Annotated in this window: 44 protein-coding genes (1 of these 44 running past the window's edge); 20 read left to right on the top strand and 24 right to left on the bottom strand. The window is 71.7% G+C overall.

Annotated features, from left to right (window positions below):
• Positions 1 to 98: 98 nt before the first annotated feature.
• The 5 genes from AB0M83_RS32400 to AB0M83_RS32420 are packed head-to-tail and all read right to left on the bottom strand — an operon-like array spanning position 99 to position 3985.
• Positions 99 to 377, bottom strand: a complete 279-nt coding sequence (locus AB0M83_RS32400; RefSeq protein WP_364522726.1) for an HPr family phosphocarrier protein — start codon at positions 375 to 377, stop codon at positions 99 to 101.
• A gap of 11 nt (positions 378 to 388) precedes the next feature.
• Entirely contained in the window at positions 389 to 1831 is a 1443-nt protein-coding gene (locus tag AB0M83_RS32405; RefSeq protein WP_364522728.1) for a fructose-specific PTS transporter subunit EIIC, read from the bottom strand.
• Between the two features lie 2 nt (positions 1832 to 1833).
• Positions 1834 to 2286 carry a fructose PTS transporter subunit IIA gene (locus AB0M83_RS32410; RefSeq protein ID WP_364522730.1) on the bottom strand — a complete coding sequence of 151 codons (453 nt, stop codon included), beginning with the start codon at positions 2284 to 2286 and terminating at the stop codon, positions 1834 to 1836.
• Positions 2283 to 3227: a 1-phosphofructokinase gene (gene pfkB, locus AB0M83_RS32415; protein ID WP_364522731.1), complete on the bottom strand. Its 945-nt coding sequence runs from the start codon at positions 3225 to 3227 to the stop codon at positions 2283 to 2285. The genes AB0M83_RS32410 and pfkB overlap by 4 nt, the downstream gene beginning before the upstream one ends.
• Positions 3224 to 3985: a DeoR/GlpR family DNA-binding transcription regulator gene (locus AB0M83_RS32420; RefSeq protein ID WP_364522733.1), complete on the bottom strand. Its 762-nt coding sequence runs from the start codon at positions 3983 to 3985 to the stop codon at positions 3224 to 3226. The genes pfkB and AB0M83_RS32420 overlap by 4 nt, the downstream gene beginning before the upstream one ends.
• 103 nt (positions 3986 to 4088) lie before the next feature.
• Between AB0M83_RS32420 and ptsP the strand changes: the two genes are divergently transcribed.
• From ptsP to AB0M83_RS32435, 3 genes are all read left to right on the top strand, one after another.
• Positions 4089 to 5651, top strand: a complete 1563-nt coding sequence (ptsP, locus tag AB0M83_RS32425; RefSeq protein ID WP_364522735.1) for a phosphoenolpyruvate--protein phosphotransferase — start codon at positions 4089 to 4091, stop codon at positions 5649 to 5651.
• Positions 5652 to 5656: 5 nt separating this feature from the next.
• Positions 5657 to 6067 (top strand): cupin domain-containing protein, encoded by a 411-nt coding sequence (locus AB0M83_RS32430; RefSeq protein ID WP_364522737.1) that lies wholly within the window; start codon positions 5657 to 5659, stop codon positions 6065 to 6067.
• Between the two features lie 94 nt (positions 6068 to 6161).
• Positions 6162 to 7205, top strand: a complete 1044-nt coding sequence (locus tag AB0M83_RS32435) for an alcohol dehydrogenase catalytic domain-containing protein (RefSeq protein WP_364522739.1) — start codon at positions 6162 to 6164, stop codon at positions 7203 to 7205.
• On the opposite strand, the gene AB0M83_RS32440 is transcribed toward AB0M83_RS32435, so the two are convergent.
• The gene (locus tag AB0M83_RS32440) at positions 7202 to 8164 is read right to left on the bottom strand and encodes an SEFIR domain-containing protein (RefSeq protein ID WP_364522741.1); all 963 of its coding nucleotides are present in this window, start codon (positions 8162 to 8164) and stop codon (positions 7202 to 7204) included. The two genes, AB0M83_RS32435 and AB0M83_RS32440, sit on opposite strands and share 4 nt — an antisense overlap.
• A 258-nt stretch (positions 8165 to 8422) precedes the next feature.
• Between AB0M83_RS32440 and AB0M83_RS32445 the strand changes: the two genes are divergently transcribed.
• The 5 genes from AB0M83_RS32445 (at position 8423) to AB0M83_RS32465 (ending at position 15058) form a co-directional block, all read left to right on the top strand.
• On the top strand, positions 8423 to 9007 hold the full coding sequence (locus AB0M83_RS32445; RefSeq protein WP_364522743.1) for a toll/interleukin-1 receptor domain-containing protein: 585 nt from the start codon (positions 8423 to 8425) through the stop codon (positions 9005 to 9007).
• Positions 9008 to 9010: 3 nt separating this feature from the next.
• A complete protein-coding gene (locus tag AB0M83_RS32450; RefSeq protein ID WP_364522745.1) occupies positions 9011 to 10648 on the top strand; it encodes a CATRA system-associated protein in 1638 nt (545 codons plus the stop codon).
• Positions 10645 to 11310 (top strand): hypothetical protein, encoded by a 666-nt coding sequence (locus AB0M83_RS32455; RefSeq protein WP_364522747.1) that lies wholly within the window; start codon positions 10645 to 10647, stop codon positions 11308 to 11310. The genes AB0M83_RS32450 and AB0M83_RS32455 overlap by 4 nt, the downstream gene beginning before the upstream one ends.
• Entirely contained in the window at positions 11310 to 14408 is a 3099-nt protein-coding gene (locus AB0M83_RS32460; RefSeq protein ID WP_364522749.1) for a DUF87 domain-containing protein, read from the top strand. Before AB0M83_RS32455 ends, AB0M83_RS32460 begins: the two co-directional genes overlap by 1 nt.
• 86 nt (positions 14409 to 14494) lie before the next feature.
• Entirely contained in the window at positions 14495 to 15058 is a 564-nt protein-coding gene (locus AB0M83_RS32465; protein WP_364522751.1) for a dihydrofolate reductase family protein, read from the top strand.
• 45 nt (positions 15059 to 15103) lie between these two features.
• Here the strand turns inward: AB0M83_RS32465 and AB0M83_RS32470 are convergent, their stop codons facing one another.
• From AB0M83_RS32470 to AB0M83_RS32485, 4 genes are all read right to left on the bottom strand, one after another.
• A complete protein-coding gene (locus AB0M83_RS32470; protein WP_364522753.1) occupies positions 15104 to 15820 on the bottom strand; it encodes an Asp23/Gls24 family envelope stress response protein in 717 nt (238 codons plus the stop codon).
• Positions 15821 to 16080: 260 nt separating this feature from the next.
• On the bottom strand, positions 16081 to 17298 hold the full coding sequence (locus AB0M83_RS32475) for an SGNH/GDSL hydrolase family protein (RefSeq protein WP_364522755.1): 1218 nt from the start codon (positions 17296 to 17298) through the stop codon (positions 16081 to 16083).
• Complete coding sequence (locus tag AB0M83_RS32480) at positions 17295 to 19592, bottom strand: glycoside hydrolase family 3 N-terminal domain-containing protein (protein ID WP_364522757.1); 2298 nt, start codon at positions 19590 to 19592, stop codon at positions 17295 to 17297. The genes AB0M83_RS32475 and AB0M83_RS32480 overlap by 4 nt, the downstream gene beginning before the upstream one ends.
• 70 nt (positions 19593 to 19662) lie before the next feature.
• A complete protein-coding gene (locus AB0M83_RS32485; RefSeq protein WP_364522759.1) occupies positions 19663 to 20676 on the bottom strand; it encodes a LacI family DNA-binding transcriptional regulator in 1014 nt (337 codons plus the stop codon).
• Positions 20677 to 20808: 132 nt separating this feature from the next.
• Here AB0M83_RS32485 and AB0M83_RS32490 point away from each other — a divergent pair, with 132 nt between their 5' ends.
• From AB0M83_RS32490 to AB0M83_RS32505, 4 genes are read left to right on the top strand one after another with little or no spacing between them, the layout of a single operon-like run.
• Positions 20809 to 22104, top strand: coding sequence for an extracellular solute-binding protein (locus tag AB0M83_RS32490; protein WP_364522761.1), 1296 nt, complete (start codon positions 20809 to 20811; stop codon positions 22102 to 22104).
• Positions 22101 to 23072 (top strand): sugar ABC transporter permease, encoded by a 972-nt coding sequence (locus tag AB0M83_RS32495; protein WP_364522763.1) that lies wholly within the window; start codon positions 22101 to 22103, stop codon positions 23070 to 23072. The genes AB0M83_RS32490 and AB0M83_RS32495 overlap by 4 nt, the downstream gene beginning before the upstream one ends.
• Entirely contained in the window at positions 23072 to 23896 is an 825-nt protein-coding gene (locus AB0M83_RS32500) for a carbohydrate ABC transporter permease (protein WP_364522765.1), read from the top strand. Before AB0M83_RS32495 ends, AB0M83_RS32500 begins: the two co-directional genes overlap by 1 nt.
• 15 nt (positions 23897 to 23911) lie before the next feature.
• Complete coding sequence (locus AB0M83_RS32505; RefSeq protein WP_364522767.1) at positions 23912 to 26941, top strand: glycosyl hydrolase 115 family protein; 3030 nt, start codon at positions 23912 to 23914, stop codon at positions 26939 to 26941.
• Between the two features lie 134 nt (positions 26942 to 27075).
• Here the strand turns inward: AB0M83_RS32505 and AB0M83_RS32510 are convergent, their stop codons facing one another.
• Positions 27076 to 28146 (bottom strand): LacI family DNA-binding transcriptional regulator, encoded by a 1071-nt coding sequence (locus AB0M83_RS32510; protein WP_364522769.1) that lies wholly within the window; start codon positions 28144 to 28146, stop codon positions 27076 to 27078.
• A 69-nt stretch (positions 28147 to 28215) separates the two neighbouring features.
• Here AB0M83_RS32510 and AB0M83_RS32515 point away from each other — a divergent pair, with 69 nt between their 5' ends.
• A complete protein-coding gene (locus AB0M83_RS32515) occupies positions 28216 to 29232 on the top strand; it encodes an endo-1,4-beta-xylanase (RefSeq protein WP_364522771.1) in 1017 nt (338 codons plus the stop codon).
• A gap of 53 nt (positions 29233 to 29285) precedes the next feature.
• Here the strand turns inward: AB0M83_RS32515 and AB0M83_RS32520 are convergent, their stop codons facing one another.
• The 5 genes from AB0M83_RS32520 to AB0M83_RS32540 form a co-directional block, all read right to left on the bottom strand.
• Entirely contained in the window at positions 29286 to 29843 is a 558-nt protein-coding gene (locus AB0M83_RS32520; protein WP_364522773.1) for a polysaccharide deacetylase family protein, read from the bottom strand.
• A 55-nt stretch (positions 29844 to 29898) separates the two neighbouring features.
• On the bottom strand, positions 29899 to 30831 hold the full coding sequence (locus tag AB0M83_RS32525) for an acyl-CoA desaturase (protein ID WP_364522774.1): 933 nt from the start codon (positions 30829 to 30831) through the stop codon (positions 29899 to 29901).
• Between the two features lie 313 nt (positions 30832 to 31144).
• Complete coding sequence (locus AB0M83_RS32530) at positions 31145 to 31348, bottom strand: cold-shock protein (protein WP_004558414.1); 204 nt, start codon at positions 31346 to 31348, stop codon at positions 31145 to 31147.
• 102 nt (positions 31349 to 31450) lie between these two features.
• Positions 31451 to 32746 (bottom strand): cyclopropane-fatty-acyl-phospholipid synthase family protein, encoded by a 1296-nt coding sequence (locus tag AB0M83_RS32535; protein WP_364522776.1) that lies wholly within the window; start codon positions 32744 to 32746, stop codon positions 31451 to 31453.
• Complete coding sequence (locus AB0M83_RS32540) at positions 32728 to 34119, bottom strand: FAD-binding oxidoreductase (RefSeq protein WP_364522779.1); 1392 nt, start codon at positions 34117 to 34119, stop codon at positions 32728 to 32730. Before AB0M83_RS32540 ends, AB0M83_RS32535 begins: the two co-directional genes overlap by 19 nt.
• Before the next feature lie 145 nt (positions 34120 to 34264).
• On the opposite strand from AB0M83_RS32540, the gene AB0M83_RS32545 reads away from it, so the two are divergent.
• Together AB0M83_RS32545 and AB0M83_RS32550 are read left to right on the top strand one after the other, a co-directional pair.
• Entirely contained in the window at positions 34265 to 34687 is a 423-nt protein-coding gene (locus AB0M83_RS32545; protein WP_364522781.1) for a DUF6292 family protein, read from the top strand.
• Between the two features lie 50 nt (positions 34688 to 34737).
• Positions 34738 to 36720, top strand: coding sequence for a prolyl oligopeptidase family serine peptidase (locus AB0M83_RS32550; protein ID WP_364522783.1), 1983 nt, complete (start codon positions 34738 to 34740; stop codon positions 36718 to 36720).
• On the opposite strand, the gene hpaD is transcribed toward AB0M83_RS32550, so the two are convergent.
• The 4 genes from hpaD to AB0M83_RS32570 are packed head-to-tail and all read right to left on the bottom strand — an operon-like array spanning position 36703 to position 41631.
• Positions 36703 to 37746, bottom strand: a complete 1044-nt coding sequence (gene hpaD / locus AB0M83_RS32555) for a 3,4-dihydroxyphenylacetate 2,3-dioxygenase (RefSeq protein ID WP_364522785.1) — start codon at positions 37744 to 37746, stop codon at positions 36703 to 36705. The genes AB0M83_RS32550 and hpaD overlap by 18 nt on opposite strands.
• A complete protein-coding gene (hpaE, locus tag AB0M83_RS32560) occupies positions 37743 to 39251 on the bottom strand; it encodes a 5-carboxymethyl-2-hydroxymuconate semialdehyde dehydrogenase (protein ID WP_364522787.1) in 1509 nt (502 codons plus the stop codon). Before hpaE ends, hpaD begins: the two co-directional genes overlap by 4 nt.
• On the bottom strand, positions 39248 to 40195 hold the full coding sequence (gene dapA, locus AB0M83_RS32565) for a 4-hydroxy-tetrahydrodipicolinate synthase (RefSeq protein WP_364522789.1): 948 nt from the start codon (positions 40193 to 40195) through the stop codon (positions 39248 to 39250). Before dapA ends, hpaE begins: the two co-directional genes overlap by 4 nt.
• 14 nt (positions 40196 to 40209) lie before the next feature.
• Positions 40210 to 41631, bottom strand: a complete 1422-nt coding sequence (locus tag AB0M83_RS32570) for a fumarylacetoacetate hydrolase family protein (RefSeq protein WP_364522791.1) — start codon at positions 41629 to 41631, stop codon at positions 40210 to 40212.
• Positions 41632 to 41748: 117 nt separating this feature from the next.
• Between AB0M83_RS32570 and AB0M83_RS32575 the strand changes: the two genes are divergently transcribed.
• Positions 41749 to 43953: a helix-turn-helix domain-containing protein gene (locus AB0M83_RS32575; protein WP_364522793.1), complete on the top strand. Its 2205-nt coding sequence runs from the start codon at positions 41749 to 41751 to the stop codon at positions 43951 to 43953.
• 416 nt (positions 43954 to 44369) lie between these two features.
• Positions 44370 to 45341 carry a magnesium transporter CorA family protein gene (locus tag AB0M83_RS32580; protein ID WP_364522795.1) on the top strand — a complete coding sequence of 324 codons (972 nt, stop codon included), beginning with the start codon at positions 44370 to 44372 and terminating at the stop codon, positions 45339 to 45341.
• On the opposite strand, the gene AB0M83_RS32585 is transcribed toward AB0M83_RS32580, so the two are convergent.
• On the bottom strand, positions 45336 to 46490 hold the full coding sequence (locus tag AB0M83_RS32585) for an FAD-dependent oxidoreductase (RefSeq protein WP_364522797.1): 1155 nt from the start codon (positions 46488 to 46490) through the stop codon (positions 45336 to 45338). The two genes, AB0M83_RS32580 and AB0M83_RS32585, sit on opposite strands and share 6 nt — an antisense overlap.
• Positions 46491 to 46820: 330 nt before the next feature.
• Between AB0M83_RS32585 and AB0M83_RS32590 the strand changes: the two genes are divergently transcribed.
• Together AB0M83_RS32590 and AB0M83_RS32595 are read left to right on the top strand one after the other, a co-directional pair.
• Complete coding sequence (locus tag AB0M83_RS32590; protein ID WP_364522799.1) at positions 46821 to 51368, top strand: HAMP domain-containing protein; 4548 nt, start codon at positions 46821 to 46823, stop codon at positions 51366 to 51368.
• Positions 51365 to 53749 (top strand): SpoIIE family protein phosphatase, encoded by a 2385-nt coding sequence (locus AB0M83_RS32595; protein WP_364522801.1) that lies wholly within the window; start codon positions 51365 to 51367, stop codon positions 53747 to 53749. The genes AB0M83_RS32590 and AB0M83_RS32595 overlap by 4 nt, the downstream gene beginning before the upstream one ends.
• A 24-nt stretch (positions 53750 to 53773) precedes the next feature.
• On the opposite strand, the gene AB0M83_RS32600 is transcribed toward AB0M83_RS32595, so the two are convergent.
• Entirely contained in the window at positions 53774 to 54871 is a 1098-nt protein-coding gene (locus AB0M83_RS32600; RefSeq protein ID WP_364522803.1) for an ionic transporter y4hA, read from the bottom strand.
• Between the two features lie 51 nt (positions 54872 to 54922).
• The gene (locus tag AB0M83_RS32605; protein ID WP_364522805.1) at positions 54923 to 55816 is read right to left on the bottom strand and encodes a LysR family transcriptional regulator; all 894 of its coding nucleotides are present in this window, start codon (positions 55814 to 55816) and stop codon (positions 54923 to 54925) included.
• Positions 55817 to 55886: 70 nt separating this feature from the next.
• On the opposite strand from AB0M83_RS32605, the gene AB0M83_RS32610 reads away from it, so the two are divergent.
• The gene (locus AB0M83_RS32610; RefSeq protein ID WP_364522807.1) at positions 55887 to 57620 is read left to right on the top strand and encodes a pyruvate dehydrogenase; all 1734 of its coding nucleotides are present in this window, start codon (positions 55887 to 55889) and stop codon (positions 57618 to 57620) included.
• Positions 57621 to 57629: 9 nt separating this feature from the next.
• On the opposite strand, the gene mftB is transcribed toward AB0M83_RS32610, so the two are convergent.
• Positions 57630 to 57671, bottom strand: partial view of a mycofactocin biosynthesis chaperone MftB gene (gene mftB, locus AB0M83_RS32615; protein WP_364522809.1) — the final stretch only. 237 nt of this gene lie beyond the right edge of the window; 42 of the gene's 279 nt are visible here — the last part of the coding sequence; its start codon lies beyond the right edge, outside the window — the gene reads right to left on this strand; the stop codon is at positions 57630 to 57632.

The following is a 57671-nucleotide window of genomic DNA, read 5'->3' on the forward strand; positions in this document are numbered from 1 at the left end:
GACCCCCGCGCCCCACGGTGGCTTTGGTTGCGTCTGACGCACCAATGGTGGCCTTCGGTGCGTCAGACGCACCGAAGGCCACCTTGGGTCGCTGGGTGTTATGCGTCGAGGTCCTGGGCGATCAGCTCGGCCAGGGCGTCGACGGACTCCTGGGCCGCGTCACCGTCGGCGGTCAACTCGACTTCGTCGCCGAAAGCCGCGCCCAGGGTCATCAACCCGAGGACGCTCGCGGCGTCGACCGGGTCGCCGGCCACCCCGCCGGTGATCTTGGCGATCTTCACCTTGGCCGGCTGACCGGCGGCCGTTTTCGCGACCAGACCCGCGGGCCGGGCGTGGAGCCCGACACTGCTGGCGACGAGCGTGCGGCGTTGGTACACAGTGGACTCCTTCAGGCGCTGACGGGCTGGCCGGAAACGGCGGCGGAACGTTCGGAAGCGCGGAAGCGCACCTGCTTCAGCAGGATCACCGCACCGGCGGCGACCGCGGTGCCGGCGACCAGCGCCACCAGGAACAGCAGCGGGTTGCCGATCAGCGGGAGCACGAAGATCCCGCCGTGCGGGGCGCGCAGGGTCGCGCCGAACGCCATCGACAGCGACCCCGTCACGGCCGAGCCGAGCATGATCGACGGGATCACGCGGAACGGATCCGCCGCGGCGAACGGGATCGCGCCCTCGGTGATGAACGAGGCGCCGAGCAGCCAGGCAGCGCGGCCGTTCTCGCGCTCGGCTTCGGTGAACAGCTTCTTCCGCACCGTCGACGCGAGCGCCAGCGCCAGCGGCGGCACCATGCCCGCCGCCATCACCGCGGCCATGATCTGCAGCGACGCCGTCGCGCCGGTGGTCAGCCCGCCGACCGCGAACGCGTACGCCGCCTTGTTGACCGGTCCGCCCATGTCGAACGCCATCATCAGGCCGAGCAGCGCGCCCAGCAGCAGCGCGCTGACGCCGCTGAGGCTGTTGAGCCAGTTCGTCAGTCCCGTCGTCGCCGCCGCGATGGGCTTGCCCACCAGGACGTACATCAGGACACCGACCACAATGGACCCGAGCAGCGGGTACACCACCACCGGCATGATGCCGCGCATCGCCTTCGGCACCTGGATCCGCTTCAGCGCGAGCACGACGCCACCGGCCAGCAGGCCCGCGACGAGGCCGCCGAGGAACCCGGCGCCGACGGTGACGGCGATCGCGCCGCCCACGAAGCCGGGGGCGATCGCCGGGCGGTCGGCCATCGCGAAGGCGATGAACCCGGCCAGCACCGGCACCAGGAAGTCGAACGCGGCGCTGCCGATCTGGAACATCAGCGCCGCCCAGCCGGCGACCGACCCCGGGTCGAACTGCTCGGTGACCTTCGGCGCGTCGACGATCTTGTAGCCCCCCAAGGCGAAACTGAGCGCGATGAGCAGCCCGCCCGCGGCGACGAACGGGATGAGGTAGCTGACGCCGGTCATCAGCCACTGGCGGACCTTGGTGCCGGCCTTGTCGTTCGTGCCGACCTTGGAAGTGAGCGCCGGTGCGGCGGGGGCGGGCTCCCGGGCCGCGGCCTTCGCGCGTTCGAACAGCCCCGCGGCGTCGTTGATCGCGGCCTTGACCGGTGCTTCGACGATCGGCTTGCCGGCGAAGCGTTCCCGGCCCTGGACCGCGAGGTCCGCGGCGAAGATGACGGCGTCCGCGCTCGCGATGTCCTCGGCGGACAGGGGTTCGGACCCGGCCGAGCCCTGGGTCTCGACGACGATCGTGTCGCCGTTGGCCTTCGCGGTCTGCTCCAGCGACTCGGCGGCCATGTAGGTGTGCGCGATCCCGGTGGGACAGGCGGTGATGGCGACGAACTTCATGGTCAGGACACCTCCTGGCGGATGTACTCGGCGACGGCCGCCGCGTCGGTGGCTGCCAGGAGGTTCTGCTTGAACTCGGCCCGGACGAGCCGGCGGGCGAGGGCGGCCAGCACCTTGAGGTGGTCGCTGCCGCCGCCTTCCGGTGCGGCGATGAGGAAGATCAGCGTGGCGGGGCCGTCCGGGGCGCCGAAGTCGACGCCCGCGGCGCTGCGCCCGAACGCCAGCGTCGGCGCGGTCACCGCGGCCGAGCGGCAGTGCGGGATGCCGATGCCGCCCTCGAGCCCGGTGGCCATCTGCTCCTCGCGGGCGGCGACGTCCTTGAGGAAGAGGCCGAGGTCGGTCACCCGCCCGGCATCGACGAGCCGCTGCGCGAGCCCGCGCGTGGCGGAGTGCTTGTCGGCGGCGTCGAGGCCGAGGTCGACCAGGTCGGCGGTGATCAGGTCTGGGGTGGTCATGCGGCGGCTCCGCTGAGGGTGAGGGTGGGGTCGGCGTCGAGCACGCGCACCTGCTCGGGGTGCACGTCGTGCGGGGTGGGCATGCGGCTGCCCTCCTGCGTGACCGCGGCGGTGCCGTAGGCGACCGCGGTCCGCAGGGCTCCGGGGCCGGTCCCTCCCGCGTGGAGGAACCCGGCGAGTGCGGCGTCTCCGGCGCCGACGGTGCTGCGCACGGCGACCAGCGGGCCGAGCGCGTGACAGGTGGCGGTCTCCTCGACGAGCACGGCGCCGCGCGCGCCGAGGCTGACCAGCACGCGGCCGACACCGCCGGAGATCAGCTCGCGGCAGAACGCGACGACGTCGCCGAGCAGCGGCAGCGGGTGCCCGGCGAGCTCGGTCAGCTCGTCGAGGTTCGGCTTGAGCAGGTCCGGACCGCCCGCGCAGGCGGCGGCGAGCGGCGCGCCGGAGGAGTCGACGGCAACCTTCGCCCCGGCGTCGTGGGCGAGTTTCGTGAGCCGCGCGTAGAAGTCGTCGGGCACGCCGGAGGGGAGACTTCCGCAGCACACCAGCCAGTCCGCCCGCGCGGCCAGCTCGACGGCACGGCGTTCGAGGGTGGCCAGCTCGGCGGGGGAGATCTCCGGGCCCGGCTCGTTGATCTTCGTGGTGGTGCCGTCGGCTTCGACGAGCGTGATGTTGCTGCGGGTCGTCCCGGCGATCGGCACGGCGACGACGGGGACGCCTTCGGGAGCGAGCAGGTCGGCCAGCCGCTCGCCGACGAGGCCGCCGGCGGGCAGGAGCGCGACGGTCGGGGTGCCGGCGGCGGCCAGCGCGCGGGCGACGTTGACGCCCTTGCCGCCGGGGTCGAGCCGCACGGCCTCCGCGCGGATGACCTCGCCGCGCCGCAGCTCGGCCAGCCGGGCGGTCCGGTCGAGGCTCGGGTTCGGGGTCACGGTGACGATCACGCCAGCACCACCTCCGGGCCCGCCTCTTCGAGCTCGGCCACGGCGCCCGCGTCGAGGCCGCTGTCGGTGACCAGGACGTCGATTTCGGCCAGCCGCGCGAACCGGCTGAGCTGGTCGGTGCCGTACTTGCTGTGGTCGGCCAGCAGCACCCGCTTGCGGGCGGCGGCGACCACCGCGGCCTTCACCGCGGACTCGGCCATGTCCGGCGTCGTGCAGCCGTGCTCGGCGGAAAAGCCGTTGGCACCGAGGAAGGCGACGTCCACCAGCAGGCCGTCGAGCGCGCGCAGCGTCCACGCTTCGACGGCGGCGAGCGTCGTCCCGCGGACGCGGCCGCCGAGGATGTGCAGCGTGATCCCCGGGCGGGTGGCCAGGATCGACGCGACCGGGATCGAGTTGGTGATCACCGTCAGCTCGCGCTCGGCGGGCAGCAGCGTCGCGAGCCTGCTGGTGGTCGTGCCCGCGTCGAGCAGGATCGAGCCGCGCTCGGGCACCAGGTCGAGGGCGGCCCGGGCGATCGCGTCCTTCTCGGCGGCGTTGGTCTGGTCCCTCAGGGCGACCTCGGGTTCGAAGTCGAGCCGCTCGACCGCGACCGCGCCGCCGTAGACGCGGCGGACGACGCCCTGGCGTTCGAGGACGCCGAGGTCGCGGCGGATGGTCTCGGGGGCGACACCGAGTTCGGTGGCGACGTCGTTGACGTCGACCCGGCCGTCGCGCCGTGCGCGTTGTGCCAGGAGCTGATGCCGTTCAGCGGCGTACATGCCCGTTCCTCTCCGATGTTTGCCCGTTGCCGTTTGATTGTGCCCGTTGTTACCGTACTGTCAATCCCCAGTTACGAGATCCTTTGCGCTCGGAGGTCCCGCCATGCAGTTGTCCGGAGTCGGAGTCAGCCCCGGCCGGGTCGCCGGTCCGCGCGTCGTCGTGGTCGCTGACCTGCGCGAACCCGACGCTTCGGCGCTCTCGGGTGATCTCGCGGCGGAAGCGGGCAAGATCGGGCCGGCCGCGGCGTCGGTCGCCGCGACGCTGTCCGATCGTGCCCGTTCCGTGTCCGGCGATGCCCGGTCGGTGCTGGAGACGACCGCGGCGATGGCGTCCGATCCGGCGTTGATCGCCTCCGCGGAACGCCTGGTTTCGGAGCGCTCGCTGCCCGCGCCGCGCGCGGTGTGGGAGGCGGCGGGGGAGTTCATGACGGCGTTGCGGGCCGCCGGTGGGTATATGGCCGAACGCGCCGCGGACGTCGCCGATGTCCGCGACCGGGTCGTCGCTTCCCTGTCGGGGCTGACTCCGCCCGGCGTCCCGGAGCTGACGTCGCCGAGCGTCCTGGTGGCGCGCGACCTCGCGCCGGCCGACACCGCCGGGCTCGACCCGGACCTCGTGCTCGCGCTGGTGACGGAAGAGGGCGGACCGACGAGCCACACCGCGATCCTGGCCCGGGCGCTGGGCATTCCCGCCGTCGTCGCGTGCGCCGGTGCTCTGGAGCTTTCCGGCCCGGGGCTCGTGGTCGACGGTTCCGCGGGCACGGTTTCGCCGTCCGACGGCCGGGTGGTGGCGCCGGCGCGGACGTCCCGCCCGGTGTGGGACGGCGTGGGCCGGCTCGCCGACGGCCACCGCGTGAAGCTGCTCGCCAACGTCGGCTCGGCTTCGGACGCCCGCGCCGCCGCCGCGGCCGGCGCCGAAGGCATCGGGCTGTTCCGCACGGAGTTCTGCTACCTGTCGGCGACTTCGGAACCGACGGAGTCTTCGCAGCGCGCGGCCTACGCGGCGGTGCTGGAGCCGTTCGGCGGGAAACCGGTCGTCGTCCGGACCCTGGACGCCGGTTCGGACAAGCCGCTCGCGTTCCTGCCGATGGGGGCGGAGCCGAACCCCGCGCTCGGCGTCCGCGGGCTGCGGGTCGCGTTCGAGCGGCCGGACCTCCTCGACCGTCAATTGGCCGCGATCGCCGCGGCGGCGGCCGACACGGAGGTCGAGCTGTCCGTGATGGCCCCGATGGTCGCGACGGCGGCGGAGGCGGCTTGGTTCGCGTCGCGGGCGCGCGCCGCGGGAATCGCCCGGGTGGGCGTGATGATCGAGATCCCGGCGGCGGCGTTGTGCGCGGCGGAAATCCTCACCGAGGTCGATTTCGTCTCCCTGGGCACGAACGACCTGGCGCAGTACGTCTTCGCCGCGGACCGCCAGCTGGGCGCCGTGGCCGCGTTGAACGACCCGCACCAGCCGGCGTTGCTGCGGCTCGCCGGCCTGGTCGCGCAAGCCGGCGCGGCGGCGGGGAAACCGGTGGGGGTGTGCGGCGAGGCGGCGGCGGATCCGGCGCTGGCGCCGGTGCTGGTGGGACTGGGAATCACGTCGTTGTCGATGAACGCGGCGGCGCTGGCGGGCGTCGGAGCGGCGTTGCGCGCCGTCGACCTTGCGGCGTGCCGGGCGTTAGCTTGACAGTCATGGAGAGCGACAACAGCCAGAGCGTCTTCGACGTCCACGCGGAGGCCGCGGCGCTGCCGGAATCCGCGGAAACCATGCTGGTGGACAAGTACTTCGTCGACAAGCCGTCGGCCAGCGCCCGGATCTTCCGCATCTACCGCGAGGTTCCGCTGCACTACCACGAGGAGTGCGACGAGCACCTGTACCTCCTCAGCGGCGGTGGCACGTTCCACCTCGACGGCGAGGAGTTCGAGGCGCGGCCGGGGATGTTCCTCTGCTTCGAGCGGCGGAAGGTCCACGGCTTCCCGCGGATCACCGCCGAACCCCTCGTGGTGCTGGCGATCGACGTACCGCGGCGGCGGCCGGACGACATCGTCTTCGTCGACCCTGCCGCGGGTGACGCCCGGACGTTCATGGCCCGCAACGCCTGAGTCTCAAATTGCGACAGCCGTGGGGCCGCCGCGGTCCTAGCGTCGAGGACGGCCGGGCCCGGCCGCGAGAGCCGGGCGGCCGACGGAGGCGACGATGAAGGCGCTGGTCTACCACGGTCCGGGTGCGAAGGCTTGGGAAGACGTCCCGGACGCCGTCGTCCAGGAACCGACCGACGTGGTCGTGCGCGTCGACACGACCACGATCTGCGGCACCGACCTGCACATCCTGCAGGGCGACGTCGCCGCGGTCACCGACGGGCGCATTCTCGGCCACGAAGCGGTCGGCACGGTGACCGCCGTCGGCGACGCGGTCCGGGCGTTCGCGGTCGGCGATCGCGTGCTCGTCCCGGCCATCACCCAGTGCGGGCGCTGCGAATACTGCGGCCGGGGGATGCCGTCGCATTGCCAGACGGTCGGGGGGATCGGCTGGATCTTCGGGCACCTCATCGACGGGACGCAGGCCGAGCTGGTGCGCGTGCCCTTCGCGGACACGTCGCTGTACGCGGTTCCCGACGGCGTCACGAACGACCAGGCGATCTTCCTGGCCGACTCGCTGCCCACGGGCTACGAGGTGGGCGTCCTGGCCGGTCGCGTCCGCCCGGGCGACACGGTGGCGGTGGTCGGCGCCGGTGCGGTCGGCCTGGCGGCGATCCTCACCACGGGCCTGTGGGGCGCGTCCCGGGTGATCGCGGTGGACTCCAACAAGTTCCGCCTGGAGAAGGCCCTGGAGTTCGGCGCGACGGACGCGTTCGAAGCGGGCCCTGATACCCGCTCGGACGTCCTGGGTCTGACCGACGGCCTCGGCGTGGACGTGGCGATCGAGGCGGTCGGCTACCCGGAGACGCTGCTGACGGCGGCGTCGCTGGTCCGCCCGGGCGGCCGCATCGCGAACGTCGGCGTGCACGGCGTCCCGGTCGAGCTGCCGATGCAGGAGATGTGGATCCAGAACCTGACGCTGACGATGGGCCTGGTGGACACGGTGTCGATCCCGACGCTGCTGAAGATGGTGGCGTCCGGCCGCATCCCGGCCGAGCGGATGGGGACCCACCGGTTCACGTTCGCGCAGATGGAGGAGACGTACGAAGTGTTCGCCAACGCGGCCGCGAACTCGGCGCTGAAGGTGGTCATCACGCCTTAGGTCACGGTCGGGTCCCCGAGGGCGAGCTCGGGCGGCCGTCCTTGCCGCCGTGTGATGACGACGGCCGCGGACCCGAACGGAGACGCCGCGACCCCCGGGCGCGACATCTCGAGCCGCAGCTTCAGCGCACCGGTGACGTCGAGGTCGATCGCGGCCGGCTTCCCGATGGTCACTTCGTGCTCGGACCGGGGATCGCCGTCCACGAGCACGCGGAACCGGCCGACCTGGAAGCGGTCGGCCGCGTCGTCGAGCACCCCGGCGACGGTCGAAAACCGCTGGTAGTGGCCGCCGAGATCGACCTCGACGTACCCGGGCGCGGCGTCCGAACGCAGCACGATGCTGTCCTCGTACCGCCGGCCGTCGATCGAGGCCGCCGCCCGGCGCACCCCGGCGCTGGTGCCGGTCCACCGCAGATCGCTCGCGAGGATCGGCTGCGGCTCGGAGGATCCCCCGAGCCACCGGCCGCGCGGCGGCATGGGGTGCTTCCCGCGCCCGGTGATCGCGGCGAGCAGGTCCGCGACGCCTTCGTCGGTGAACTCCCCGATCTCGTACCGCGTCATCGAGTACGGGTTGAGGAACTCGGGGATGTCGTCGATCGAGCCGCCGGGCAGGACGACGGGCAGCACCCGCCGGGTGCCGTCCTCGAGGTCCTTGGTCAGCTTGTTCCGGATCATGGCGGTCTCGTACTGGGCGCCGCGTCCCTCGTGCGGCGGTGCGTCGCCGTCGGCTCGCTCCCGGTACAGCGGAGACGCCACCACGATGATGAAGTCGGCCGCCTTGATGTTCCGGGTCGCCCACAGCGACCAGTCGATGCGGATGTTGTCGTGCCACTGGTCGAGCACGACCTCGAGGCCGATCCGGCTGTGCAGGAAGGTCGCGAACCGCCGGACCTGGTCCTTGTGGTCCTGGGTGTCGTGCGAATAACTGAAGAACACCCTGGGTACTTCGCGGTCGGTCATCGGGTTCCCCTCGAGATCGGTCGGTGATTCACCGATCCGGGAGATCGGTATTCCGGAAAGGCTTCGCGGCGGCTCCCGCCATGTACGCCTGTCATGTATAGGTGCCCGGAAGATTTGTCAAGATGCGTTTTCCGGCACTGCATCGAGGGTGGCCAGTTATTGTCCTGGATCTGTCAGGTTTCCCGCCTTCTTCGCCGGTGCCAAGCGGATCTAGGATGACAGCTGCCTGGTGGGGAGCGGTGAGGAGCGTCGGCACGCGTGTACGAGTACGACGTGTTCATCAGCTATCGGCGCACCGCGAGCGACATATCGGCGTGGATTCGCCACCATTTTCACCCGCGTCTCCTGGAAGTGCTCGACAACAATCGGTACGAAGACGTCAAAATCTTCTTCGACGACCAGGTGCGCGTCGGAGCCGACTGGCCGGCCGAACTGAGTTCGGCGTTGCAGCGCTCCCGGGTGCTGCTCCCGGTCTGCTCGCCGAAGTACTTCCGGGACGAATGGTGCCTGGCCGAGTGGGCGTCGATGGAGGAACGGGAGGCGCTGACCGCCGGCCCGCGGCGGGAACACGGGCGGCCCCTGATCTACCCGGTGATCTTCTGCGACTCCCGGAACTTCCCCGACTGGGCCCACGCGCGGCGCCCGCGTGACCTGCAGCAGTGGAACCACCCCTTCGAGCACTTCCAGACCGCGCCGGCCTACCTCGACTTCAACCAGCAGATCAAGCAGATCGCCGCGGAGCTCGAGGAATTGATCGAACGAGCGCCGGAGTGGCGGGACGACTGGCCGGTGCGCACCCCGGCCCCGGAGCCGCCGAAGCGGGCGCGGATGCCGAGGTTCTGACGGATGCCGGGATCGGTCTTCACCTTCTACTCCTACAAGGGCGGGGTCGGCCGGAGCTTCACGCTGGCCAACATCGCCGTGCTGCTCGCCCGGTGGGGCCACCGCGTGCTCTGCCTGGACTGGGACCTCGAAGCCCCCGGCCTCGGCGACTACTTCCGGCCGCGGCTGCCCGCGCGCCCGAGCGGCGGGGTCGTCGACCTCGTCGACGACTTCCGGCACGGCCGCTTCCAGCCGGAGACGCACGTCCAGCGGCTGGCGGACGTCGGCGTGCTCGACTTCATCGCGGCCGGCCGGGAAGACGCGGGCTACATCGGGCAGGTGCAGGAGATCGACTGGGACGGCCTGTACGAAGCCGGGTTCGGCGAATACCTCGAGAAGTGCCGCGAGCAGTGGGTCGAGCGCTACGACTTCGTCCTCATCGACAGCCGGACCGGGATCTCGGACATCGGCGGGATCTGCACGGCGCACCTGCCCGACCACCTCGTGCTGCTGTTCACGGCGAACCGGCAGAGCATCGTCGGCGCGATGGAGGCGGCCCGGCGCGCCGACGCGGCGCGCAACCTCCTGCCGTTCGACCGCTCGCGGCTGACCGTCCTGCCGGTGCTGTCGCGGTTCGACAACCGGGAGGAGTACGACCGGTCGGAGACCTGGCGCGGCATCGTCGTCGACGAGACGGCCGAGCTGTACCGGCCCTGGCTCGACCAGGCGGTCGAGCCGGAGACGATGGCCCGGCACCTCACCCTGCCGTACGTGTCCTACTGGAGTTTCGGCGAGCAGCTGCCGGTGCTGTCGGAACAGACGCCGAGCGCCGACCAGATCGGGTTCGCGCTCGAGACGGTCGCGGCGGTGATCGCGTGCCGGCTCGACCGCACCGACCTGCTGGCCGAGAACCGCGACGCGTACGTCGCTTCCGTGCGCACGAGCCGGCGGGAGTTCAAGCACGAGCTGCGGATCAGTACCCCGCGCTCGGCCGTCGGCACGACGGACAAGCTGATCGCCGAGCTGAAGAAGCGCGACGTCCGCGCGGTGAAGTCGCTCTCGGGCGACCGTTCGCTGCTCGCGCGCGCCGAGGACGACGCCCGGCACCTCTGCCTGGTCGTCGACGGCAAGGTGAGCCGCTGGCAGTCCGCCGAAGTGGAGCTGTTCCTGCACCGCACGCTCGGGCAGGACCGCCGCGTGATCCCGGTGCTCACCGCGGGCACCGACGCGGCCGGGCTGCCGGGCTACGTCGGTAACCTGCGTTACTTGCGGCTCAGCGGCTCGCGTGGCCCGGCCGAGGTGGCCCGCGAACTCGTCGGCCAGCTGAAGGGCTTCACGTCCCTGGTCGACGCGGCCGACGACGACCTCGACCTCGCGGCGGTGCTCGGCCAGGCCCGCGGATCGCGGCTGCGCCCGTCCCGCTGGGACCTCGTCGACGAGCTGGTCCTCGCGTTGCAGTCGGCCGTCGGCGCGGGCGACGGCGGCCGGACCCGTGACCTCGCGACGGACCTGGCGGTGGCGGTGAAAACCCGCCCCGCCCACGGCGACGACCACCACGCGGCACCGCCGAGGGTCCGCCGATCGATCGACTGGCTCCTGCGCACCCTCGACGCCCGCGCCCAGACCACGACGAAGCCGAACCACCGGAGGAATCTCGGATGACCGATCGCCTGAACCACAAGCAGACAGCGGCGATGTTCACGCTGATGGTGCTGGGACGAGAAGTGCCCAACCAGGAACTGCAGGAAGTCGTGGGGTTCACGCTCACCGGCAAGGACCGCACGAACCTGAACAAGCTGGGGTATGTCGAGAGCGAGCCGTCCGGGCCGAGGAAGAGCTTCGTGCACCTGCTGAGCGACAGCGGCTGGGCCTGGTGCGAAGAAGAGATCGCGGCGGACGGGCCGCCTCCGCCGCGAGGGCAGAGCACGCTCGCTTCCGCCCTTTACGTGCTGCTCGGCGGTTTGAACGGGTACCTCGAGCGTGAGAACAAGCGGCTGTTCCACGTCTTCGGGCCCGCCGTGGAAGCGCCCGCCGCCGAACCGGCCGGCGAAGTGATCTCGGACGCTCCCCTCGAGGAACGCATTCGCGTCGCCTACCGCGAGCTGGTGCGGGAACCCCGTGGCTGGGTCGGGCTGGTGGACCTGCGCCCGAAGCTCGGCGCGCCCGCGGCGGAGGTCGATGCCGTGCTGAAGAAGCTGAGCAGCGCGGGCAAGGTGCACCTCGTCCCGGAGGACAACCGCAAGGCACTCACCGCGGCCGACCACGAGGCGGCGATCCGCATCGGCGGTGAGGACAACCACCTGCTCTCCATCGAGGCCCTGTGATGGACGAACTCAAGGCACTCGCGACGCTGAGCTTCGACTGGGCGGACACTCCCGACCACGTGTGGCGGGACTCGCCCTACCACGTCGACGGCCTGCACGCCGACGCCCTCGCCGCGATCGACACGGGCATCCGCGACGCCACGACCAGCGACGGACCGAGCCCGATCGGGCTCGTCCTGCGCGGGCTCAAGGGGGTGGGCAAGACCCATCTGCTGGGTCTCGTCCGGCGTCAGGTGCATCGCGCGCGGGGGTACTTCTTCCTCGACGACGTCACCGCGGCCGAAGCGTTCTGGGAGAACACGGCCGAGGCACTGCGCCGGGGACTGGCCCGGCCGGACGACTCGGGCGAGTCGCAGCTGAAGAGCTTCCTGCTGCGCGTGTGCCTGCGCACTCACGTCAACGCCGAGGTCACGGCGACGATCCGGCGCGGACGCGGATTGACCGCGGAGCACGTCGAGGCGTTCGTAGACGGTTTGGCGTCCCTCGACGAGATGGTCGCCGACGAATGCGGGGACACCGCGCGGGCTCTCGTTCTCATCGCCAGCCGGGACCGCGGTGCCAAGTACATCGGCGAAGACTTCCTGGACGGGGACGAGCAGCTCACGCCGGAAGCCCGCGAGTGGAACATCTACTCCCGGCCGAAACCCGCGCGCGTCCTCGTGCAGGAGATCACCCGGCTGCTCGCCCTGACCGGGCCGGTCGTGATCGCCGTCGACCAGCTCGACACCCTCGTCGCGCGGTCCGCCCAGCGCACCCAGGAAATCGGGAACAGCACCGAGGAAAACCAGCTCGTGGCGCAGATCGCCGACGGGCTCATGGGGCTTCGGGAAGTCACCCACAAGACTCTCACCGTGCTGGCTTGCCTGCCCAGCACCTGGGACCAGATCAAGAGCAAGTCGGCGGGCACCGTGCCCGATCGCTTCCGCGAGTCGGTGACTCTCGGGCGGATCCTCGACCCCGAAGTCGGGCGGGCGCTGGTGGCGAAGCGGCTCGGAGTGGCTTACCAGGCCATGGAATTCACTCCGCCGCACCCGACCTGGCCCGTCGCGCCCGTGGCGTTCGCGGAACCCTGGGAACAGTGGACTCCGCGGCAGCTGCTGAAGCGCATCGGCGCGCACATCGAACTCTGCCTGCGCGCCGGGCAGGTCCAGGAGCTCACCTCCTTCGACGAAAAGGTCACTGTGCCACCCCCACCGGTGCGCACCGTGGTCGAGACCGATCGGTTCGCCGACCTCGACACGGAGTTCGAGAAGCTGCAGGCGGAAGCGGAACCCGAGAAGCTGCTCGCCGAGAAGACCGTGGACACGGTGATGCCCGGCCTTCTCTCCGCGGCCCTGCGTTGCTGGGTCACGGAAGTCGGCGACGACGACCTCGAATGGTCGTGTGAGCGCCAGAACGGGCGCAGCGAGGTGCACGCCTGGCTCTCCCGGACCCTCGACGAGGCCGCGGACCTGCAGGAGCACTGGGCGTTCCGGGCGATCGCCGCACGGGACCCCCGGGCCGCGTTGAGCCGGTTCCGCAAGGCCCGGTCCGCCGCGGGACAGTTGCAGGGCGCGGACAACCGCCACCTCATCATCCTGCGCGAGGCCTGGGGACGTGGGGCCAAGACGAAATTGGAAGTCGAGAAGTTCACGGCTGCGGGCGGGAAGACGCTCCGGCTCAGCGAGCCCGATGTCCGGACCTTCTCCGCGTTGCAGAAGATGCTCGGCACCGGCGGCCGTGAGCTGCACGAGTGGCTGATCGACCGGCGGCCCGCGAGCCGGTCGGATCTGTTGTCGACGGTTCTGCCGGAGAAACCATCGGAGAATGCGTCGGAGAAGCCGCCGGGGCGGCCCGCCGAAGGGACGCACCCGCCGCCCGCTGATGGCGAGATCACGCTCGGGACCGTCGTCGGCTCTGGGGAGCCCGTGCGGGTCGGGCTTTCCGCGCTGCGCAAGCACGCCGCCGTCTTCGCCGGATCCGGTTCCGGGAAGACCGTGCTGCTCCGGCGGATCATCGAGGAATGCGCGCTGCTGGGCGTCTCCGCGATCGTCCTGGACCCGAACAACGACCTCGCCCGGCTCGGCGACGCCTGGCCCACGCCGCCCGACGGCTGGGGGCCCGACGATGCCCAGCTCGCGAAGCGGTACCTCGCCGAAACCGACGTCGTCGTCTGGACGCCGGGGCGGGCCACCGGGCGGCCGCTCGCGTTCCAGCCGCTGCCGGACTTCGGCGGTGTCCTCGACGACTCCGACGAGTTCGCCGCCGCCGTCGAGGTGGCCGTCGCGACGCTCGCGCCACAAGCGAGGCTCACCGGGAGCACCGCGAAGACGAACATCGGGCTCGCGGTGCTGCGCCAGGCGGTCGTCCGGCACGCGCGGACCGGGTCGCGCAGCCTGCCCGAGCTCATCGAGCTGCTGACCGACCTGCCCGAGGACGTCAGCAACCTCAACGACGCCCCGCGCATCGCGGCCGGCCTGGCCGAGGTGCTGAAGGCGGCGATGGTCAACGACCCGCTGTTCGCCGGCGGCGGCGAACCGGTCGACCCGGGCGTGCTGCTGACCCCGGCGGCCGGCAAGCGGGCCCGGGTGTCGGTGATCAGCTTCGTCGGCCTGCAGGCCGACGAGCAGCGGCAGAACTTCGTCAACCAGCTGCAGATGGAGCTGTTCGCGTGGATCAAGCGCAACCCGGCGGGCGACCGGCCGCTGGGCGCGCTGTTCGTGATGGACGAAGCCCAGACGATGGCGGCGTCGGGCACGCTGACGGCGAGCACGCGCAGCACGATCGTCCTCGCGTCGCAGGCCCGCAAGTACGGCTTGGGCCTGCTGTTCGCCACCCAGGCGCCCAAGGGCCTGCACAACCAGGTGGTCGGCAACGCGATGACGCAGTTCTTCGGCCGCCTCAACAGCCCCGCTCAGATCGCGGCGGCCAACGAGCTGGCCCGGGCGAAGGGAAGCCCGGTCGCGGACATCTCCCGGCTGGAACGGGCGCAGTTCTACGTGGCGGGCGAGGCGTTCGGGTTCCGCCAGGTGGCGACGCCGCTGTGCCTGTCCCACCACCCGGCGAGCCCCTTGCGCCTGGAGGAGGTGATCACCCGGGCGCGCGGCGAGGGGGAGTAGGCGACGCCCGCTCACTCGCCGCTGTCGATCCGGGCGTCTCCTGTTCGACGCACTGGTGACCACGACGCAGAGGAGGCGGGGCGGCGATGACCGGACCGATCAGGGTGTACATGACGACGTCGCTCGACGGCTTCGTGGCGGGGCCGGACGATCGCCCCGGGCAGGAAATGGGGCGCGGCGGTTTCCGCTTGTTCGACTGGCTGGACGACCGTCACGGCGACGGGCCGAGCGGGCAGGTGTTCGCCGAGGCGATGGCGACGGGCGCGCTGATCTCCGGCCGGCGCACGTTCGAGCTGGCCGGCCGCTGGGGCGGTGACCACCACGACGGCGTTCCGATCCACGTGCTGACCCACCACGTCGACCCGTCCGACACCCCGCCCGGGAGCGCGCGGTTCTTCACGGATGTGGTGGCGTGCGCGGAAGATGCACGCGCCGCGGCGGGCGACCGCGCGGTGATGGTCCACGGCGCCGGTGCCACGCAGGCGTTGCTGAAAGCCGGTTTGGTCGACGAGCTGGAACTGCACGTCGTGCCCGTACTGCTCGGCGCCGGCCGCCGGTTGTTCGGGGAAGGGACACCCGTCGAGCTGGAACTCGTGCGGCAGCTGGCGGATCGCGACGTACTCCACTTGCGGTACGCCGTGCGCCGGTGAAGGACGCCCGGTCCCGGGCGCGACACCCGGGACCGAGCGAGGAGATCAGTCGGCGTCCGGGAAATGGATGTCGGCGACGTGGACGTCCACCGAGGCGACCTCGAGGCCCAGGTACTGTTCCACCGCTTCGACGACCTGGATGCGGATCTGCTCGGCCAGCGTCTTCACCGCGCGCCCGAACTCGACGACCAGCGTGACGGCGATCGTGGCGACCTCGCCCTCGACCTCGACCGAGGTGCCCGCCTCGTCGAGCTCGTAGACGCCTTCGGCCTTGCGGGCGACCCGGATGACGATCTTCGAGACGACGCCGTCGGCCACCGTGGTGCTGCCGCGAGCGCCGGCGGCGGCACGGGATCCGGCTTCTTCGGCGGCATCGGTTTCCGTGGCGACGACCACCGGAACCTCTTCGGCGGCTTCGGTCTCGTCCGCGACCGCTTCGTCGGCGGTGCCGGTGTCCTCGCCGGACTCTTCGGACTCGTCGGATTCGATGGCCTCGTCGGCTTCGATCGTCGAGTCCGCGACCGCTTCACCGGACGCGTCGTCGGTGGTGTCCACTTCGGCTTCGCCGGTGGCGCCGGCTTCGTCCACGCCGGCGGTTTCGTCGACAGCGTCCTCGGTCCCGGTCGTGTCCTCAACGGGCTCGACCGTCGCGGTCTCGGCGGCGTCGACGGTCGCGGGGGCCGCGTCGCCGTAGCCGTAACCTTCTGAACTGGGAGTTTCGTTCTGAGCGCGACCGAAGATGCTGTTGATGACGTCGGACATGTTTCCCCTTTTCGGGAGCGACGAACACGGATGGGGACGAGCGGAGACGGCGACACTATAGGGGCATCGACCATGATCCCCGTCACAGACCCCCGGGTTCGAGACTCGCTTGTGTCCCAACAGATATCCGGCGCGAGACAACGCTCTCCCGGTTGACCGGACCAGTGATCACGGTCCGTCAGACGGGGGTGAGCGATCAGTGATGCCGACGCGGAAATGACGTCCAGGAATTGTCCACTTTCCGTCCGGCGGATATTCCGTCAGCCATTCCGGAACAGGCTCGCGGGAACGCTCGTCCCCAATGCGCGGTACCCGGCGGGGTTGAGGTGCAGGTGGTCACCGACGTCGTAGGCGGGCAGCAGCCGGGTCGGTGCCGCCGGGTCGCGGACCACGCGGTCGAAGTCCAGGACCGCGTCGAAATGACCGCGGATCCACGCGTTCACCGCGGTCCGGGCCGCCTCGCGCAGCGGGTCGTCGTACGCCTCGTTGCCGCCGAACGGGGTCAACGTCGCTCCGTACACCCGGATGTCCGCCGCGTGGGCGCGGGTCAGGATCTGGTCGTACGCGTCGATCAGGTCCGCCGCCGTGGACGCGGCGGAAGCGGGAGCCGCCGTGCCGATGTCGTTCACGCCCTCGAACACGATCGCCCACGAAACCCCGCTCTGGGCCAGCAGGTCGCGGTCCAAACGCGCCAGGACGTTGGGCCCGAGTCCGTCCTGCAGCACCCGGTTGCCGCCCGCGGCCTCGTTGACCACCGCCGACGACAGCCGGGACGCCAGCACGTCCGGCCAGCGGTCGTTGCCGTTGGTAGTCGAACCCCGGCCGTCGGACAGGGAATCGCCGATCACCGCCACCGCCGACGCGGGGGAGAGAACCTCGATGCCGCTGAGGAAGTACCAGTGGTCCACCGGTGTCGCGCCGGCCAGGTCGGCGGCGGTCACCTGGTTGCCCGGCACCAGGTAGGACGTCGTGCGCGAACCCGGGTGGGACGTGATCGACAGCGATCCCTGGCCGTGCGCCAGGTACGTCGTCACCGTGAGGTTCTCGAAGGGACGCACCGGGAACGGCAGCGGGTCCGACACCACCTGCGCGCCCGCCGGGATCGTCGTCGACGGCTTGCCGTGGAACGTCACCGGCAGCACACTGCCGGGGACCACCGACGAAACCCCCGCGCGTCCGTCGAGAGGCCGGCCCACCGAGACGGCCGAAAGCGGCAGCGGCGCCCCGCCGAAGGCGTTCGAGAACCGCAGGCGGATCCGGGGCCCGCCGGCGGACACGTGCGCGGTCTGGCGCAGGGAAGCGTTGTCCAGCACCCGGTCGGTACCCGTGTACGGCGCCGGCGGCAGGTTGGCGGGCTCGGTCAGCTGCGGCATCGACGTCCAGGTCGCCACCCAGTGCGACGCGGGTGGGTGCCCGGAGGCACCCACCACCAGCGCGGTCAAGACGGCCAGGACGGCGACCACCGCGGTCCGTTTCACCGCCCGAACTCCGGCGCCAACACGCGGTCGAAGCCGACTTCACGGCGAGGCCCGCTCAGAGTGCAGTGCAGGGTCGCCTCGAACCGCTCGCTCGACGTCCCCACGCGCAGTTCGACGTCGCCGGGCTCGACCAGGCGCCGGCCCGACCGGCCCGTGTACGACGTGAGGTCCGCGTGCAGGCCGATGTCCACGACGACCGTCTCGCCCGGCTCCAGCGCAACCCGGCGGGCCGCGATCAGCTGCCGCTCGGGGCGCACGACCTCCGCCACCGGGTCGTGCAGGTACACCTGGACCACTTCCGACGCGGGCCGGGAGTGGTCGTTCCGCAGCGTCACCCGGACCCGGCACACGCCGTCGGTCGGCCACAGCGAACCGGTCGCGCTCACGTCGACCCAGGTCGCGGGCGCGTAGGACAGGCCGTGCCCGAACGGGAACAGCGCCGTCGGGTCGACCGTGCTCACCTCGCTGCGGCGGCCGAGCGGCGCCGCGAGGTACGTCGAGGGCTGGCTCGCGCCGGCCGCCGGGAAGCTGACCGGCAGGCGGCCGGACGGGTTGATCCGTCCACTGAGGACACCTTCGAGCGCGGGCCCGCCTTCTTCGCCGGGGTAGAAACCGGAGACCACCGCCGCGAGCCGGTCGATCTGCCGGGAAAGCTCGTACGGACGGCCGGAGAGCAGCACCAGCACGACCGGCTTGCCCGTGGCCAGCAAGGCCTCCAGCAGTTCCTCCTGGCGGCCCGGCAGCCGCAGGTCCGGCGCGTCACAGCCTTCGCCGGACGTCCCGCCGCCGAACAACCCGGCCTGGTCGCCCAGCACGGCCACGCAGACGGACGCGGAAGCGCACGCCGCGACCGCTTCCGCGATCCCGTCGTCGTCGCCACCGGTGACCGGGCAGCCCAGTGCGTAGGTGACGTCGAACGACGACCGCAGCGCCTCCACCAGCGTCGGCACCGAGACACCGAACGGGACGTCGGGGTGGTGGACGCCGACGTGCAGCGGGAACGAGTAGCAGCCGAGCATCGCGCCGGCGGCGTCCGCGCGCGGCCCGACGACGGCGATCGAGGCGCCGGGGGACAGCGGCAGCGTCCCGTCGTTGTGCAGCAGCACGATCGACTTCTCCGCCACCTCGCGCGCCAGCGCCCGGGAAGCGGCGTCGTCGAGGTCGACCTCTTCGGGGACTTCCGGCGCCCAGTCCGCGTCGAGCAGCCCCAGCTCGCACTTCTGCCGCAGCACCCGTTCGAGGGCGCGGTCGACGGCGGCGGCGTCGACCGCGCCCCCTTCCACCGCGGCGAGCAGCGGCTCGCCGTAGCAGTCCATGGTGGGCAGTTCCACGTCGATGCCCGCGGTCAGCGCCTGCGCGGCCGCGTCGCCGCGGTCGGCCGCGACACCGTGCAAGCGGTGCAGGAAGGCGACGGCGAAGTAGTCGGCGACGACCGTTCCGGTGAACCCGTAGGTGTCGCGCAGCAGGGCGGTCAGCAGCGCCGGGTCGGCGGCGGACGGGACGCCGTCGGTGTCGGTGTAGGCGTTCATCACCGACCGCGCGCCCGCGTGCAGCGCCAGCTCGAACGGCGGGAGCAGGACGTCCGCGATCTCGCGCGGCCCGGCCGAAACCGGCGCCAGGTTGCGTCCGGCGCGCGAAGCGGAGTACCCGACGAAGTGCTTCAGCGTCGCGACCACGCCGGCCGACTCGAGCCCGGCGACGTACGCCGACCCGATCGTCCCGACCAGGTACGGGTCCTCGCCGATCGTCTCCTCGACGCGGCCCCAGCGCAGGTCCCGCGCCACGTCCAGGACCGGCGCGAGCCCCTGGTGCACGCCCAGTCCCCGCATCGTCTGCCCGATCCGCGTAGCCATCCGGCGCACCAGGTCCGGGTCGAACGTCGCGCCCCAGGACAGCGGGGCCGGGTAGATCGTCGCCTGCCACGCGGCCAGCCCGGTCAGGCATTCCTCGTGGACGACGGCGGGAATGCCGAACCGGCTGCTCGAGACGATCTGGCGTTGCGTGCGGGCGAGGCTGTGCGCCCCGATCAGCGGATCGACCGGCCGGGTGCCGAAGGCGCGGGTCAGCTGCCCGATGCCGTGGCGGACCAGGTCGTCGAGGTCGACGGCGGCGTCGACGAAGTCGTGCTGGTGCGGCGCCATCTCCCCGCCGGCGTCGATGCCGACCCAGACGCCGTAGAGCTGGGCGAGTTTTTCGCGCAGCGTCATGCGCGCCATCAGGGCGCGGACGCGTTCGCCCGGGTCGGCCGCGGGGTCGCGCCACGGCTCGGTGGCCGCGGCAGGCTGCGTGGTCAAGGCTTTCCGCCCTTCGTCAGGAGGGAGCTTTCGGGGTTCCGGGTGGCGAAGCCCCGGATGGCACAGGAGTTCAGGAGGAGAGGGCCCGGGTCGAGCTCCGCACCACCAGGCCGGTGTCGAGGGTGACGTGGGTGCGCCCGACCTCGTCGCCGTTGATCAGCGCGATGAGCATGCTGATCGCCCGGTGGCCCATCTCGCGGATCGGCTGGTCCACTGTGGTCAGTGGCGGGCTGCAGAGCGCGGATTCCGGCACGTTGTCGAAGCCGACCACCGAAAGGTCGTCCGGCACCGAAAGCCCCAGCTCGCGGGCCGCGCCGACGGTCGCGATGGCCGAGATGTCGTTCGCGGCGAACACCGCGGTCGGCCGGTCCGGGCCGGTCAGCAGGTCGTGCGCCGAGGCCGCGGAAACCTCCGGGTCGTAGGCGCCGACCCGGATCAGGCTCTCGTCGGCGGATACGCCCGCCGCTTCGAGAGCTCGCAGGTACCCGGCCTTGCGCAGCGACGCCGATTCGAGGTCGGGCCGGCCGGCGAGGAACGCGATCCGCCGGTGGCCCAGGTCGAGCAGGTGCTCGGTCGCCAGCTGCGCGCCGCGCAGGTTGTCCGAGTCGATGGTGGGCAGGTGCGACGGCCCGGTGTGCGGGTCGACCGCGACGACCGGCGTGCCGGGGACGGCTTCGAGCGAGACGGCCGGCGTGACGAGCACGGCGCCGTCGACGAGCGTGCCCGAAAGTCTGGAGAGGTACCGCTTTTCCCAGCCCACGGGGTCGCCCGTGCGCCCGCCCGCGGAGTAGACGACGAGCTCGAACCCGCTGCCGCGGATGGCGTCCGCGGCCCCCTTGAGCAGCTCGGTCGAGAACGGTTCGAGGTCGGCGACCAGAATCCCGATCACATTGGTCCGGTGGTTGCGCAGGCTCTGCGCCACGAGACTGGCTTCGTAGCCGAGCTCTTCGATCACCGCGCGGACCTTCGCGAGCGTCGCGGCGGAGACGCCGTAGCGATCGTTGATCACTTTGGAAACCGTGGCCACCGAGACGCCGGCGTGGGCCGCGACGTCACGGATGGTCACCCTGGAACTGGGCTGCATCGGCTCAGACTAGCCATGTAAAACGTTATCGACAACGATTGACATCCGATTTGCCCGGGAGCAGACTCTTCGCCACCCGGGCGCTGTCACGCCCCGTCCAACTCGGCCGAAGTCGTCAGGAGTGGACCCACGATGTCTCTGAAACGCCGGATCCCCGTACTCGCCGCCCTCGTGGCTGTCATGCCACTTGCGCTTTCGGCGTGCAGCGGGGGGACCGACACGCCCGCACAGCCGAGCGGCCCGGTCACCCTCACCTGGTGGCACAACGGCACCACCGACCCGATCAAGTCGATCTGGGAGAAGGTCGTCACCGACTACCACCAAGCGCACCCCGACGTCACGATCAAGGCCCAGCCGCTGCAGAACGAGGACTTCCCCACCAAGGTCCCGCTCGCCCTGCAGGGGGCGGAGCCGCCGGACGTCTACCAGTCCTGGGGCGCCGGAGACCTGGCCTCGCAGATCACGTCGGGCAAGGTCGCCGACATCACCGACGCCACGAAGCCGTGGATCAGCCAGACCACCGGGAAGTTCGGGGAGAACTGGCAGGTCGACGGCAAGCAGTACGGGGTGCCGTTCGAGCAGCACTTCGTCGGCTTCTGGTACCGCAAGGACCTCTTCCAGCAGGCGGGGATCACCACCCCGCCGAAGACGATGGACGAGCTGAACGCCGCCGTCACGCAGCTGAAGGCCAAGAACATCGCGCCGATCTCGGTCGGCGGCAAGGACCGCTGGCCCGACGCCTTCTACTTCAACTACTTCGCCATCCGCGAATGCTCGGTCGACGTGCTCAAGCAGTCGGTGAAGGCGGTCAAGCTCGACGACCCGTGCTGGACGAAGGCCGGCCAGGACCTGAAGAGCTTCCTGGCCACGCAGCCGTTCCAGACCGGGTTCGCCGGCACGCCGGCCCAGCAGGGTGCGGGCAGCTCCGCCGGTCTCGTCGCCAACGGCAAGGCGGCGATGGAACTGCAGGGCGACTGGGAACCCGGCACGATGTCGGCGCTGACCGACGACAAGCAGCTGGATTCGAAGGTCGGCTGGTTCCCGTTCCCGTCCGTGGCGGGTGGCCAGGGTGACCCGAACGCGGTGCTCGGCGGCGGCGACGGCTTCGCCTGCACGACCCGCGCGTCGAAGGCGTGTGCGGACTTCCTGCAGTACCTGGGCAGTGAGCCGGTGCAGACGCAGCTCGCCGCCCAGGGGGCCGGCCTGCCCGTCAACACCGTCGCCGCCAAGTCGCTGAAGACCGACACGCTGCGGGCCGTCTACGACTACGGCACGAAGGCGCCCTACCTGCAGATGTACTTCGACCGGGCGTTCCCGACCGCGGTCGGCGCGGCGCTGAACGACGCGGTGAGCAACATGTTCGCCGGTCAGGGCACCCCCGAAGGCATCGTGGCCGCCGTCAACCAGGCCGCGGCGGGCAACAAGTGACCACGGCGACGACCCCGGTGCGGACGGCGGAACGGCCGTCCGCACCGGCGGTCCGAGCCCGGGCGCACCGTCCGAGCCTGCGGAAACGGCTCGAGCTGGCGCTCCTGCTCGGGCCGGCCCTGCTGCTGTTCGCCGGGTTCGTCCTGGTGCCGATCGGGATCGCCGCCTTCTACAGCCTGTTCAAGTGGAACGGCTTCGGCCCGCTCGACGACTTCATCGGCTTCGACAACTACGTCGACGCGTTCTCCGGCGACGTGTTCCAGGGCGCCATCGGGCACAACCTGATCATCGCAGGACTGTCGATCGTGGTGCAGCTGCCGCTGTCGATCGGGTTGGCGATGCTGCTCAACCGCAAGCTGCGGGGCCGCGCGGTGCTGCGCGCGCTGGTGTTCGCGCCGTACGTGCTTTCCGAGGCGATCACCGCGGTGATCTGGGCGCTCATGTTGCAGCCGAACGGGTTCGCCGACCAGGTGCTCAAGGGCGCCGGGCTCGGCGGCCTGATCCACAACTGGCTGGCCGACCCGGGCATCGTGCTCTACACGCTGTTCGCGGTGATCACCTGGAAGTACATCGGCTTCGGCATCATCCTGCTGCTGGCCGGCCTGCAGGGCGTGCCCGCCGAGCTGCGCGAAGCCGCGGCGCTCGACGGCGCGTCGGCCTGGCAGACCACCCGCCACGTCGTGCTGCCGCTGCTCGGGCCGACCATCCGGATCTGGATCTTCCTGTCGGTCATCGGCTCGCTGCAGCTGTTCGACGTCGTCTGGATCATGACGCTCGGCGGCCCGGCGAACGCGTCGACGACGATGGCGACCTACCTGGTCGACCACGGCTTCAAGCGTTACGAATTCGGGTTCGGCTCCGCCGTCGCGGTGATCCTGTTCGTCATCTGCTTCGTGTTCGCCCTGCTGTACCAGCGGTTCGCGCTCCGCCGCGACACCCAGGGCGCCCTGACGAGGATGGTGCACTGATGCGTTCACGCCGGTTCGGCCTGTCGGTGGGCTACCTCGCGGCGATCGTCGTGCTCGGGGTGACCGTCGTGCCGCTGCTGTTCGTCGTGCTCGGCGGGTTCCGCACCAACGCCCAGATCAACAACGACCCGGCCGGGCTGCCCGGCCCGTGGATCCCGGACAACTACGCCTCGATCCTCGGCTCGAGCGCGTTCTGGACCTTCCTCGGCAACAGCGCGCTGATCGCCGTGATCGCGACCGCGGTCGCGGTCGGCCTGGGCTCGATGGCCGGGTACGCGCTGTCGCGGTACCAGTTCAAGGGCCGGGAGAGCCTGTACACCCTGTTCACGCTCGGCCTGCTGTTCCCGCTGACCGTGGCGACGCTGCCGCTGTACCTGTGGCTGCGCCAGCTGGGCATGCTCGAAAGCTTCTGGGGCGTGGCGATCCCGGAGGCGGCGTTTTCGCTGCCGGTGACGATCGTGATCCTGCGGCCGTTCATGCACGCCATCCCGGGTGAGATCGAGGACGCGGCCGTGCTCGACGGCGCGAGCCGGCTCGGGTTCTTCTGGCGCATCCTGCTGCCGCTGTCGACCCCGGCCCTCACCACGGTCGCCGTCCTCGCCTTCGTCACGAGCTGGAACGCCTACCTGCTGCCGCTGCTGGTGTTCAACGACTCCGGGCACTTCACGCTGCCGCTCGGCGTCGCCACGTTCCGGACCCAGTACTCCCAGGACACCGCCCGCGTGCTCGCGTTCACCGCGCTGTCGATGATCCCGGCGCTCGCGTTCTTCGTGCTCGCCGAACGGCGCATCGTCGGCGGGCTGACCGGATCCGTTAAGGGCTGACTCAGGAGGTCTCCCGTGCCGTCCGAGGTCCACCGCCGTACCTTCTTGCAGTTGCTGGCCCTGGCCGGGGCGGGATCCGCCGCCCTGCCGGGGCTGGCCGAAGCCGGGACCGGGTTCCCGCTGGCGTCGCGGGGAAAGGTCGCGACGATCGTGGTGGATCCCGGGGACCTGCCCGGGGTCCGGCGGGTCGCCGGCGACCTGGCCGCCGACGTCGAGCGCGTCACGGGCGTCCGGCCGGTCGTGACCGGCGTGGTCCCCGCCCACGGGCCGGTGGTGCTGGTCGGCACGCTCGGCCACAGCCCGGCGGTCGACTCGCTCGTCGCGGCCGGTCGCCTGGACGTGCGGGGGATCGCCGGGAAGTGGGAGACGTCGCTGAGCCAGGTGGTCGACGGACGCCTGGTCCTCACCGGGAGCGACCAGCGGGGCGTGATCTACGGCGTCTACGAGGTCTCGCGGCGCATCGGCGTGTCCCCGTGGTACTGGTGGGCCGACGTCCCGCCGGCCCGGCGCGCGGAGCTGCACATCCCGGGGGAGCGGTTCAGCCTCGGGACGCCGCACGTGAAGTACCGCGGGTTCTTCATCAACGACGAGAACCCCGCGCTCGGCACCTGGGCCCCGGCGTACTTCGGTCCCGGGAAGGCACCGGGCTACCCGGGCGGCTTCAACCACCTCTTCTTCGCCAAGGTCTTCGAGACGATGCTGCGGCTGCGGGCCAACTACCTGTGGCCGGCGGTGTGGGGCCGCGCGTTCGCCGAGGACGACCCGCTCAACCACGCCACCGCCAAGGAGTACGGCGTCGTGATGGGCACCTCGCACGAGGCGCCGATGATGCGCGGGATCGAGGAGTGGAACCGGCACGCGGTGCCGGCGGTCCGCGACGCCGCCGGGAACATCACGACGCCGGGGCACGACCCGTACGGCGGCACGGGGGAGTGGAGCTTCCGGCGCAACGGCGAGGCGATCAAGGCCTACTGGACCGACGGGATCCGCCGGATGGCCCGCGAGGACTTCGAAGGCGTCGTCACGCTCGGCATGCGCGGCAACGGCGACGTCAGCCTGCCGGACGGCGACGGCATCGAGCTGATGCGGGAAATCCTCGCCACCGAAAGGGAAATCCTCGCGCGCGAGCTGAGCACGGACGTGCCGCAGGTGTGGACGCTGTACAAGGAGGTGCAGCGCTACTGGGCGCAGGGCCTGCGCCCGCCCGACGACGTCATCGTGGTCTTCACCGACGACAACTGGGGCAACATCCGCAAGCACCCCGACCTCGCGCTGCCCCGGCATCCGGGTGGGTACGGGCTGTACTACCACTTCGACTACGTCGGCGGCGGCCGCAACTACAAGTGGGTCGACACGACGCTGATCGCGAACACGTGGGAGCAGCTGCACCAGGCCGCTTCCTACGGGAACGACCGGCTGTGGGTGGCCAACGTCGGCGACATGAAGGGCAACGAGCTGCCGCTGCAGTTCTTCCTCGACTACGCGTGGGACCCGTCGGCGCTCCCGGCCGAGCGATTGTCCACTTGGGAGCGTGAGTTCGCCTCGGCGAACTTCGGGTCCGCACTGGCTTCCGACATCGCGTCGGTCCTGCACGACTACGGCCGGCTGCAGTCGCGCCGGAAGCCGGAGCTGCTGAACCGGCTGATCACGCTCCAGCCGGACGGCACGATCGTGTACGACGACCAGGCGACGCCGTTCAGCCTGGTGAACTACCGCGAGCTGGACCGGGTCACCGACGAGTGGCAGGACCTCGCGGCGCGCACGTCCCGGATCGCGGCGCGGGCGCCCTCGGCGTACCGGGACGCCTTCTACGAACTGGTTTCCTACGCGGTCACGGCGTCGGCGAACCTCTACGCGCTGCGGCGCGCCGAGTTCACGAACCTGTTGTACGCGGCCCAGGGCCGGGCTTCGGCGAACGGGCTCGCCGCCGTCACCGAAGCCCGCTTCGCCGACGACCTCGCGCTGGCGGAGAAGTACAACACCGGCATCGCGGGCGGCAAGTGGCAGGGCTTCCAGACCCAGCCGCACATCGACTACGGCGACGTCGCCCGCTACGGCCCGAACGCGCCCTGGCAGCAGCCGGAGCTGAACAACGTCGCGATACCGGACGTCATCTTCCCCGCGGTGCGGCGGCTCGACCTGCCCGCCGCCGCGACGCTGGGTGTCGCCGTCGACGGGTCCCCGCAGGCGTGGCCGGGTGCCGCGGGACGGCCGGTGCTGCCGGAGTTCAGCCCGTACCAGACCGCGCCGGCGCAGTACATCGACGTGTTCAACCGAGGGCGGACGCCGTTCCGCTGCACCGTGTCGGCGGGCGCGCCGTGGGTGCTGGTCGAGCCGCGTGGCGGCCGGGTGGGGGAGGAGCTGCGGATGACCGTGCGGATCGACTGGAGCCGGGCGCCTCAGGGCGTGACGACCGTGCCGGTCACGGTGTCGGGCGCGGGCGAGTCGGTGGTGGTGGACGCCGTCGTGGCGCATCGGCCGCTGCCTCCGTCGTGGCGGCGCGGGTTCGTCGAAGCCGGCGGGTACGTGTCGATGGAGGCTTCGCACTGCAGCGCGAACGTCGGTGCCGCAGGAGCGTCCTGGCGCGCGATCCCGGACCTGGGCCGCACCGGCGCGGGGATGACGCCGTTCCCGGTCACCGCCGCGAGCCGGGCGGTGGGTGCCGGGCCGCGGCTGGAGTACCGGATGACGTTGTTCACGGCCGGGCCGGTGACGGTGTGGGCGTACCTTTCGCCGCGCAGCAACGTGCTGCCGGGTGACGGGCTGCGGTATGCGGTGTCGTTCGACGACGCGGCGCCGCAGGTCGTGAACATCACGAAGGCCACGGGCGCCGATGACATGACGATGAACCGCCAGTGGGAGCGGACGACCTCCGACAACGTGAACCTGACGGCGACGCGGCACGTGGTGCCCGAGCCCGGGCCGCACGTGCTGAAGGTGTGGATGGTCGACCCGGCGGTGGTGGTCCAGAAGCTGGTGGTCGACACGGGGGGCCTGCGGCCGAGCTACCTGGGCCCGCCGGAAAGCAAGCGGTGGCCGGGATGAGCGGGTCGCCGGAGTCCTCACGGCGAGAGCGCTCCTTGCGGCCGGGCGAGCTGCTCGAGCGACCGCCCGCGGGGGCGCCCCCCGTCTTCCACGCTACCGGTGGGCACCGACAGTTCCGGTGCCCGGACGTCCGCTCATCCCCGGCCGGCGGAAACCACCCGAGGTGCTTCGTGTGCCGGGGCGGCCGTGCTGTGCCGGACCACCAGGCTGGTCGCCAGCTCGAGGCGGTGGCTCTCCGGGTGCGTCCCGCGGGCCAGCGCGATCGCCAGCCGCGCTCCCGCGGCCGCCATTTCCTGCAGGGGCTGGCGGATCGTCGTCAGCTCCGGGGTCAGCCAGCGGGCCACCGGCAGGTCGTCGAAACCGATCACGCTCAGGTCGTCCGGGATCCGGAGCCCCGCGTCGCGCGCGGCCTCGTACACGCCCAGAGCCTGCAGGTCGCTGCCCGCGAACACCGCCGTCGGGCGGTCGGGGAGGGTCAGCAGTGACGCCAGCTCCCGGTAGCCGGACCGGACGTGGAAGTCGCCGCGGCGCACCAGCGCCGGGTCGAACGCCAGCCCGGCCGTCTCCAGCGCCGTGCGGTAGCCGTCGATCCGGGCCCGGCTGCACAGCACCCCGTCCGGCCCGCCGATCATCGCGATCCGGCGGTGCCCCAGCTCCACCAGGTGCCGGGTGGCGGTCAGCCCGCCCTGCCAGTTCGTGGCCCCGATCGAGGGCGTCTCCGGCCCGGGCGCGCCGGCCGGGTCGACCACGACGAGCGGGATGTCGCGGGCCCGCAGCTTCGCCAGCTGCCCGCCGGTGAAGTCGGAGCACACCGAGACGATGCCGACCGGCCGCCGCGCCAGCACGCTTTCCAGCCAGCTCTGCCCGGGCGTGTGCCGGCCCGACGAATCCGCGAGCACGACCGCCATTCCGTTTTCGCGGGCCACGCACTCGACCCCGCGGATGATTTCGAGTGCCCACGTGCTTTCGAGTTCGTGGAACATCAGTTCCAGCAATCGCGAACGGCGGGACCGTTCGTCGGCGCGCCGGCGGTAACCGTATTTCCCGATGACCGCTTCCACCCGGGCCCGGGTGCTTTCGGCGACGTCGGGGCGGCCGTTCAGCACTTTCGAAACAGTCGGGACGGAAACCCCCGTCTCGGCGGCGATCCGGGCGATGGTGACCCGGGAGGCGATCGGCTCGGAATCGTCAGACTTCGTTGTCATGAAGGAGATTCTAAGTCATCGAAACCCGGTTGGACACACTTCGAAAGTTTCGGAAATCGGAGGAAAGAGATGCTGAGAAGTATTCCTATTAAACGCGCCCTGCTGACGGCCGCGGTCGTCGCGGGCATTGCCGTGTGGCAGGCGCCGGCGGCTTCGGCGGCCGTTCCGCTGAAAGACATCACCCATCGCTACGTCGGGAGTGCGGTGGCGGCGGCGTACCTGGCGGACGAAGCCGATTACCGGGCCGTGCTCACCCGTGAATTCGACAACGTGACGCCCGAGAACGAGATGAAATGGGGCACGGTCGAAGCGGTTCGCGGCCAGTACGACTGGTCGGGCGCCGACGCGATCGTCCGGTACGCGCAAACGCACCACAAGACCGTCCGCGGCCACACGCTCGTCTGGCACTCCCAGCTGCCGGACTGGGTGGCGGCGCTGCCCGCCGGCGAGCTGCGGCGCGTCCTGCGCGACCACATCACCACGGAAGTCAAGCGGTACAAGGGAAAGATCCGCGCCTGGGACGTCGTCAACGAGATCTTCAACGAGGACGGCACACGGCGTGACACGGTCTTCCGGCAGAAGCTCGGCGACGGGTTCGTCGCGGACGTCTTCCGCTGGGCGCACGCGGCCGACCCATCGGCGACGCTCTACATCAACGACTACAACATCGAAGGGATCAACCCGAAGAGCGACGCGGTGTACGACCTGGTGAAGACGCTCCGGCGCCAGGGCGTCCCGATCGGCGGTGTCGGGGTCCAGGCGCACCTGTCGATCCAGTACGGCTTCCCGGCGGAGTACCGCGAGAACCTCGCCCGGCTGACGAAGCTCGGCGTGGACGTGGCGATCACCGAGGCGGACGTCCGGATCCCGACCCCGCCGGACGCGGCGAAGCTCGACACGCAGGCGACCTACTTCGACCGGCTGTGGGACGGCTGCCAGGCGGTCCGGCGGTGCGTGGAGTTCACGACGTGGGGCTTTACCGACCGGCATTCGTGGGTCCCGGACGTGTTCCCGGGTGAGGGAGCGGCCTGCCTGTTCGACGAGAACCTGCGCCCGAAGCCCGCGTACCTGCGCATCAACCCCTGAGCCGACGCCGTGAGGGGCACCTTCAGGGACGCGAAGTCCCTGAAGGTGCCCCTTCACGGCATTACGTCGGGCACCGGACCCGGCCGCAGGCCGCGTGCGGCGAGGTCCGCGAGGATCCGGGGGACCGCTTCGACCGTCGCCGGCCGGCCTTCGTGCATCAGCACGACGCCGCCCGGCTCGGCGCGCGCCGTCGCGGCCACGATCTCGTCCGCGGAGGCGCCCGCCCAGTCGCGGGTGTCGACGGTCCACAGCACCTCGGCCAGCCCGTGCGACACGGACGACACCGTCGCCCGGACGGCGTCGTCCGTGTCGCCGTAGGGCGGCCGGAACAGCACCGGGCGCACCCCGGTCAGCGAAACCAGGAGGTCCTGCGTCCGCCGGACCTCCTGGTCGCGGGCCTCGGCGGGAAGGCCGGTCAGGTACGGGTGGGTCCACGTGTGGTTGCCGATCACGTGCCCGGCGGCCGCGATCTCCCGGACCAGCGCCGGGTGCGCGGCGGCGTGCTCGCCCCACAGGAAGAACGTCGCCCGTACCCCTTCGAGCGCGGCCAGCAGCGCCGGCGTGGTCGAAGGGTACGGGCCGTCGTCGAAGGTCAGGGCCACCGCGTCCATGCGGCCAAGATCACCCGGCGCCGCCGCGGAGGCAAGGACTTTCGGCGGGCTTTCGTCAGCGGGCCAGCGCGGCCAGCCGCTTGGCGGTCGGCCACCGGACGTTCCACGCCCAGCCGAGCTTCTCGAACGCCCAGATCACCCGGGCGGAGATGTCGATCTGCCCGCGCTGCGCGCCGTGGCGGGCCGACGTCGGGTCCGCGTGGTGGGTGTTGTGCCAGGACTCGCCCATCGACAGGATCGCCAGCGGCCAGAAGTTCGCCGAGCGGTCGCGGCTGGCGAACGGGCGTTCGCCGATCATGTGGCAGATCGAGTTCACCGACCACGTCACGTGGTGCTGGAACGAGATCCGCGCCAGGCCGGCCCAGAGGAACGCGGTGAGCGCGCCCCACCACGACAGCGTGATCAGCCCGCCGAGCAGCGCCGGGAGCGCCAGGCTCACCACCACCCACACCGGGAAGAGCCGGTCGACGACGCGGATGTCGCGGTCGGCCTCGAGGTCGGGGGCGAACCGGTCCACGTTGGTCTTGTCGCGCCCGAAGAGCCAGCCCATGTGGGCGTGCCAGAAGCCGCGGGCGAGGGCGACCGGGGAGCTGCCGAACAGCCACGGCGAGTGCGGGTCGCCCTCGCGGTCGGAGAACGCGTGGTGACGGCGGTGGTCGGCGACCCAGCCGATCACCGGACCCTGCGCCGCGAGCCCGCCGGCGATGGCCAGCGCGATCCTCAGCGCCCGCTTCGCGCGGAACGCGCCGTGGGTGAAGTAGCGGTGGTAGCCGACGGTGATGCCGAGCGTCGACACCACGAAGAACGCGCCGCCGATGGCGAGGTCGAGCCAGCTGACGCCCCAGCCCCAGAACACCGGGACGGCCGCGGCGAGCGCGAGGAACGGGACCAGCAGGAACGTGCGGATGGTGATCAGCTCGGCGACGGTCTGGCGGCCGGAAAGCACGGGTTTGGCGACGGGTCGGGGAGCCTTCAGGGAGGCTGTCATGCAGTACTCGTTTCGAAGTCGAAGTCAGCGCGCGCGGAGCGGGAGTCCGGGCTCACGCGCGGCGGCCGGGGAGCGGGAACACCCGGGGCCAGCGGTCTTACGGTGTGCCGGGCGCTTCGCCGCTCCTGCGGGCGATCGCCTGGACGGGCCACCGGTCGGGAGCGGGACCGGCGGGACACCGGCATCCGAGGGGCTCTCGACACCACCCACGTTACAGGAATGTTGTGAATCCGCAGTGTGGCGGCGCAGTGTGGCGCCAACGAGAAAGGCCCCCGCCCCGGTGAGGGGGCGAGGGCCTTCGGTGCCTCGTGGCTCAGATGACGCTCACGCGCTGGGCCTGGGGGCCCTTCTGACCCTGGCCGATTTCGAACTCCACGCGCTGACCCTCGTCCAGCGACTTGAAGCCGCTGCCCTGGATCTCGGAGTAGTGGACGAACACGTCCGGACCCCCGCCGTCCTGCGCGATGAAGCCGAAGCCCTTTTCACCGTTGAACCACTTGACACTGCCCTGAGCCATACCCATACCTACTCTTTTTTGGTGAGCCTGGGCGTCCCGTTCGGACGCCCGGTCTCGGAACCATTATCCCATTGCCGGTCCGGACTTGGCCAGCCCCGGTGGTCAAACTCCCCAATCGGGGCGCAGCGGCATGCCCATCCCGCCCTCGCTGTCGGTCCGGACGCCCAGGATCTGGTGCAGTTCGATCTCCCGGCGTTCGAAGGCCAGCCGGCAAGCTGCCAGGTAGAGCGCCCAGACCCGGCTTCGGCCGGCGCCCGCCTCGGCGACCGCCTCGTCCCAGTGTTCGTCGAGGTTCGCGCACCACCCGGCCAGCGTCAGGGCGTAGTGCTCGCGGAGGTTCTCCGAGTGCCGGACCTCCAGGCCCGCGTCGTGCATGGCCGTGACGAGCTCGCCGGGCGCCTCGAGCTCGCCGTCCGGGAAGACGTAGCGGTCGATGAACCCGCGCGAGCGGTGCGCGACGCTGGTGTCCGGGTTGGTGATGCAGTGGTTGAGCAAGCGCCCGTGCGGCTTGAGCTTGGCCGCGAGGAACCGGAAGTAGCCGGGCACGTTGCGGGCGCCGATGTGCTCGGTCAGGCCGATCGACGAGATCGCGTCGAAGCCGGTCTCGGTGACGTCCCGGTAGTCGAGGTGGCGGATCTCGGCACGGTCGGCCAGGCCGAGCGCGACGATGTTCTTCTGCGCCCACTGGGCCTGCTCGCGCGAGAGCGTGACGCCGAGCGCCTCGACGCCGTAGTGCCGGACGGCGTGCGCGACCATCCCGCCCCAGCCGCAGCCGACGTCGAGCAGCCGCATCCCGGGCTTGAGGCCGAGCTTGCGGCAGACCAGGTCGAACTTGTGTTCCTGCGCCTCCTCCAGCGAGGCATCGGCCTCGGGGAACACCGCGCACGTGTAGGCCATCGACGGGCCGAGGACCAGCTCGTAGAACCGGTTGGACACGTCGTAGTGGCTGGCGATGGCCTCGCTGTCGCGGCTCTTCGAGTGCCGCAGCGCGGTCATCCCGCGCCGGAGCCGGCTCGGGTGCTCCTCGGCGGGCGGCTTGACGACCCGCAGGTGGCGGGCGCCGAGCTTGCGCAGCAGCCACAGCCGGTCGGCCGGCGTGAGCTGGTCGACCTGGGCCGACAGCGCGTGCAGCGCCGTGTAGAGGTCACCGGTGACGTCGAGCGCGCCGGCGACGTACGCGCGGGCGAGCCCGAGGTCGCCGGGGGAGGACATCAGGTAGTCCAGCGCCAGGGGCGAGCGCACCTGGATCGCCACCGGCGCGTCGGCCGGGCCGCTGCTGCTGCCGTCGTAGGCGCTGATCGACACGGTCGCGCGGGGGCCGAGCAGGCGCTCGAAGACCTCGCCGACCGGGGTGCTTGCCTGGTTCACGTTCGTTCCTTTCACCGGCGGCGGACACATTTTTCGTAGAGGCCGAGCAGCCGCCCGGCCGGGTCGTAGGTCCGCTTGAGCTCCCGGTAGGTGTCGCCGTTGTAGAGCCGCCAGAACTCGTCTTCGGCGTAGAAGCTGTCCGAATAGAGCGACTTGTGCCCGCCCAGGCGGGTGACCTCGCTCTCGATCATCCGGTTGTGCACGCCGTCGCGCTCACCGGGGTCGAGCGGCACGGCCGACCAGAACCCGAAGTTGACGTAGAGAGCTTCGGGGTCCAGCTCGTAGAGCGGCCACCGCACCCCGCCGGGCCGCTGCCGCAGCGGGCAGACCCACACCGGGCTGATCGGGATCTCCCGCTCGAAGAACTCGAGGAACTCCGCGGCGCGGCCGACCGGCACCTCGATGTCCTGCACGATCGTCTCTTCCGGCGGCAGCCGGCGGAGCTTGAGCAGCCGCTGCGCGATCTTGAACCGGCGGTCGAGCGCCACGGCCTTCCAGTAGACGGAGGACCGCAGGAACCGGCGGCCGAGCAGCAGCCGCGGCAGCCGGTGCTGGACGCCGAACGCGCGGGAGCACCAGAACCAGTCGGTGTCCCAGCGCCAGAGGTAGTCGCGGACGGTGAGGTGGTCGGTTTCGCGGGCCTGGATCGAGCGGTAGTAGATGTCGAGCCAGGTGTAGTCGCTGGTCGCGGGCGCCGTGTCGGCGAACGAGGCCAGGGTGAGGTAGAGCTCGTCCGGGCCGAACACCGTGCCGTCGACGAAGTCGTGCTCGCCGCTGTCGCAGGCCTCGGTGAGGGCGCGGAAGTAGGTGTCCCGGTCGTGGTAGCGCACGTGCCGGAGCTCGACGAACGGCTTCACCGGTTCGAGGACGATCTTCAGGCGCAGGGCGTAGCCGAGGGTGCCGTAGGAGTTCGGGAAGCCGCGGAAGAGCGCGGCGTGCTCGTTGTCCGGGGTGGCGACGACGATCCGGCCGTCCCCGGTGAGGATCTCCAGTTCGAGGACCGACTCGTGCGGCATGCCGTTGCGGAAGGACGAGGACTCGATGCCGAGCCCGGTGACCGCGCCACCGAGGGTGATGGTCTTGAGCTGTGGGACGACCAGGGGCATCAGGCCGTGCGGCAGGGTGGCGTCGACGAGCTGTTCGTAGGTGACCATCCCTTCGACGTCGGCGGTGCGGCTTTCGGGGTCGACGCGCAGTACGTACGTGAAGCCGGAAACGTCCAGTCCGGGGTGTTTCGCGGCGGCACGGGAGCGGAAGAGGTTGGAGGTCCGCTTCGCGAGCCGGACGGTGGCTTCGCCGCTGATCGCGGTGAGCTGCCGCCGCAAGGCGTCGACGCGGGCTTCGTGTTCGGGGAAGGCCGGGCTTGGCCGGGCTTCGGGCACCCCGGCCTGTTCGATGGTCACGCCTCGATCCTGCCTCACGGGGAGGGCGGGCGCACTGTGCTGCCGGGCATGAACATCGGATCTTCGCGATTGACCACGGCGGAGGTGGGTATCCGGAGGACGGACCGCGGGGATCCCGCGGCGGCCTGGGGAAAGCGAGGCGGCGTTGAGCATTCTGATCGATTTCGGACGCGACACGGAGTTCTCGTTCGAGCGGGGGTTGCGCGGGTACCTGGCGGCGGTGGCCCGCGCGGTGGGGGTCGGGCTCGAGTCCTGCACCCTCGACGCGGGAACGCCCGCGGCGGCGTACATCGCGCTCGACTGGCGCCTGACCCGGTTCCCCGGACACGACCTGGCGCTGGTCTGGGACGAGGCCCACGGCTGGGCGGCGGCGATCGAGGACCGGGACGGAGCGACGGTGCTGGCCTACCTCGGCGGTTCGGTCGTGCCCGAACCGCGCGCGGTGGTCCGCTTCCTGGCGGCGGTGCGCGCGGGCGACCCGGACGCCGGAACGCTGGAAGCGCCGGCGCTGCGCGAGCCGGGCGACCACGAGGAACTGCTGGCGGCGCTCACTCCCACGCACGGTTAGGCCCACTTCCGGCACACTGGGTCCCACTTGACGAGTGGGGGGCCGAGCGAGTGCTGACGGCGGAAACCGTGGTGGACCGGCTGGTGCCGCGCGAGCCGAGGATGTCTCCGGACGGGCGATGGGTCGTGTACGTCGTTGCGCCGGTGGGCCGGGCGGGAGAGCACCCGGTCAGCGGGTTGTGGGTCGCCCCGGCCGACGGGAGCGCACCCGCCCGGGAGCTGGCGGGCGGCCCGGCCGAGCACCGCGCACCGCGGTGGGCCGCGGACTCCGGTTCGGTGTTCTTCCTGTCGGACCGCGACGACCGCGGAACGGCGCAGCTGTACCGGATCGACCTGGCCGGCGGCAGCCCCGAGCGGCTGACGCAGTGCAGTGCGGGGATCAGCGATCACGCGCCGCTGCCGGACTCGGAGTCGGTCGTGGTGATCGCGCCGGACGCGGCCGAGCGGGCCGCTGATCCGCGGGTCCGCGTCGTCCGGCCGCGCGCGGATCGGCCGGTTTCGAGCTTGCCGTCGGCCGCCTCGCCGGCGGGAGGACCGGAAGCCCGTCTCGACCGGCGGGCCACCGGAACCGGCTCCGACCGCCCTCGGAGTGGTGCTGCCGAAACCGGCGCGGATCGACCCGATACCCCGGGCGCGGACGGCCGTCCGTCTCCCGTCTGGGACACCCAGGCCCGCCCCGACCGGCTCTGGCTGCTCGACCTCACCACCGCCACCCTCCGCCCGCTCGGCACCCTCGGTGACCGGCACGTGCAGGAGGTCGCCGTGCGCCCGGACGGGGAAGCGCTCGCCGTCTTCACCTGGTCCTGCGCCGATCGCGAGCCCGGGGTCTTCGAACCCGGCCGCCACGTCGTCGACCCCGGCACCGGGGCGACCCGCGACCTCGGCGCCCCGGCCCTGGAAGCCGCCGACCCGGTCTGGTGGCACGACGGCACCGCGTGGCACCTCGCCTACCTCGGCCTGACCCCGCCCGGCCTGATCGGCGGCGCCGCGGTCTTCGACGGCGACGAGAACCTCACCGAGGGCATGACCATCTGCCCGGCCGGGCTCGTCCAGGTCGACGACGGCCTGCCTCTCGCGCTGTTCGCCGAAGGCCTGGACACGACCGTCCGCCGCCTCGACACGACCTTCACGGAAGTCGCCCGGGTCCACGGCACCTCGCTGACCGCCAGCCGCGACGGCCGGGTGATCGCCGTGGTCGCGAGCACCGGAACCGAACCCGACGAAGTCCACGCCGGCCCGCCCGACGACCTGCGACGCGTCAGCAGAATCGCCCCGGAGGGAACCTGGGGCACCCAGCACCGGCTGCAGTACCGGGCCGCGGACGGCTTGGCCCTCGACGGGATCCTGGTCCTCCCGCCGGGAAGATCGAAGACCGACGGCCCGTTCCCGCTGGTCACCCTCGCCCACGGCGGACCCACCGACCGGTACGCCGACCGCTTCCACCTCGGCTGGTACCCCTCGGGCCAGTGGCTCGCCGCCGCCGGCTTCGCGGTCTTCCTCCCAAATCCTCGGGGCAGCACGGGTCACGGCCACGCCTTCGCCGCCAGTGTCGCCGGAGACGTCGGCGGCGCGGAGTTCACCGACCTCCTCACCGGGATCGACCTCCTCGTGCGAGACGGCATCGCCGACGAAACCCGGCTCGGGATCGGCGGCGGGAGCCACGGCGGGTTCCTCGCCGCCTGGGCCGTCACGCAGACCGACCGCTTCGCCGCGGCCGTCGTGCTCGCGGGCGTCATCGACTGGCCGCTGCTGGCCGCCACCGGCGAGCACTCCCGGTTCGAAGCGGCGCTCGGCGGCATCGAGAACAGTCCCCTCACCCACGCCCACCGGATCCGCACGCCCGTGCTCATCCTGCACGGCGAGGACGACACCAACGTCCCGCTCTCGCAGGCGGAACTCCTGCACCGCGCCCTCGCCGACCGAGAGCACGAGTTCGTCGTCTACCCGCGCGAGGGCCACTCGTTCCGCGAGCGCGGCCACCAGATCGACGTCCTCAACCGGTCGCGCGCGTGGTTCTCACACCTGCTCGCCTAGCTTGAACTCGGCCTTCCCGGCGCCGAAGGAGAATCCGTCCGCGCCGACGGTGACGTCGGCTTCGCGCGGCTCGGCCCGGGCGACGACCTCCTGGACCGCGCCGTCGAGGTCCAGCACCACCGACGCGTCGGTGTACCAGCTCGGCACCACCGGGTTGCCCCACCAGTCGCGACGCTGGTTGTCGTGCACGTCCCAGGTGATCACCGGGTTGTCCGGGTCGCCGGTGTAGTAGTCGTGCGTGTAGATCTCGACGCGGTGCCCGTCGGGGTCGCGGACGTAGAGGTAGAAGGCGTTCGACACGCCGTGGCGGCCCGGGCCGCGTTCGATCAGGCCCGGCTTGCGCAGCGCGCCCAAGTGGTCGCAGATGTGCAGGATCTGGTGCCGTTCGTGGGACGCGAACGCGATGTGGTGCAGCCGCGGGCCGTCGCCGCCGGTCAGGGCGACGTCGTGCACCGTCGGCTTGCGGAACATCCAGGCCGCGTACACCGTGCCGTCCTCGTCCTGGATGTCCTCCGACACGCGGAAACCCAGACCCTCGTAGTACTTCCGGGCCATCGGAACGTCCGGGGTGTCCAGGTTGAAGTGGTCCAATCGCGACAGCGCGCCCGCGCCGTGGACGTCGTAGCGTTGCGTGAACCGCTCGACGTGCTCGGCGGCGTGGAAGAACTCCACCGGGAACCCGAGCGGGTCGGCGACCCGCACCGCCTCGCCGATGCCGCGCGTCGCGCCCGCCGCCCTCCGCTCGACCCGGCAGCCGAGCGCGCGGTAGTACGCCTCCGCCAGATCGAGGTCCGCGGCGCTTCGCACGCGGTAGGCCAGCACGGCCAGCGCGGGCGTGGAACCCTTGCGCAGTACCAGCGAATGGTGCAGGTACTCCTCGAACGCCCGCAGGTACAGCGCTTCGGAATCCTCGTGCGTGACCACGAGCCCGAGCACGTCGACGTAGAAGGCCCGTGACGCCGCCAGGTCGGTGACGACGAGCTCGGCGTACGCGCAGCGGAGGACGTCCGGCGGGGCCGCGGTCATGACTGTCCCCTCCGGACGCTGCCGAACCGGGCCGTGTGCACCGGCCCGAGCGAGACGTGGATGGCCTGCTGGTGGGTGTAGAAGTCGAGCGAGCGGTAGCCGCCTTCGTGGCCGAGGCCGGACGCCTTGACCCCGCCGAACGGCGTCCGCAGGTCGCGGACGTTGTGCGAGTTCAGCCAGACCATCCCGGCCTCGACCGACTGCGCGAAGGTGTGCGCCCGCTCCAGGTTCGATGTCCACAGGTAGGCGGCCAGCCCGTACTTGACGTCGTTGGCCAGGGACAACGCTTCGGCTTCGGTGTCGAACGGGGTCAGCGCGACGACCGGCCCGAAGATCTCCTCCTGGAAGATCCGCGCGTCCGGCGCGACGTCGGCGAACACGGTCGGCGCGACGTAGTTGCCCTCGTCCGAACCGGGCGGACGGCCGCCGCCGGCCAGCAGCCGGCCCTCGGACTTGCCCAGCTCGACGTAGCTCATGACCTTGGCGTAGTGCTCGGGGTGCACCAGCGCGCCGACTTCGGTGGCCGGGTCGTGCGGGTCGCCGACGACGATGTTCTTCGCGCGCTCGGCGTACCGGGCGCAGAACCCGTCGTAGATCGCCCGCTCGACGAGGATGCGGCTGCCCGCGGTGCAGCGTTCGCCGTTGAGGGAGAACACGCCGAAGAGCGTCGAGTCGAGGGCGGCGTCGAGGTCGGCGTCGGCGAACACGATCGCCGGGGACTTGCCGCCCAGCTCCATCGACATGCCCTTGAGCCCGGCGGCGCAGTTGCGGTAGATCGTCTGCCCGGTCGTGGTCTCGCCGGTGAACGAGATCAGCGGGACGTCCGGGTGCTTGACCAGCGCGTCACCCGCTTCCTCGCCGAACCCGTTGACCAGGTTGAACACACCTTCGGGCAGGCCCGCGTCGGCGAAGATCCCCGCCCACAGGCTCGCCGACAGCGGCGTGAACTCGGCCGGCTTCAGCACCACCGTGCACCCCGACGCCAGCGCGGGCGCCAGCTTCCAGCTCTCCAGCATGAACGGCGTGTTCCACGGCGTGATCAGCCCGGCGACGCCGACCGGCTTGCGGTGCACGTAGTTCACCTGCCGCCCGGGCACCTGGTAGGTGTCGTCGGCCTGGGCGACGACGAGGTCGGCGAAGAACCGGAAGTTCTCGGCGGCGCGCCGCGCCTGCCCGAGCGCCTGGGTGATCGGCAGGCCCGTGTCGAACGTCTCCAGCTCGGCCAGCCGGGCGTCCTGGGCTTCGACGGCGTCGGCGATCTTGTTCAGCACCCGCGCGCGGGCCCGCGGCAGCATCCGCGGCCACGGCCCGCCGGTGAACGCCCGGCGCGCCGCGGCGACCGCCCGGTCGACGTCCTCGGCCTGACCGGCGGCCGCGGTCACATATGGCGTGTTCGAGACGGGGTCGAGCACGTCGAACGTCTTGCCGGAGACGCTGTCGACGAACTCTCCGCCGATGTAATGCTTCAGCTCGGCCGGCAGTCCTTCCGGGACGTAGTGGGTCATGCCTTCCCCTCCACGGTGAAGCCGTCGGTCGGCGAGAGGTACTTCTCGCCTTGCGCCATGAACTCCCGGATCCGGGCGAGACCGGCCTGGGTCGGCGGGATCAGCGGCGGCCGCACGTGCCCGGACGTGATCAGCCCGCGCTGTTCGAGAACCCACTTCCCGGGTGCCGGGTTGGTCTCGACGAAGAGCAGGTCGACGAGCGGGTGCAGGCCGTAGTGGATCTCGCGTGCGCGTTCGTGGTCGCCGGACTGCCACGCGGTGTACATCTCCGCGCAGGCGGCGGGGGCGATGTTCGCCGTCGCGCTGACGAACCCCGCGCCGCCGAGTGCCAGCAGCGGCAGGCAGAGCAGCTCGATCCCGGACCACACCAGCAGTTCGCGTCCGCACAGGTGCAGCACTCGGGAGAAGTGCTCGAAGTCCTTCGTCGTCTCCTTGATGCCGACGAAGTTGTCGCACGAGCGGTGGAGCCTCGCGACCGTCTCCGGCGCGAGGTCGACGGCGGTCCGGCTCGGCACGTTGTAGGCGACGATCGGCAGGCCGGGGAACTCCCGGCAGACCGTGCGGTACCAGACGAACAGCGCGTCCTGGGTGGGTCGTGCGTAGTACGGCGTGATGACGAGCGCCGCGTCGATCCCGGCGTCCCGCGCGGCGGCGGTCAGCTCGAGGGTCTCGTCGAGCTTCGCCGAGCCGGTCCCCGGGACGAACGGCACACGGTCGCCGACCTCCGCGGCGACCGTGCGGATCGCCTCGGCGCGTTCGGCGACGGTCTGCGAACCCGGCTCACCGGTCGAGCCGCCGATCGAGATGCCGTGCGAGCCGGAGGCGAGCTGCCAGCGCACGAGGTTCTTCAAACCGGCGTGGTCCACCGCGCCGTCGGCCGTGAACGGCGTGATCAGCGGTGCGATCGACCCGCGGATCGCCTGGGGATCGGAGCGGAATCGCATGGGTGTCCTCCAGGTCAGTGGTGGTTCGCTAGCCAGGCGGCGTACTTGCCGTGCCAGTGCTCGTCCATCGGGTAGAGGCCTTCGACGCGCTCGCCGGCGGCGACCTGCTCGGCGATGAACGTCTCCTGCCGCTCCTGCTCGATCGCCGCGTCGGCGACCTCCTCGACGAGGTCGGGCGGGATCACGAGGACACCGTCGGAGTCGCCCACGATGACGTCGCCGGGACAGACGGCCGCACCACCGCAGGCGATCGCGACGTCGACGTCCCACGGCACGTGCCGGCGGCCGAGCACGGCCGGGTGGGGCCCGGCGTGGTAGGTGGGAATGTCCAAAGCGGACACGGCGGCGAGGTCGCGGACCCCGCCGTCGGTGACGATCCCGGCGGCGCCGCGCACCTGCGCCCGCAGCGCGAGGATGTCGCCGACGGTGCCGGTGCCGCGTTCCCCGCGGGCTTCCACGACGAGGACGTCGCCGGGGCCGAGGCCGTCGATCGCGCGTTTCTGCGCGTTGTAGCCGCCGCCGTGCTTCTCGAAGAGGTCCTCGCGGTAGGGCAGGTAGCGCAGGGTGCGGGCGCGGCCGGTCAGCCGGGTGCCCGGCCGCGTGGAGGTGAGCCCGTCGATCGACACGGCGTCGAGCCCGCGCTTGCGCAGCTGGGCGGACAGTGTCGCGGTGCCGACGGACTCGATCTTCTCCCGCAGTTCCGGGGTCAGCTCGAAGCGTGGCTTGATGGTGCCGTAAGCGTCTGCCTGTTCTTGTTCGTCGGCGCGGGGGAGCGCACCGTACGGCCCGAACGGGACGGTGCCCGCGGTGATCGGCGTGACCAGCCGTCCGGTGGTGCACCCGGCGGCGTCGACCTCGACCTCGACGACGTCGCCCGGGACGGCGACCGAAGCGCCGGCGGGCGTGCCGGTCAGGACGACGTCGCCGGGTTCGAGGGTGATCAGCTGGGAGAGGTCGGCGACCAGGCGGCCGAAGCCGAACAGCAGGTCGGAGGTGGTGCCTTCTTGGACCAGTTCGCCGTTGAGCCAGGTACGCAGCCGCAGGGCGCCGGGGTCGACGTCGGCGGCGGGCAGGACGGAGGGGCCGAGCGGCGTGAAGCCGTCACCGCCCTTCGACCGCAGGTTGCTGCCCTTGTCGGCGTAGCGCAGGTCGTAGACGCCGAAGTCGTTGGCGGCGGTGACGCCCCCGACGTAGGACCAGCCGTGTTCCGGAGTGACACGGCGAGCGGTGCGGCCGATGACCAGCGCGATCTCGCCTTCGAAGCCGAGCAGTTCGGTCCCGGCCGGCCGTTCGAGCGCGGTCCCGCTCGCGGCCACGGACGTCCCCGGCTTGAGGAAGTAGGACGGCTGCTCGGGGAGATGTCCCCGCTGGGCGGCGCGGGAGCGGTAGTTGAGGTGCAGCGCGATGATCTTGCCGGGCCGCGCGATGCTCGTCATATCGCAAATAATATACGATCTGCGGTACTAAGTAACCCCTCGTGAAGCCAGAGAGCGGCGCTTCTGGCGTTCGCGCACTCCCGCGTGTGATCCTCTTACGGGGGAGGAGAAGCGGGAATGGATTCATTCGGCGCTCGGCTGCGCCACCTCAGGCGGACCGCGGAGCTGACCCAGGAGGCGCTGGCCGAGAAGTCCGGGCTGAGCAGCCAGGCGATCGGCGCGCTCGAACGCGGTGACCGCCGCTACCCACACCGCGACACCCTCGACCGCCTCGCCGACGCCCTCGGCCTCGCCGGGGACGACCGCGCCGAGTTCGCCGCCGCGGCTGCCCGGCCGGGCAGCCCCGCGCGCACCGAGGCCGTCCCGCGGGAGCTGCCCGGCGGGATCGCCGTGTTCACCGGCCGGGACACCGAGCTGGACCGGCTCCTGGGACTGCTCGGCGAACCCCGTCAAGGCGTCGTGGTGGCGATCGCCGGGATGGCGGGTGTCGGCAAGACTGCGCTCGCCCTCGAGGCCGGTCACCGCCTGGCCCGGCGCTTCCCCGACGGTTCGCTGCACCTGGACCTGCGCGGGCACGCCGCCGATCCGCCGGATCCGCTCGACCTGCTCGACCGGCTCATCCGCGAACTCGGGGGCGAGCCGCCGACACCGCTGTCGCTCGACGCCGCGTCGGCCCGCTTCCGGACGCTGCTCGCCCCGAAACGGGTGCTGCTCCTGCTCGACAACGCCCGCGACGCCGCCCACGTCGCGCCGCTGCTGCCCGGCGCCGGCGGGTCGGCGGCGATCGTCACCAGCCGCGTCGCGCTGACGGACCTGCCGCAGGCGCACCAGGTGCTGCTCGACGTCCTGCCCGAGGCGGACGCCCTGCGCCTGCTCGCGGCCGAGATCGGGGCCGAGCGCGTCGCGGCCGAACCCGCCGCCGCCCGGAACGTGGCGCGCCTGTGCGGCTACCTGCCGCTCGCGCTGCACCTGGTCGGGGCGCGGCTGGCGACCCGGCCGCGCTGGCCCGTCGCCCACCTCGCGCACCGGCTCGAGGACGAGCGCCGCCGCCTCGACGAGACGGGCGTCCGGACCAGCTTCGCGCTCGCCATCGGGGCGCTGGACGATCCGACGGCACGTGCGTATCCGCTCCTGTCCCTGCTCGACGTCCCGGAGCTGTCGGTGCCCGTCGCGAGCCGGCTGCTCGACGCGCCCGAGCCGGAGACGGAGGCGTTGCTGGAACGGCTCACCGACGAGCACCTCCTGACCACGCCCGCCCCGGGCTGGTACCGGCTGCACGACCTGCTCCGGCTCTACGCGCGGGAGCAAGTGCCGGCCGGGGAGGGTGCGGCGGCGATCACTCGTGTCGTCGAGCTCTGCGCGGCGATGGCCTGGCAGAGCATGGCCCTCGTGTCGGCGGCTTCGCACCGCCACGACTGGGCGGCCGGCCGGTGGGCAGCCGCGGGACCGGCGTCCGCCGAGGAGGTGTTCGCCTGGCTCGACCGGCACCAGGCGCACCTCGTCACGGTCGTGCGGCAGGCCGCCGCCACGCCCGGGGTGCCGCGCGAGGCGATCGCCGCCGTCGGGCTCGGCCTGTACGAATACCACCGCGCGCGGGCGCGCTGGCGGGACGCCATCCAGGTCGACGAAGTGGCCCTGGAGCTGGTCGACGGCGTCGACCCGGTCGCGGCCGCGACGCTGCGCAACGACCTCGGGGTCGCCGAGGCCGAGCTCGCGCACGGCGGCGAAGCGGCCGGCTACCGCCGCTCGCACGCGTTCCTCCGCCGGAGCCTCGCGGACTGGGAGACGATCGGCGACGAGCGTCAGCTGGCCGGCACCCTCAACAACCTCTGCTTCGTGTACGGCCTCGGCGACGACGTCGACGCGGCCATCGGCTTCGGTGAGCGGAGCCTGACGCTCAACCGGTCGCTCGGGCTGCGGCACGTCGAGACGCTCACCCTGGTCAACCTGGCGGTGTTGTACGGGCGCCAAGGCGACCGCGCGCGTGAGCTGGCGTACGCGTCCGAAGCGGTGACGGTCGGCGAAGAAACCGGCGACGTGCGCGGGATGGCGTACGGCCGGATGCGGATCGGGATCGTGCACCGGGAACTGGGCCGGTTCGACGTCGCGGTCGAGGAGCTGAGCCGGAGCGCGGACCTCTGGCGCGCGGCCGGCGTCCGGCTGTACGAGGCGATGACGCTGGCCGAGCTGGGCCGCGCGCACCTGGGCCGCGAGGAGCGGGAGCGGGCGCGCGAGGTGCTCACGGACGCGCTGGAGCTGTTGCGGGAGTACGGCGGTGCGGAGCGCGTGGCCGAGGTGCGAGCGGAGCTGGACCGGTTGTGACCACGGCCGTCAGGTAGGGCCGTGCCCGGTGCGCGGGAACGCAGGTGATCTTGCCGCCGTGGGGGGCGCAGGCGAACGTGACGGTGTCGCGGACCCGCTCGACCAGGACGACGTGCGTCTGCTCGCCCGCCGCGGCGGCCGGCACCCCGGCAAGGGAGGACGCCGCCACGAGCACGGCGAGCAGGATTCTCCAGGCGGCTCTCACCGGTGCCCTTCTCATCGGGAGTGGCGGCACGGGTGATCCTCGCGGCGGCCGGTCGGGCGCGACAGCGACAACCTCTACGAAGGACCTCTACAAACGCGGACGTGCGGAGGCGGAACTCGCGTGATCCGGGACGGGACTCGCGTGATCGGAGGCGGAACTCGCGTGTCCGGGCGGGCGTGTGAAGGCTTTCACCGCCGGGCATCCTCCGGCCATGACGAAAACCCGCGCCTACCGCGACGGTGAGCTGCTCAAGGAAGACTTCCCGATGGCGGACGTCTCGGACTTCCTGGCCGAACCGGACACCGCCGTGTGGGTCGACCTCTGCGCACCGTCCGAAGGGGACCTCGCCGAACTCGCCGACGAGCTCGGCCTGCACCGGCTCGCCGTGGAGGACGCCGTCCAGGAGCACCAGCGGCCCAAGCTCGACCGCTACGACGGGCACGCCTTCCTCACCGTCTACGCGGTCCGGTTCGACGCCGCGGCCGAACGCACGGCGACCTTCGAGCTCGCCGTGTTCATCACGCCTCGCGCGCTGGTGACCGTCCGGAAGGACAACGGCTTCGACATCGAGGCGGTCACGCGCCGTTGGGACCAGGCACCCGACCTCGCGAAGTCCGGCGTGCCCTTCCTGGTGCACGGCCTCCTCGACTACGTGGTGGACGGGCACTTCGACGCCGTCCAGGCACTCGACGACGAGGTCGAGCAACTGGAGGACCTGGTGTTCGAAGACCGCCCGGACACCGGCGAACTGCAGCGGCGCTCGTTCCGGCTGCGCAAGAACCTGACCGCGCTGCGCCGGGTCGTGGGCCCCGTGCCCGACGTCCTCGGCTCGCTGATGCGGCGGGACCTGCGGCTGGCCGACGACACCACGCGCCCGTACTTCGAGGACGTCCACGACCACGCGCGGCAGGCCGCCGAGCACGCCGAGGCGCTGCGGGAACGCCTCACGACCGTCCGGGAGACCCAGCTGAACCTGCAGAGCGACCGGCTGAACCTGATCATGAAGAAGGTCACCGGGTGGGCGGCGGTGATCGCCGTGCCCACCGCGGTGACCGGGTTCTACGGGCAGAACGTCGCTTACCCGGGCAACGGCACGACGGCCGGGTTCTGGGTTTCGACGGCCGTGGTGCTGGTGCTCTCGGTCGGGCTGTACCTGCTGTTCAAGAAACGGGACTGGCTATGACTCCGGCGCCGGTTCGCCGCGCCGGATGAGCTCCCGGCCGCGCTCGTAGTCCTCGTCGGCCTCGTGGGTGAGGACGCCGACCGCCTTGCCGTCGCGTTCGTACCAGACCGTGAAGCCCCCGCCGTCGCGCGGCAGCGGACGGGTGCGGTCGAAGCCGTCACCCCACGCGGCGTACTTGAGCACCCGGTCGCCGATCACCGACCAGAACCCGGGCACCTCGTCCCACGTGGCGTCTTCGCCGGCCGCGGTCCGCCCGGCCACCTCGCCCATCGCGAGGCCTTCGCCCCAGTGCTCGACGGCCAGCGCGCGGCCCGCCGCCGGGTTGTGGGCGAACGCGACGTCGCCGGCCGCGAGCACGTTCGGCGCGCTCGTGCGGAGGTGCTCGTCGACGCGGATGCGGCCCCGGTCGATCGTCAGCCCGGCGGCTTCGGGCAGCCCGATCCGCGGCCGGACACCGGTGGCGAGCACCACCAGCCCCGCGTCGAGGATCGGCACCAGGTCGGTGCGGACCCGGTAGCCGTTCTCGACGGAGAGCAGCTTGGTGCCGCGAAGGACGCTCACGCCCTCGGATTTGAGCCAGTGCAGGAGGAATTCGCCCGCTTCCGGGCCGAGCCGCTTCTCCTGCGGGACGTCGTCCGGGCAGACGACCGTCACCTGGAGCCCGAGGCGGGACAGGGAGACCGCGGCCTCGCAGCCGATGAACCCGGCACCGGCGACGATCGCGCTGCGCACCCCGGACGCGGCCGAGCGCAGCTCGCGGGAGTCGGCGGCCGACCGCAGCGTCCGCACGTCCAGGTGGTCGGCGCCGGGGATGTCCGGCCGGACCGGCTCCGCGCCGGTGGCGAGCACGCACGTGGTGAACCGGTGCTCCGCCCCGGCGGCCGTGCGGACCAGGCCGTCGCCCAGCTCGGTGACCGGGTCGCCGAGCGTGACGGTGACGTCGTGATCCGCCAGGAAGTCCTTCTCCAGCAAGGGGAGATCGGACTCGCCGCGCAGGAACTCCTTCGACAGCGGTGGGCGTTCGTAGGGCGGGTCGGGGTCCGCGGTGAGCAGGCGGACCGGCCCCGCGCCGCCCGCTTCCCGGTAGGCGCGGGCCGCGGACACGCCCGCCGGCCCGCTGCCGACGACGACCAGGCTCTCGGCATCCATGCCCGGGGCATACCCGCTCGGCGCGCGCCGCACACCCCGGCACGTGCATTCCACAGTGGAGTGTCCACAATGGACGCAGCACGAAGGCCGGCGGCACGGACGTCGGACGGCGTTCAGCCGAACGGGTCAATGCGGCCGGATGGCCTGGGAGGAAAGGAAAGGCTGGGAGCACCGCCTGGGGAGCGCGCACGGACACGGGTGCGGCTGGTTGCTCAACCGATGCCCCCCAGCATAGTGCAGCTGCACTATGCTGAGCCATCCCGGTGGGCACACCGGGACGGCGCCCGGGGTGCCGGCAAGCGAAGGAACGGGTGGCGGATGGGTGGGGCAATGGTCGAGGGGACGCGCCCGGGTGCCAAAGGCGCAGTCGCAGGCGTGGGCGAGGCGGGGGAGCAGGAACTGCGCCGGCTGCTGGCCGGCCTGACCGCCGTGCGCGACGGCGACTTCGGCATCCGGCTGCCCGGCGGGGCCGACGGCCTGCTCGGCGAGATCGCCACCGTGTTCAACGGCATGGCCGACCAGCTGTCGCTGTTCACCTCCGAGGTCACCCGCGTCGCGCGGGAGGTCGGCAGCGAGGGGCAGCTGGGCGGGCAGGCGAAGGTCCCCGGCGTGTCCGGCACGTGGAAGGACCTCACCGACTCGGTGAACGCCATGGCCGGCAACCTCACCACCCAGGTCCGCGACATCGCGCAGGTGGCGACGGCGGTCGCGAAGGGCGACCTGTCGCAGAAGATCGACGTCGACGCGCGCGGCGAGATCCTGGAGCTGAAGGACACCGTCAACACGATGGTGGACCAGCTGTCGTCGTTCGCGGACGAGGTAACCCGGGTGGCACGGGAGGTCGGCAGCGAAGGCCGGCTCGGCGGCCAGGCCCAGGTACCCGGCGTCGGCGGCGTGTGGCGCGACCTCACCGACTCGGTGAACTTCATGGCCGGGAACCTGACCGACCAGGTCCGCAACGTCGCCCAGGTGACCACGGCGGTCGCGAAGGGCGACCTGTCGCAGAAGATCACTGTGGACGCCCGCGGGGAGATCCTGGAGCTGAAGAGCACGATCAACACGATGGTGGACCAGCTGTCGTCGTTCGCGGACGAGGTCACGAGAGTGGCCCGCGAAGTCGGTACCGAAGGGCGGCTGGGCGGGCAAGCCGACGTCAAGGGCGTCTCCGGCACCTGGCGCGACCTCACCGACTCGGTGAACTTCATGGCGGGCAACCTGACCGACCAGGTCCGCAACATCGCCCAGGTCGCCACGGCGGTCGCGAAGGGCGATCTGTCGCAGAAGATCAACGTGACCGCCCGCGGCGAGGTCCTGGAGCTCAAGGACACGCTGAACACGATGGTGGATCAGCTGTCCGCGTTCGCGGACGAGGTCACGAGAGTGGCCCGTGAGGTGGGCACCGAGGGCCGCCTCGGCGGTCAGGCCGACGTCAAGGGCGTCTCCGGGACGTGGAAGGACCTCACCGAGTCGGTCAACGTCATGGCCGACAACCTCACCGCGCAGGTCCGGTCGATCGCCCAGGTCACCACGGCCGTCGCGCGCGGCGACCTGTCGCAGAAGATCCGCGTCGACGCCCGCGGCGAGATCCTGGAGCTGAAGGACACCATCAACACGATGGTGGATCAGCTGTCCGCGTTCGCGGACGAGGTCACCCGGGTGGCGCGTGAGGTCGGCACCGAGGGCAACCTCGGCGGTCAGGCGACCGTCCGGGGCGTGTCCGGGACCTGGAAGAACCTCACCGACAACGTCAACGTGATGGCGTCCAACCTGACCGGCCAGGTGCGCTCGATCGCCCAGGTCGCCACGGCCGTCGCGCGCGGCGACCTGTCCGGAAAGATCACCGTCGAGGCCAAGGGCGAGGTCGCGGCGCTGGCCGACGTCATCAACACGATGGTGGACACGCTGTCGGCGTTCGCGGACGAGGTCACCCGCGTCGCGCGCGAGGTGGGTACCGAGGGCATGCTCGGCGGCCAGGCCCGCGTGCCGAACGTCGCCGGCACGTGGAAGGACCTCACCGACAACGTCAACTCGATGGCGAACAACCTCACCGGGCAGGTCCGCAACATCGCCCAGGTGACCACCGCGGTCGCACAGGGCGACCTGACCCGCAAGATCGACGTCGACGCGCGCGGCGAGATCCTCGAGCTCAAGACCACGATCAACACGATGGTCGACCAGCTCTCGGCGTTCGCCGCGGAGGTCACGCGCGTGGCGCGCGAGGTCGGCAGCGAAGGCCGCCTCGGCGGCCAGGCCGAGGTCGAGGGCGTGTCGGGCACCTGGAAGCGGCTCACCGAGAACGTCAACGAGCTGGCCGGGAACCTCACCCGGCAGGTCCGCGCGATCGCCGAGGTCACCAGCGCGGTGGCCGAGGGCGACCTGACCCGCTCGATCACCGTGGACGCCTCCGGCGAGGTCGCCGAGCTGAAGGACAACATCAACTCGATGGTGGAGTCGCTGCGCGAGACGACGCGGGCGAACCAGGAGCAGGACTGGCTCAAGTCGAACCTGGCCACGATCACCGGGCTGATGCAGGGCCGCCGCGACCTCGCCGTCGTCGCGGCCGCGGTGATGGACGAGCTCGTCCCGCTGGTCAACGCCCAGTACGGCGCGTTCTACCTGGCCGACGACACGACCGAGGTCCCCGAGCTCAGGCTCGTCGGCGCGTACGGGCACCCCGAAGGCGAGGGCCCGGTGACGCGGTTCCGGATCGGCCAGTCGCTGGTCGGGCAGGCCGCGCGCAGCCGGCGCCCGATCGCGGTCGACGACGTCCCGCCGGGCTACGCGACGATCTCTTCCGGGCTCGGCAGCACCGCGCCGGCCAGCCTGATCGTGCTGCCGATCGTCGTCGAGGACCAGGTCCTCGGCGTGCTCGAGCTGGCGTCGGTGCACGGCTTCACCGCGGTGCACCGGGCGTTCCTCGAGCTGCTGATGGAGCAGATCGGCGTCAACGTCAACAGCATCGTCGCCAACGCCCGCACCGACGAGCTGCTCGGCGAGTCGCAGCGGCTGACCGCCGAGCTGCAGACCCGGTCCGAGGAGCTGCAGGCGCGCCAGGAAGAGCTCCAGTCGTCCAACGCCGAGCTGGAGGAGAAGGCGGCGCTGCTCGTCACGCAGAACCGCGACATCGAGACGAAGAACCTCGAGATCGAGCAGGCGCGCCAGGAGCTGGAGGCGCGGGCCCAGCAGCTGACGATCGCGTCGAAGTACAAGTCGGAGTTCCTGGCCAACATGAGCCACGAGCTGCGCACTCCGCTCAACAGCCTGCTGATCCTCGCCCAGCTGCTCGCGCAGAACCCGACCCGCAACCTCACCGCGAAGCAGGTCGAGTACGCGGGCATCATCCACTCCGCGGGCTCGGACCTGCTGCAGCTGATCAACGACATCCTCGACCTGTCGAAGGTCGAGGCCGGGAAGATGGACGTCACCCCGGAGCAGGTGTCGCTGCGCGGCCTGCTGGACTACGTCGAAGCGACGTTCCGGCCGATGACCTCCCAGCGCAACCTCGACTTCCGGATCACCGTCGCCCCCGGCTCACCGGTGGAGCTGCTCACCGACGACTCCCGGCTGCGGCAGGTGCTGCGCAACCTGCTGTCCAACGCGGTCAAGTTCACCGAGGTCGGCGGGATCGAGCTGCACATCGAGCCCGTCGACCCGGAGACGTTGCCCCGGCCGCTGCGGGCACACGGGCCCGCCGTCGCGTTCCGGGTCACCGACACCGGCATCGGGATCGCCGAACACCAGCTGGAGTCGATCTTCGGCGCCTTCCAGCAGGCCGACGGCACCACCAGCCGCAAGTACGGCGGAACCGGGCTCGGCCTGTCGATCAGCCGCGAGATCGCCCAGCTGCTCGGCGGGTTCATCACCGCCGAGAGCACGCCCGGCGAGGGCAGCACGTTCACCTTCTCCCTGCCGGTCGCACGGCCGGACTTCGCGACGCTGCCCGCGGGCGAGCACCCCGGCACGGCCGTCGCGATCGGGGAAGCCGGCACCGCCGTCACGACGTCGGCGCCGCGTGCCCACCGGCGGCTGCTGGTCGTGGAGGAGCGCCAGCACGGGCTGCTGACGCTCGTCGCCGAGAGCGCCGCGGCGGACCTGGCCGACAGCCGGGACATGGGGATCTCACCGGCCGAGGTCGAAGTCGTGACGGCGGTCGGCACGCAGGAGGCCGCGGCCGCGCTCGCCACCGACGCCTACCACTGCGTCGTGCTGGACCTGGACCTGCCGGACCGCACGGCGTTCGGCTTCCTCGACGCGATGCAGGGCGACAGCGCGCTGCGGATGGTGCCGGTGCTCGCGCACAACAGCCGCCGGCTCGACAGCGAACTGGAGCAGCTGGTGCAGTCCCGCGCGGACGTGCCGTCGCTGGAGGTGCTGTCCGGCCTCGACGAGCTGCGCGAGCGGATCGCGCTGCACCTGTCGGCGGAGGAACCCGGGGCGGTGCTGCCGCTGGTCCGCCCGGACGAGCCCGCCGCGCCGGTGCGGGCGGCCGACCTCGACACGACCCTGGCCGGGCGCACGGTGCTGATCGTCGACGACGACCCGCGCAACGTCTTCGCGCTCACCGGAATCCTGGAACTGCACGGGATGCAGGTGCTGCACGCCGAGGACGGCCGCAAGGGCGTCGAGACCGTCGCCACGCACCCGGGCATCGACCTGATCCTGATGGACGTGATGATGCCGGAGATGGACGGCTACACCGCGACGGCGAAGATCCGCGCGATGCCCGAGCACGCCGGCATCCCGATCGTCGCGGTCACGGCCAAGGCGATGCCCGGCGACCGGGAGAAGAGCCTCGCGTCGGGCGCCACCGACTACGTGACCAAGCCGGTGGACGCGGACGATCTCATCGCCCGCATCAAGCGGCACGTGACGGCGTGATCGGCGAGGAGCGGCCGGCCATCGAGGAGCAGGTCGTCCCGGTGCCGGCGGCGCAGGTGTCGGCCAACCTTGCCCGGCTCGCCGACACCGTGGCCCGCCTGCGCGGCGAGGTCGACCACGCCCACGCCGTCGCCGACGGGCGCGCGCTGATCGAGCTGGCCAAGGGCGTCCTGATGGAGCGCCTGCACTGCACGCCCGCCGACGCCGCCCGGCAGCTGGAGACGCTGGCGGAGCGCGCGGGACTGACGCCGCTGGAGTTCGCCGCGGACGTCGTCGGCGAAGCGGCCGAGGACCGGATCACCGAGGTGACGCAGGAGTTCCTGGCACGCGCCGAGGGCGAGGACTCCGTCGCGGTGCGGCTGCGCACGGCCGAAAGCGGCGTGCTCGCGGCGGGGGACACCCAGCGCGTCGCGGAGTCCATCCTGGAGCACGCGCTGCGGCCGCTCGGCGCGACCGCGGTCGCGGTGTGGCTCGCCGGGCCCGACGGGTCGCTGACGCTCGCCGGGTCGGCCGGGTTCTCGGCCGAGGAGGCAGCTCGCTGGCGCTACGTCCCGCCCGGCGTCGCGACTCCGGCCCGCAACGCGCTGCTCGAGCGCGACACGGTCTGGTACCCGACCCTGACCGGCGGCGGGCTGCCCTCGATCGGGCAGCACACCCTCGCCGAGGGCGGCCGCGTCGCGGTGCCCACCGGCACCGGCGGCCGGATCATCGGCGTCGTCGAGATGTGCTGGCCGGATCCGCTGCCCGCCGAGCCCGGGCGCCTGCGCCGGCAGCTGGAGGCCCTGGCGGAGCTGTGCGCGCACACGCTCGACACCTGGGACGGCGTGGTCGCCCCGGTGGCCGCCGCCGGTTCGGGGGACTTCCTCGGCGAACTGGTGGACTTCGTCGACGGGCTGCACGACCCCGCCGTGCTGCTCTCGCCGTGCCTCGAGGGCGGCCGGCTGAGCGACTTCCGCATCCACCACGCCAACGTCCGGTTCGCCGACCCCGGCGGGCGGCCGCGCAGCCGGATCGTCGGCACGCGGCTGCTGGAGACGTACCCCCTCGCGGCCGAGGAAAGCGGTCTGCTGGACATGATCCAGCGGGTCTACGCCACCGGTGAGCCGTTCCGCGCCGAGAGCATGGCGGTCACCACCCTCGTCGACCAGGTGCCGCTGACCGTGCTCACCGACATCAGCGTGACGCGGTTCGCCGGCAACGTGCTGCTGATCCTGCGCATCCAGGACGACGCGGCCAAGCTCGCGGTGCTGCTGCAGCACGCCCAGCGGCTCGGCCGCATCGGCGGCTTCGAGGAGAACGTGGTGACCGGGGCGATCACCTGGAACACCGAGCTGTTCGCGTTGTACGGCCTGCCGCCGACCGCGACGCCGCTGTCGCTGAACGAACTGGCCAAGCACGCGCACTCCGACGACGCGCCGTCGATCGGCCGGTTCCTGCGGGCGGTGCTGCACCACAAGCGCCCGTCGTCGACGGCCTTCCGGCTGGAGCGCTCCGACGGCGTCGCCCGGCACATCCGGGTGGTCGCCGAGCCGGTCGTCGACGGCCGCGGTGAGCTCGTCGCGGTCCGCGGGGCCTACCAGGACGTCTCGGCGCAGCATTGGACCGAGGTGGCGCTGGCCGCCACGCGGGACAGGCTGGCCGAGACCGAGCAGGAGGCGATCGAACGCAACCGGCTCGCCCTGCAGCTGCAGCACGCGATCATGCCGCCCGCCAAGGGCCCGATCGACATGCCGGGCCTGCGGGCCGCGGTCCGCTACCGGCCGGCGGAGAAGGAGCACCTGGTCGGCGGCGACTGGTACGACGCGGTCGCGCTGCCGACCGGCGAGGTGCTGCTGTGCGTCGGCGACGTCGCCGGGCACGGCATCGACGCGGCAACCGGGATGGTGAGCCTGCGCAACGCCCTGCGTGGCCTGGCGGCGACCGGCGCCGGACCGGCGCAGCTGCTCACGTGGCTGAACCTGGTGGCCTACCACCTGACCGACCACGTCACGGCGACGGCGGTCGCGGCGGTCTACGACCCGGCGACCCGCAAGCTCCGCTGGGCACGGGCGGGGCACCTGCCCCCGATCGTCCGCCACCGCGACGGCGGCGCGAAGACGTTGCCGCTGCTGCGCGGTTCACTGCTGGGCGCGGTCCGCGACGTGGCGTACCAGGAGGAAGAGCTCCAGCTCGACGAGGGCGACATCCTGCTGATCTACACCGACGGCCTGGTCGAGCGCCGCGACCGGCCGGTCCAGGAGACGGTGTCGCGTCTGGTGAGCCTGGTGAAGGGCCACGACGGCGGGCTGGAAAACCAGCTGGACACGCTGCTGACCTACAGCACGGCCGACACCGACGACGACACCTGCGTGGTGGGGATCGAGGTCATGCGAGGAAGGTGAGCCGCACTTTCACGTGAAAGTGCGTCAGGGGTTGACGGCCAGGACGAGGAATCCGGCCAGCAGCACCAGGTGCACGCCGCCCTGCAGCCGGGTCGCGCGGCCGGGCACCACCGTCAGGACGCTCACCACGACGGTCAGCGCCAGCAGCACGATCTGCGTCGAGCCGAGGCCGAGCAGCAGTTCGCTCGGCAGCCAGATCGAGGCCAGCGCGATCGCCGGGATGGTCAGGCCGATGCTCGCGATCGCCGAACCGTAGGCGAGGTTGAGGCTGATCTGCATCCGGTCGCGCCGTGCCGCGCGCGTGGCCGCCAGCGTCTCGGGCAGCAGGACCAGCAACGCGATCACGACACCGACGAACGACTGCGGGAACCCGGCGGCGCGCACGCCCGCCTCGATCGCCGGCGACTCCACCTTCGCCAGCCCGACGACCGCGACCAGCGCCACCAGCAGGAGCGCGAGGCTGCCCAGCGCCGCCCCGTTCGACGGCGGTTCGGCGTGCTCGTCCTCCTTGACCTCGCCGTCGGCGGCCACCGGGAGGAAGAAGTCGCGGTGGCGCATCGTCTGCGTCAGCACGAAAGTCCCGTACAGCAGCAGGGACGCGACGGCGGCGAAGGCCAGCTGCGCCGGCGAAAACGCCGGGCCGGGGGTGCTGGAGGTGAACGTCGGCAGCACCAGGCTCAGCGTGGCCAGGGTCGCCACCGTGGCCAGCGCGGCGCCGCTGCCCTCGGAGTTGAACAGGGTGACGCCGTAGCGGCGCGCACCGACGAGCAGCGAGATGCCGACGATGCCGTTGGTCGTGATCATCACGGCGGCGAACACGGTGTCCCGCGCGAGCGACCCGGCCTCCGGGCCACCCGAGACCATCATCGTGACGATCAGCGCGACCTCGATGACGGTGACCGCGACCGCGAGCACGAGCGACCCGAACGGCTCGCCGACGCGGTGCGCGACGACCTCCGCGTGGTGCACCGCGGCGAGCACCGTCGCGCCGAGTGCGAGGGCGACGAGGGCCACGAAGACGGGGCCGAGGTCGCGGCCCCAGGCGAGCGCCAGCACGAGGATGCCGAGCACGGGGGTTACGGAGGTCCAGGACGTCAGGAAGGATCTCAGCGCGGCGACCATGTCACCACCCTGTCACACCGCCGGTCACTTTGCGTGGTCGTAAGGTGATTCTCACATCGTCCCAAGTGGACGGTCGAGGTCGGCGGCGAGGACGTGCCGCCGGAAGGTTTCGCTCAGCGGCGGGAGAGTCCGCCCGGCCGCCCAGGCGAGGCCGATGTCGCGGGCAGCGTCCACATCGGTCAGTGACAGGTGCGGTGCCGGGAAGGCGGCCGGGTGCGGCAGCGGCAGCACGGACACGCCGAGCCCGGCGGTGACGAGCCCGCGCAGCGTCTCCACCTCGTCGCCCTCGAAGCCGATCCGCGGCGTGAACCCGGCCTCGGCGCACAGGCGCTCGGTGGTTTCGCGCAGCGCGTAACCCGGCCGCAGCAGGATGAACGTCTCGTCCGCGACGTCGGCGAGGCGGACCCGCCGTCGCCCGGCGAGCCGGTGGTGCGGCGGGACCGCGAGCCGCAGCGGCTCGACGAGCAGGCGTTCCCAGTGCAGCTGCGGGTGTCCCGGGTCGCCGCTGGTGACGACGAGGTCCGCGGTGCCGTCGAGGAGTTCCGCCTCGAGCCCGGCCTCGCCGTGCTGCCGCAGTTCGAACCGGGCGCCGGGGTGCTCGCGCAGGAAGCCCCGCAGGATCGAGGGCACGAGCCAGGTGCCGAACGTGTGGAGGAAGGCCAGCGGGACGATCCCGGTGCCCGGCGCGACGATCTCGCCGACCTCGCGCAGGCCCTGGTCGAGCTGGTCGAGCACGACGTCGACGTGCCGCTTGAAGGCGTGCCCGGCCGGGGTCAGCCGCAGCACCCGCCCGGACCGGCGGAACAGCTCGGCCCCGGCGTCGTGCTCCAGCCGCCGCAGGGCGCGGGAGAGCGCCGGCTGGGTCAGGTGCGCGCCGGCCGCGGTCTCCGTGACGGTCGCGCCGCCGGCGACCTCGCGGAAGAGGCGCAGCGTCTGGACGTCCATGTCTCCAGTGTATGGATTTTCATCCAATCAGGCATTGGACGCATCGGTCGGCACGGGCCACGCTGGAGGTATGGCAACCGTGGCAGAACAGCTGGTCAGGACCCTGCGGGACGCGGGCGTCGAACGCATCTACGGCATCGTCGGCGACAGTCTCAACCCGATCGTCGACGCGGTCCGCCGCACCGACGGCATCGAGTGGGTGCACGTCCGGCACGAGGAGACCGCCGCCTTCGCCGCGGCGGCCGAAGCGCAGGTCACCGGCAAGCTCGCGGTGTGCGCGGGCAGCTGCGGGCCGGGCAACCTGCACCTGGTCAACGGCCTCTTCGACGCGCACCGCTCGGGCGCGCCGGTGCTCGCGATCGCGTCGCACATCCCCTCGAACCAGATCGGCACCGGCTTCTTCCAGGAGACGCACCCCGACCGGCTCTTCGCCGAGTGCAGCCACTTCAGCGAAGTCGTCGCCGACCCGGCGCAACTGCCGCGGCTCCTGCGGATCGCCACCCAGGCGGCCGTCGGCAAGGGCGGCGTCGCGGTGCTGACCATCCCGGGCGACCTCGCCGACCGCAAGGCCACCGGCCCGCTGACCGAGCGGCTCCCGCTCGTGACGCCGTCGCCCGCCGTGCCGCCCGCCGAAGTCGTCGAGGAGCTGGCCGGCCTGCTGAACTCGGGCGAAAAGGTGATGCTCTTCGCCGGCGCGGGCGTCCGCGGCGCGCACGAGGAGGTCATGGCGCTCGCGGACAAGCTCGGCGCGCCGGTCGGGCACTCGCTCGGCGGCAAGGAGTGGATCCAGTACGACAACCCGTTCGACGTCGGCATGAGCGGCCTGCTCGGCTACGGGGCCTGCTACGACGCGATGCACGAGGCCGACCGGATCCTGTTGCTGGGCACGGACTTCCCGTACGACAAGTTCCTCCCGCAGGCCCGCACGATCCAGATCGACCACGACGCTTCGCGCCTCGGCCGGCGGACGCCGCTGGAGCTGGCGGTGCACGGCGACGTCAAGGAAACGCTGCGGGCGCTGCTGCCGCTGCTGCGTCCCCGCACCGATCGCGCGTTCCTCGACCGGATGCTGCGCGAGCACGTGCGGAAGCTGGAGAAGGTCGTCGGCGCGTACACGACGAAGATCGAGCACTGCCGGCCGATCCACCCGGAGTACGTCGCTTCGGTGCTCGACGAGGTCGCGGCCGACGACTCCGTGTTCACCGTGGACACCGGCATGGGCAACGTGTGGGCCGCGCGCTACCTGACCCCGAACGGCCGCCGCCGGGTGCTCGGCTCGTTCCGGCACGGCAGCATGGCGAACGCGCTGCCGCACGCGATCGGCACGCAGCTCGCGCAGCCGGGCCGCCAGGTCGTATCGCTCTCGGGCGACGGCGGGCTCGCGATGCTGATGGGCGACCTCCTGACCCTGCCCGCCTACGACGTCCCCGTGAAGGTCGTGGTGTTCAACAACGCCACGCTCGGCATGGTGAAGCTGGAGATGCTCGTCGACGGCCTCCCGGACTTCGGCACCGACCACCCGCCGGTGAATTTCGCCGCCATCGCGTCCGCGTGCGGGATCTTCGCCGAGCGCGTCGAGGATCCGGCCGACGTCCGCGGCGCGCTGGAGAAGGCGTTCGCGCACCCGGGCCCGGCGGTCGTCGAGGTGGTGACCGACCCGAACGCGCTGTCGATCCCGCCGCGGATCACCGGCGAGATGGTGCGCGGGTTCGCGTTGGGTGCCACGAAGACCGTGCTCAACGGCGGCGTCGGCAAGATGGTCGACCTGGCGCGCGCCAACCTGCGCAACGCGCCGCGTCCCTGAAGGTGGCCTTCAGGGGCTCGTGGCTCCGGGGTCCGCGACGATGACGCCGGT

Origin of the sequence: Amycolatopsis sp. NPDC051106 (genome assembly GCF_040682775.1) — a bacterium.
GTDB lineage: Bacteria > Actinomycetota > Actinomycetes > Mycobacteriales > Pseudonocardiaceae > Amycolatopsis.

Bases quoted from the DNA above. Each gene is read 5' to 3' on its own strand.
- hpaE (WP_364522787.1), bottom strand. From the start codon at position 39,251: ATGACCCACTACGTCCCGGAAGGACTGCCGGCCGAGCTGAAGCATTAC.
- AB0M83_RS32610 (WP_364522807.1), top strand. From the start codon at position 55,887: ATGGCAACCGTGGCAGAACAGCTGGTCAGGACCCTGCGGGACGCGGGC.
- AB0M83_RS32430 (WP_364522737.1), top strand. From the start codon at position 5,657: ATGGAGAGCGACAACAGCCAGAGCGTCTTCGACGTCCACGCGGAGGCC.
- AB0M83_RS32460 (WP_364522749.1), top strand. From the start codon at position 11,310: ATGGACGAACTCAAGGCACTCGCGACGCTGAGCTTCGACTGGGCGGAC.
- dapA (WP_364522789.1), bottom strand. From the start codon at position 40,195: ATGCGATTCCGCTCCGATCCCCAGGCGATCCGCGGGTCGATCGCACCG.
- AB0M83_RS32485 (WP_364522759.1), bottom strand. From the start codon at position 20,676: ATGCAGCCCAGTTCCAGGGTGACCATCCGTGACGTCGCGGCCCACGCC.
- AB0M83_RS32580 (WP_364522795.1), top strand. From the start codon at position 44,370: ATGACGAAAACCCGCGCCTACCGCGACGGTGAGCTGCTCAAGGAAGAC.
- AB0M83_RS32500 (WP_364522765.1), top strand. From the start codon at position 23,072: ATGCGTTCACGCCGGTTCGGCCTGTCGGTGGGCTACCTCGCGGCGATC.
- AB0M83_RS32440 (WP_364522741.1), bottom strand. From the start codon at position 8,164: ATGACCGACCGCGAAGTACCCAGGGTGTTCTTCAGTTATTCGCACGAC.
- AB0M83_RS32450 (WP_364522745.1), top strand. From the start codon at position 9,011: ATGCCGGGATCGGTCTTCACCTTCTACTCCTACAAGGGCGGGGTCGGC.
- AB0M83_RS32465 (WP_364522751.1), top strand. From the start codon at position 14,495: ATGACCGGACCGATCAGGGTGTACATGACGACGTCGCTCGACGGCTTC.
- AB0M83_RS32435 (WP_364522739.1), top strand. From the start codon at position 6,162: ATGAAGGCGCTGGTCTACCACGGTCCGGGTGCGAAGGCTTGGGAAGAC.
- AB0M83_RS32520 (WP_364522773.1), bottom strand. From the start codon at position 29,843: ATGGACGCGGTGGCCCTGACCTTCGACGACGGCCCGTACCCTTCGACC.
- AB0M83_RS32490 (WP_364522761.1), top strand. From the start codon at position 20,809: ATGTCTCTGAAACGCCGGATCCCCGTACTCGCCGCCCTCGTGGCTGTC.
- AB0M83_RS32590 (WP_364522799.1), top strand. From the start codon at position 46,821: ATGGTCGAGGGGACGCGCCCGGGTGCCAAAGGCGCAGTCGCAGGCGTG.
- AB0M83_RS32420 (WP_364522733.1), bottom strand. From the start codon at position 3,985: ATGTACGCCGCTGAACGGCATCAGCTCCTGGCACAACGCGCACGGCGC.
- AB0M83_RS32405 (WP_364522728.1), bottom strand. From the start codon at position 1,831: ATGAAGTTCGTCGCCATCACCGCCTGTCCCACCGGGATCGCGCACACC.
- AB0M83_RS32470 (WP_364522753.1), bottom strand. From the start codon at position 15,820: ATGTCCGACGTCATCAACAGCATCTTCGGTCGCGCTCAGAACGAAACT.
- AB0M83_RS32510 (WP_364522769.1), bottom strand. From the start codon at position 28,146: ATGACAACGAAGTCTGACGATTCCGAGCCGATCGCCTCCCGGGTCACC.
- AB0M83_RS32575 (WP_364522793.1), top strand. From the start codon at position 41,749: ATGGATTCATTCGGCGCTCGGCTGCGCCACCTCAGGCGGACCGCGGAG.
- AB0M83_RS32530 (WP_004558414.1), bottom strand. From the start codon at position 31,348: ATGGCTCAGGGCAGTGTCAAGTGGTTCAACGGTGAAAAGGGCTTCGGC.
- AB0M83_RS32605 (WP_364522805.1), bottom strand. From the start codon at position 55,816: ATGGACGTCCAGACGCTGCGCCTCTTCCGCGAGGTCGCCGGCGGCGCG.
- AB0M83_RS32585 (WP_364522797.1), bottom strand. From the start codon at position 46,490: ATGGATGCCGAGAGCCTGGTCGTCGTCGGCAGCGGGCCGGCGGGCGTG.
- AB0M83_RS32525 (WP_364522774.1), bottom strand. From the start codon at position 30,831: ATGACAGCCTCCCTGAAGGCTCCCCGACCCGTCGCCAAACCCGTGCTT.
- AB0M83_RS32535 (WP_364522776.1), bottom strand. From the start codon at position 32,746: ATGTGTCCGCCGCCGGTGAAAGGAACGAACGTGAACCAGGCAAGCACC.
- AB0M83_RS32410 (WP_364522730.1), bottom strand. From the start codon at position 2,286: ATGACCACCCCAGACCTGATCACCGCCGACCTGGTCGACCTCGGCCTC.
- AB0M83_RS32600 (WP_364522803.1), bottom strand. From the start codon at position 54,871: ATGGTCGCCGCGCTGAGATCCTTCCTGACGTCCTGGACCTCCGTAACC.
- ptsP (WP_364522735.1), top strand. From the start codon at position 4,089: ATGCAGTTGTCCGGAGTCGGAGTCAGCCCCGGCCGGGTCGCCGGTCCG.
- AB0M83_RS32515 (WP_364522771.1), top strand. From the start codon at position 28,216: ATGCTGAGAAGTATTCCTATTAAACGCGCCCTGCTGACGGCCGCGGTC.
- AB0M83_RS32570 (WP_364522791.1), bottom strand. From the start codon at position 41,631: ATGACGAGCATCGCGCGGCCCGGCAAGATCATCGCGCTGCACCTCAAC.
- AB0M83_RS32455 (WP_364522747.1), top strand. From the start codon at position 10,645: ATGACCGATCGCCTGAACCACAAGCAGACAGCGGCGATGTTCACGCTG.
- hpaD (WP_364522785.1), bottom strand. From the start codon at position 37,746: ATGACCGCGGCCCCGCCGGACGTCCTCCGCTGCGCGTACGCCGAGCTC.